The organism is Algibacter aquimarinus (genome assembly GCF_039543265.1).
Classification (GTDB): domain Bacteria; phylum Bacteroidota; class Bacteroidia; order Flavobacteriales; family Flavobacteriaceae; genus Algibacter_B; species Algibacter_B aquimarinus.
This window is the reverse complement of record NZ_BAABJK010000007.1, coordinates 173,014-230,684: the sequence shown is the minus strand read 5'-3', so window position 1 is coordinate 230,684 and position 57,671 is coordinate 173,014. Positions and strand designations below refer to the sequence as shown.

Below are 57,671 nucleotides of genomic sequence, written 5' to 3'. Positions count from 1 at the left end.
AGTTGTTCCCAAAGGTGTAGAACACAATCCGTGTACAAAAAATGATGAGGAAGTTCATGTATTGCTTTTTGAAAAATTGAGTACAGCACATACAGGAAATGTGGAGCATGAAAAGACACAAACATATTACCCGAAAATTTAAATGAAGATATTACATTTAGATAGCAACCACGATTTATTAATAAATCAATTAAACGTTCTGGGTTTTATTAATGATGAAGATTATACATCTTCAAAAGAGGAGATTGAAGCTAAAATACATGAATATGATGGTTTTATAATAAGGAGCCGTTTTACTATAGATAAACAATTTCTAGACGCTGCAAAAAACTTGAAATTTATAGGTCGTGTTGGTGCTGGTTTGGAAAATATAGATTGTAATTATGCCAATAAAAAAGGTGTTTATTTAATTTCTGCACCAGAAGGTAATAGAAATGCAGTTGGAGAACATACTTTGGGGATGCTATTGTCACTTTTTAATAAACTAAACAAAGCTGATGCAGAAGTTCGAGCTGGTAAATGGCTAAGAGAAGATAATCGAGGTATAGAATTAGACGGAAAAATAGTGGGGCTTATTGGTTATGGAAACATGGGAAAAGCTTTTGCTAAAAAACTTAAAGGTTTTGATGTTGAGGTACTTTGTTACGACATAAAGGATAATGTTGGCGATGCTAATGCTAAACAAGTATCACTATCAGAATTTCAAGAAAAAGTAGATGTGGTGAGTTTGCATACACCTCAAACAGCATTAACTTTAAATATGATTAATGAGTCATTTATCAATCAAATTAAAAAGCCTTTTTGGTTATTGAATACTGCGAGAGGTAAAAGTGTGGTTACTCAAGATTTAGTTTCAGCATTAAAATCAGGTAAAGTTTTAGGAGCCGGACTTGATGTGTTAGAATATGAAAAAGCATCTTTTGAAACTTTGTTTTCTTCAGAATTGCCAGAAGCATTTCAATATCTAATAAATTCAAAAAATGTTTTATTATCGCCACATGTAGCAGGTTGGACTATTGAAAGCAAAGAAAAACTGGCACAAACTATAGTTGATAAAATAAAAGCTAAATTTTGTTAATTTTAAAGCATGAAAAAAACCGTTTTCGTTTTTTCACTGCTTATTTTAGCACTACTACTTCTATTTCAATTTAGTAAATACACTTTAATTAGTGGCGATTTACAAATAGAATATATATTGGCTTTAGTCGCTATAGTTTTTCTAGCGATTGGGATATTTATAAATAGGAAAACTAAAAAGCAAAATAGAACCGCTAACCATACAATAGATTTTCAAAAAATTGAAGACTTAGGTTTGAGTAAACGAGAGTATGAAGTTTTGAAAGAAGTCGCTCTAGGATTATCAAATCAAGAAATAGCAGAGAAATTATTTGTTTCGGAAAGTACCATAAAAACTCATGTTTCTAACCTTTTGGTTAAGTTAAATGCTAAACGACGTACTCAGGCTATTCAAATTTCTAAAAACCTCAATATCATTTAATTTATTAGCTTTACAACTAAAGTATTAGCAATTTAGTACTTTAGTATGAGCTTCAATTCTTCCTACCACACTACTTTTGGTTAACTAATCAAAATACTATTAATTATGAAAAATACTGTAATTAAATATGGCCTTTATGCATTAATAAGTGGTTTTATTTTTTTTGGGCTGCCTTTCTTTTTAGGAATGGGAGTAGATTATGACTACGGAGAACTTATAGGTTACACATCTATGATACTCTCTCTATTGTTTGTTTACTTTGGAATTAAACACTACCGAGATAAAGTAAATAATGGAAAAGTATCCTTAGGTAAAGCTCTTGGAATTGGTATGTTAATAGCATTATTTTCTGCCGTTGGCGTTGCAGTTTTCGATTACATATATACCACTCAAATAAATCCAGATTTTGCAAGTGAGTATTTAGAGTATTCCGTAAAAAAGATGGAAGAAACATTACCAGTAGAAGAGGTAAAAGTTAAAACTGCTGAATTAAAACAGCAAATGGAAGACTACGGCAGTCCTATTATTATGGCTTTAATGATGTTTGCATCAGTTATAATTCTAGGGTTTATTATATCTTTAATTTCCGGACTAATTCTTCAACGTAAATAAATTTATAATGCAATCAAAAGCTACATCACCAAAAGAATATTTAAATGAGTTACCTGAAGACAGGAAAGAAGCCATTTCAAAATTAAGGCAACAAATTTTAGATAATCTTCCCAATGGCATTGAAGAACAAATGAGTTATGGAATGCTTGGATATGTTATTCCACATTCTGTGTATCCAGATGGTTATCATTGTAATACAACGCTACCATTACCTTTTATGAATTTAGCATCTCAAAAAAACTTTATAGCGGTTTACAGTATGGTACTTTATTCAAAAAAAGAGTTAATGGATTGGTTTACATCGGAATATGTCAAACGTTGTAAGTATAAGTTAGATATGGGTAAAAGTTGTATTCGATTTAAAAGAATGGATGATATCCCTTTTGATTTAATTGGAGAATTAACTGCAAAAGTAAGTGCAGAAGAGTGGATTAAAATATATGAAACAGCAATTAAAAATAAATAACCAAAACTTTAAATTATGAAACTAGGAGCATTTTCAGCAAGTCTAAGTGTTAAAGATATTCACGCATCAAAACAATTTTATGAAACATTAGGTTTTAGCGTTTACGCTGGACAGATTGAAAAAAATTATCTGATTATGAAAAATGGTAACGCCCTTATTGGATTATTTCAAGGTATGTTTGAGCAAAACATATTAACCTTTAACCCTGGTTGGGATGAAAGTGCTAATAAAGTAGAACCTTTTGATGATGTTAGAACCATTCAAAAACATTTAAAAGAAAATGACATTAAGATTGAAAGAGAAGTAGATGAAAACACCTCTGGGCCAGCAAGTATAGTAATGTATGATCCTGATGGTAATACCATTCTTATAGACCAACATGTATAATAAATCAACAAAAAATGAAAAATAGAGTAACAGGAATAGGAGGCTTGTTTTTTAAAACTAAAAATCCTAAAGCCTCAAAAGATTGGTATAAAAAACATTTAGGTTTTAACACAGACGATTATGGTTGTACCTTTTGGTGGAAAGATGATGAAGGAAATAAATGCTCAACCCAATGGAGTCCATTTCCTGAAGACACAAAATATTACGAACCATCAAAAAAGGACTTTATGTTTAATTATCGTGTAGAGAATTTACATGAATTGCTTAAGGTTTTAAAAGAAGAGGGTGTTACTGTTGTTGGTGAAGTTGAAGAATACGAATATGGAAAATTTGGGTGGATTTTAGATAATGACGGCAACAAAATTGAGCTTTGGGAACCTGTAGATAAAGCTTTTTTGTAAATTCGTTTTTTAATGAATAGCTATTGACTTATTTAGAAATACTTCAATCTTATAGTTTAACTGTAATACAATGGATAGCTGTTGGTATTGCAGTTTTTTTCTTGGGCTTATCTAAATCTGGAATTAAAGGTATAGGCATTATTATTGTGGTTATTCTTGCCTTCGTTTTTGGAGAAAAAGCATCCACTGGAATTTTACTTCCTATGCTCATTTGTGCTGATATTTTTGCAGTTATTTATTACAATAGGCATGCGCAGTGGCATATTATTAAAAAGCTAATACCATGGATGATTGTTGGCGTTTTAGTTGGCGTTTGGATTGGTAATGATGTTTCAGAAATGCTTTTTAAAAGACTTATGGCTATTATTATTATTGGTTCTGTTCTAATTATGTTTTATACAGAAATTAGAAAATCTAATAAAGTGCCAACTAATAAGTGGTTTGCAGGAACAACAGGTTTCTTAGCAGGTTTTACAACCATGATAGGTAATTTAGCAGGTCCTATTTCTAATATTTATTTTTTAGCCATGCGTTTCCCTAAAAATGAATTTATAGGTACAGCAGCGTGGTTGTTTTTTATTATTAACGTTTTTAAATTGCCATTTCACTTTTTAGTTTGGAAAACCGTTTCGGTTGAAACTTTGGTGCTAAATTCGGTTTTAATCCCGCCAGTAGTTATTGGTTTTTTTGTTGGTGTTACTATAGTTAAATTAATTTCCAATCTAAATTATAGGCGTTTTATTTTAATAGTTACGGCCATTGGTGGTATTGTTTTATTGTTTAGGTAGATATTTTTATTTTTATTAGTAACATTGTTTTAATTTGGTATACATATAGTTAGTAGTGAATTTAATTTTTTATTACTTTTATATTCAAACCAAAAATTTATTAAAATGTCTGATGAAAAAAATTTAAGCGACGATCTAAATGAAATGTTAGGCGATGCAAAAGAAGGCGCAAAAAAAGCTGCCGATAAAGCTGGAGAATTTGCTGGTGAAGCAAAAGAAAAGGCCAAAGAGTTTGCAAACGAGGCCAAAGAAACAGCTTCAGAATTTGCTGATAGTGCAAAAGAAACCTTCAACTCACAAGAGAGTAAAAAAATACTAGCAGGAGTTCTAGCAATATTATTGGGTGCATTAGGAATTCATAAATTTATATTAGGTTATAACAAAGAAGGTATTATAATGCTAGTAATAACATTAATATTAGGAGTAGTTACATGTGGTATTGCTGCATCTTTAATGGGTATTGTGTCTTTAATAGAAGGGATTATATATCTAACAAAATCAGATGAGGAGTTTTACAATACATACCAAGTAGGAAAGAAACCTTGGTTTTAAAATAAAATTCAAACCAGAAGCTACAATTTCTGGTTTTTTTAATACTTTCAATATCGTAATATTGCAATAACACATTTTAATTAGTATCTTTGTCTTCTAAACAAGAACTATGGGGGCGTCAAAAGTAGATATTTACTCTGAAAGCATAAATGCTATGGCTAGTATAGCCAAAGTTTTTGCGCACCCTGCACGCGTTGCAATTTTACAATATATAAGTAAGCAAGAATCTTGTATTTGTAATGATATTGTTGATGAAATTGGTTTGTCGCAACCTACAATATCACAACATTTACAAGTAATTAATAATGCGGGTTTACTTAAAGGTAATTTTAAAGGAAAAAGTATTTGCTATTGTTTGAATGTAGAACGATTTCAAGAATTTCAATCACAATTTAATGCCTTTTTCAATAAAACAAAATCTAATTGTTGTTAATGGAAGCAAATATGAGATCTCTCTTTTAGACTTGCTTAAAAGTTATTTAATTATATAATTTATAAAAATGAAAACACAAGAATTTTTCAATCTACTAGAAGAAAATAAGGACAAATCACTTTTGTTTGAGTACAAACCAAATGAGTTAGTGGGGGCAAATTATCATATCACGGAAGTAAAGCACATTGCAGTAGATTCTATAGATTGCGGAGCGCAAAGTGATTCCTGGAATGAAACGATTATTCAACTTTGGGAAAGTCCACTAGAAAAGGGAAAAACTGATTATATGTCGGTTTATAAAGCTTCCTCAATTCTCAAAAAAGTAGGGAAAATAAAAACGTATGATTTAGCTTCTGAAGTTAAATTCGAATATAGTAATTCGAATTTTCATACGGCTCAACTTTTTGTTAGTGATTTTGAATTATATGAAGGAAACTTAATTATTAAATTAGCCATTGAAAAAACCGATTGTAAAGCAAAAGAACTTTGTGGAGTCCCAGAGAAAGCAACTGAGGTGGCAGAAAAACTAGAATCTTGCTGCTCACCAAGTTCAGGTTGTTGCTAACTAAATTATTATATGAATAATACAATTTTATTTGAAACTATTTCTAGCTCTATTAAAACATTAGAAATAAATGAGATTTCAGAACAAAGAAAAGACATACTTAAACCTTTAATAGATTACTTGAAAGGTAAGATTGAGGCAGATAAACCTATTCGTTTAAATTTTATTTGCACCCATAATTCGCGTCGTAGCCATTTGTCACAAATTTGGGCACAAACTATGGCAGCATATTATAATATTAATAATGTATCTTGTTATTCAGGTGGTACTGAAGCCACTGCTATGTTCCCAAAAATTGGAGAAACTTTAACGAATCAAGGATTTAGTATTAATAAGCTTTCTGAGGGAAAGAATCCTGTTTATAGCATTAAGTTTTCAGAAAATGAACCTTCTATCATAGCGTTTTCAAAACAATTTAGTGATGATTTTAATCCAACTTCGGAGTTTGCAGCGATTATGACTTGCTCTTCTGCAGATAAAGGTTGTCCGATGGTTTTTGGGTGCGATAAACGTATTGCCATTACTTATGAAGATCCAAAAAAATCTGATGGAACACCACAACAAATAGAAACGTATTTAAAAAGAAGTTTACAAATTGCTACTGAGATGAAGTTTGTATTTTCTAGTATTACTTAGCAAAATCTATAATTTATAGGAGAGTTTAAACATAATAATTCTAGGAAGAATAAAAGTTTTACTATCACTTATTAAAAAATTATTAAATGAATTTTGTTGTTTGAAGGTCACATCAAAAAGATTGGTTGCATTAATCTCAAAACCCCAAGGGCTATCTTCTTTTTGATAAAATAGCGAAGTGTTTGCAGTATCAAAAGTATTTTTTATGCCATTGCTTTTATTTTGATAAGCATCAAAACTATAATCTGCTTTAAATATAAAATCCTTTAAAAAATCATATTCTAAGTTTATAAAAAACCTATCATTTTCAAAATTGGTTACATTTTCTAAAGACTTGTAATTGCTAAAATCTTTTGTGTAACCTAATTCAACATTAGGATAATTTTTAAAGAAGGTTTCTGCGCTGACAGTTGAAGATATAGATTTTGAAATATTTAAATTGGTTTCATCATTCAAAATTTGATAAAAATCATTGTAGTTAAAACGGCTATTAAAACTGTATTTTATTTTGTTTATCTTTTTAGAGATGTTACCACTTGTACTCCAACTATATTCTGGCAAATTAAATAAAATTTGCGTATTAAATTGATCTATTCCTTGTAATTGTGTTACATTTTTAAAGTGCTCTATTTTTTTATTTATGCTAGTAAAAACGTTTAAGTTTAAGTTTTTGAATAAGTTAAATTTGTAGTAGCTTAATGTTAGGGTGTGGTATAATTGATTTTCTAAGGTTGTATCACCTTTAAATACACTATTAAAACTATTTAGTATGAAATTATTAGCTAATCTATTAATAGATGAAAACCTAGCATTTAACTTATACTTAAGATTAAGCTTTTCACTAGTATTAAATTCAATTTTTGTGTTGAATTGGGGTAACAATACCGCTTTATTATTTGAAAATCTGTTGTTAAATTGTTTAGTGTTCCAATTATAAAAATGGTAGTATAGCATGGGTTTAAATGTGGCAATACCTATTTGGAATTTATATTCTAACCCAATAAACGTATCAATAAAATCATAACTAAAATCGTTACCAAAACCAGCTGAATTAAAATTATTAATTGTTCCATTGGTTAGTCTTTGTAAATCTTCATTAAAAAAACTATTAAAAGCCATATTTATACCAACACTAGTATAGATGTGGTTAAAATTATTTAACACCCAATAATCTTTTACAATGGCATTAAAATTATGGGCTTTGGCTTTTTTAGTTTGAAAAATAGCATAATTAGTATCTTCAACCAAAGGAATTAATCCTTGTAGAATTTGATTGTTTGTTAGCCATTCTGTTAAAGGCTTATCATTTTGAAAATTATATGTAGCTTCTAATGTTGCAGTATGGTCTTTTGATAATTTTCTGCTGTAGCTTACATTTTGTTTTAGGTTTATTCCTTTAATATTTGTGAGTGTATTAATGGTATTGTTTTGACTGGGATTAAGAGTTGTTGTAAACCCAACGCCATCATTATTAGTTACTTTTATAAAGCTGTTATAGGTAAGATCTTCATTATAACTAGGATTGTATTCTAAAGTTATTTTACCAATAGTAAAAAAGTTATTTAAATTATTTGTTACTGTTCTATCTTCTGTAAAAGGCGTGTTAAAATTTAGGTACTCATTTAAGGTATTGCTTTCGGTTTCAGTTTTGCTTCTTGAGCTAATAATATAGCCACTTAAATCTGTTACACTATTGATAGATTGCCTAATGTTTAAAGCCCCAAATTGGTTGGTATTTGCTGTGTAATCTTGATTATTTAAAAACTGAGCAAAATCACTATTAAATAAGTTGAAATAGCTCCCTGCATCATTTATAAGTTTGCCAAAACCACCTTCAAACTCTAAATAATCTCTAAAAGTGAAGCTTTTAATCCCTTGGTTATTTAAATCGCCAATAAAGTTCACATTGGTTTTTGGGCTGTAATAAAATAAATTAGGATGTATTAAATAACGGTCTTTAATACCTACGCCAACCTCAACATCACCAAAAGTAAATTTTTTCTTGTTTTCTTTTAGCTTAATGTTCATTGCCATATCGTCGTTGTCTTGCAAGCCTTTTAACATGGCAACATCGTTATATTTGTCTAGGATTTCTATTTTATCAACGGCATCGGCAGGGATATTATTTACAGCTAGTTTACTGTTGCCAGTAAAAAAAGTTTTGTCTTCAACCAATACCTTGGTTACTTTTTTGCCATTAACGTTCACATTTCCTGCTTTATCTACTTCAACCCCAGGTAGTTTTTTTAAAACCTCGCGTAATTTTCGTTCTTCGCCAGTAGCAAAAGCATCTACATTATAGGTAGTAGTATCTTTTTTTACGGTTATAGGAGGTGTGTAGTTTAAAACAACTTCATCTAATTGATTTAGGTTTTCCTTTAAAACAAAATTTTTAGTTATATCTTGATCTTTAGTTAAGATAGTTAAGGTTTGGGGTTTAAAGCCTAAATAACTTATAGTTATCTCATAGTTTTGATTTTTGCTTAATCCTAATTTAAATGAACCATCATTCAAAGTAATGGCATGAGCAATCTGTTGATCCTCTCCTTTTGGTATGGCGAGTAAACTCGCATAGACTAATGGGTTTCGAATAGAATCAGTTACTTTTCCAGAAACTTTTATTTGCTGACTGTGAGAAGAAAATTCAACAATAAAAAGCAATAAAATAATTTTTAATTTTACCATAAATAATATTTCTAAAAACCCAGAGCGATTTTCTCAAAATATTAATCATAGAAAAAATTCTTAGTTCTTTTTTTCCAATCTTCATAGGTTATTTTTTCACCCTCTGAAGGTTTTTCTATTGGAACAAACTCTAAATCGTTCAAGTCAACTTTATTGGCGAAGAATATATAATTTTTAAATTCAAGTTCTAATATAATACCAGGTAGTCCATTAAATTCTCTCGGCCCAAAGGGGAATGGCAACTCTGGAGCGTACCATGCTATTACATTATAGGAACTTTTACTATTTTTACGTATTGCCTTGTAACATTTAAATTGCCCTATTTTTTTTGTTTCTTTTGTAAGGACCCATTCATTTTTTCTTTCTACTATCCTTAACATCTCACCAGTAACAGATGAAGTCCTTATTAATTCTTTCTTATCAGAATAGTATGTGTTTTTTGAACCAGCGTAATGATATGTTAAGTTTACTTTCTTTTCGGCATCATTTTTTAATTTTTTTATAACATTATAGATAGATTCATTTTCAGTAAATTTTAAAGTAGCTTCAACATCATTTGCGTCTTCATAAAGCCATATCAATTCTTGAGCAGTTGCTGAAGTTTTTGCCTTTTCTTTTATTTTGGTAAGGTCTATGGTTTTTTGTTTGATTGTATATGTTATGGTAACATTATTTACTTTCTGCACCTTTACAAAAAAAGAAAGAATTAAAATTAATATTGTAATTTGTTTCATAGTTTGTTTTTTTAATTGAAAACTAACAAATCCTTTTTAAAAAAGGATTTGTTAGTGGTTCTACCGATAAAAATTAACAGTTTTGGTTGAGACATATAGTGTATAACGCCATATATGTTTCCATGTAGATATCATCTTCATTTTCTTCAGCGGCTTGGAGAACTAAATCTCTTGCTTCTTGTACACAATCACTAGCACATCCATCTTCTTCTTCGATTGTCTTTTCTATTAATTTGGATTCTGCAGAAATGTTAGAGAAACCTCCAACTAAAAAAACTGCAGCCATTAAGCATAAAACCTTTTTCTTCATAATTTCTAAATTTTAAACCAGCAAATTTTTGCATGACTGGTTGGTTAAACTAAATAATTGTTCAGTCTATAAAAATTTTAGTCTATGAATGTAGTCTATATCTTTTAGTTTGAGCAGTCTAAAACCTAAACCAGTTTGCTGTTTTTTAGTTTTAAGGGAGACATAAAAATAATCAGCGCTGATTTGTTGCAACATTTGCCCAAAAACATCATTTTATTATAGACTAAAACAAAACTTTGCTTTTGAACACAATAAATGTAAAAAAAAAAAAATAGGAAAAAGCAAACTATTTTGTAAAAAAATACACATTGTATCTAAAAGATATTAATTATTTACGGTTTTTCCGTAAAAAGTGTTTTTCAGATTAAAAATAGACTTGTATCAACGAATTTTATTTTACAATCCATAATCGATAGGCAGCAAATCCCCTACACGTTGATTTCCCATATATCCCGAAAACAATACCCTAGTTATATCAAAATAATTACCATATTTATCAATAATTATAAAGGGCTTAAGGAATGTGATTCTTGATTGATTTTTGTTATTGTGAAGTATAGAAACAGGTTTATCTAATAAAACACGCTTAGTAGATTCATTCAAAATTGGTTGTACCTCAAAGTGATCCCATGGGTTTGTTTTAAAACGCTTGTAAAAGATTTGATAATCATTTGTTTGTAAATCTTTATTATATAATGCTCTCATAAATTGCATAACTGAACCATCATATGCTTTTTGTCTATTTTTTTCAACTCTCTTTTCTTTGAAAGACTCAAGGTTTTTATAAAAAGTATTACCAGTGTAGACTAAAGATTTAATATTAAAAATGTTGTTTTTAGTCTCTACATAATTAAACTTTATGATAAAGGATTGAATGTCAAATTGAATTACATATTGTAGGAGTCTATTTTCAATAACTAGTGGTTCGATTGCACTAGTTGTTAATCGTTTTTCTTTTTTATTATAACGAAGAATTAGAGCATCTTCATTCAAAATTTTACAAGATCTTCCAAATTTTGACTGACCTAAAAATTCTTTTCTAAAAATTCTTAGTTTTTGTCTTCTAGTTAATCCATCATCTGCATTTATAACAACTTCATCTAGTACATTGTTTTGAGGTCTTAAATAAACTGTTTGATTTTTTTTCTGTCTGTAGTCCAAAATTGTTTTGGATTCATAACCTAAATATGAAATAACTAAACCAGATTTTATAGCTTCAGAATATATAATAGAAAACTCGCCATTCACATTTGTGGTTGTTCCTATAGTAGTGTTATCAAAATAAATAGATGCAGATTCAATAGGAGTTTTTGTTTTGAAATCTAAAACAACACCCGAAAAAGTTTGCGAAATACCAGCTATAGATGTAAAAAAAGAAACTAAAAAAACAATATGTTTAGCTTTCATTACTTTTCATGAATTTTTGCTCTAATTCTGCTTGAAACTCCTCCATTACAGGTCTTACAGTACTTTCGGGTAGGTCGGCAATTTTAATATACATTAAACCATCTACGGCATTATTAAAAAGAGGGTCTACATTAAAGGCTACAAGTCTTGCGTTTTGTTTTATGTATTTTTTTAATAATACAGGTAAGCGTAAAGCTCCCGGTTCAATTTCATCTATAAATTTGTCAAATTTATTTAAATCAGCTTCAGTTTCATCGAAAACAAAATCTTTATCGGCATCCTTAAGTTTTACTTTAAATTCTTTTTTAGGGTGAACATATTGGGCAATATAGGGGTCGTAATAATGAGATTTCATAAACTCAATCATCAAAGATTTTGAGAAATTTGAAAACTGATTACTAATACTTACACCACCAATTAAATATTTATGTTCTGGATAACGTAATGTGGTATGTACAATGCCTTTCCATAGTAAAAATAAAGGCATGGGTTTTTGCTGATACTCTTTAATTATAAAAGCACGCCCCATCTCGATAGACTGGCTCATCATTTTGTAGAGCTCAGGCTCAAACCTAAACAGGTCTTGTAAGTAAAAACCATCAATACCGTAGCGTTCATAAATTTTTGAACCTAATCCCATTCTGTATGCGCCTGCAATTAGTTTACTTTCGCTATCCCATAAAAACATGTGGTGGTAATACGTATCGAAAGCGTCTAAATCAATCGCTTCGTTTGTGCCTTCTCCAACTTCTCTAAAGGTTATTTCGCGGAGTCTACCAATTTCTCTGAGGATGTTCGGAATTTTTTCAGCGGGCGCTAAAAACACCTCATAGTTTTTACTTTTTAATAATCTAAAATCACCTTCATGCAAAACTTCAATTTCCTTTTGCATAATTGCCCGATCTATTGGTGTAACTATACGTTTAGGTATTTTAGGCGTTTTCAGAGTTGATGATATATTATCTAATATTTTCGATTTATCCTCAAATGAATTAGATAGCATATAAGTTTTTCGTCTTAAGAATTCTGAAAATTCGTCTAAAGTTTCATGTTCTTTTTGGTCACTAACTGAAATAGGTTTTCCAATTCTAACTTTAATAACACGGCGTTTTTGGGTTAGTAATTCTGATGGTAGTTTGGCTGTTCTAAAAGTGTCGCTAATTTTTGAAAGTTTATAAAACAACCTGCTATTCTTTGCATGAAAATAAATGGGTACTACTGGGACCTCAGCTTTTTTAACCAGTTTTATGGCGACTTCTTCCCAAGGTTTATCAACTACGAGTTTGCCATCTCTATAAGTAGAAACTTCGCCAGCAGGGAAAATACCAAGTGGATGCCCTTCTCTTAAATGAAGAATAGAGTTTTTAAATCCTGCAATGCTCGACTTTACATCTTTTCTGTCTTCAAAAGGGTTTACAGGCATTATGTAAGGCTTTAAAGGCTCAATACGGTGTAGTAAAAAATTAGCAATAATTTTAAAATCTTTTCGCTGTTCAAGCATTAACTTTAAAAGTAGAATACCATCTATACCTCCCAACGGATGATTGGAAATTGTAATGTAAGCGCCATCTTTTGGTAAACGTTTTAGGTCCTCATCTGGGATTTCAAATTTAATTTGAAAGTCATCTAAAATACCGTTTAAAAAATCTAATTCGTTTAGATGTTTATTGCGTTTATAAATTCTATTTAGCGTAGATATTTTTAACAATTTCATTAATAACCAACCAATAAATGTGCCTATAAATCCGTATTTGTCTAGCTGTATTGCTTTTGCAACTTCTTTAGCTGTTACAAGTCCGGTATTTTGTTGTTTGGTCATGATTGTAAATGTACTAAATTGTTTATTTAGTTACTAGTTGAACGGTTTCTTGAGTTAATTGTTTTAGTAACACGGTTTTATCACTTTCAATTTCAGTTATAACTTTATCGTTATAATGCCTGATGGTGTATAAAGAAACATTTTCATTACATGTTACTTTAAATTTTGCTTTTAGATGATGTAATAGTTTATCTAAATTATTAAAAATATTATCTACACAAACAGAAAAACTAATAGCTGAATTTTGAATAACATCAACCTTCATTTTATACTTGTGTAAAAGATTGAAAATATGACTAATATTATCTTCAACGATATATGAAAAATCTAATGATGATAGAGAAATTAAAACCTGATTTTTCTTAACAATAAAGCACGGGATTAAAGGCTCTAAAGCAACATTTTTACCAATTTTAGTTCCAGAGTTTTCTGGATATAAAAACGATTTTACAAAAAGTGGAATCTCTTTCCCTTGAAGCGGCTGTAATGTTTTAGGGTGAATAACAGAAGCACCATAAAAGGCTAATTCAATTGCTTCTCTATATGATATTTTGTTAAGTAATTGCGCATTTTCAAAATATCTTGGGTCTGCATTTAAAACGCCAGGTACATCTTTCCAAATGGTTACGCTTTCAGCATTTAGGCAATACGCAAAAATTGCTGCGGTATAATCACTTCCTTCTCTGCCAAGTGTTGTTGTAAAATTATTGGTGTCACTACCTAAAAATCCTTGAGTAATATTTAAAGTGTTTTTATTGAAATTTGATGATATTAAACTTTGAGTGTCTTCCCAGTTTACGTTAGCACGCCTATAATAATTATCTGTTTTTATATAATCTCTAACATCTAGCCATTCATTTTTTAATTGAATACTATTTAAATAATCACTAATTATAGTAGTTGAAACTAGCTCGCCAAAACCAATGGTCTGGTCGTAAACAAAATTATAATCTGGCGATTTATTTGAGTTTAAAAAAGCAGTTAACTCATTAAATAAATTTGAAACTTTTTTAAATGCAGGATGACTTTCGTTTTCGAATAAATCGAAAAGAATATCGTTATGGTATTTTATAATATCTTGAATAGAACTTTGTAATTCTCCTTTATTTTCAAAATAATTTTTAACGACGAATTCAAGAGCATTGGTTGTTTTACCCATGGCAGAAACTATAATAAGAGTTTTTGAATGCCCAACTTTTTTTAAAACTGAAGCTAGGTTTTTAACACCTCTAGCGTCTTTTACAGATGCTCCACCAAATTTAAATACTTGCATTATAATTTTGATATATAGTCTTTAATTCCTTGCTCATTTAAATGCACAACGTTCCAGTCTCGCTTAACATGAGCTCCTTTTTTTTCATAAAAAGTAATTGCGGGTTCGTTCCAATCTAATACTTCCCAATTAATACGTTTAACTCCTATATCATTTCCATATTTTATTACTTCATCTAAAAGCGCAGTACCAATTCCGGTGCCTCTCATGGCTTTATTTACAATTAAATCTTCTAAGTGTAAAACTTTTCCTTTCCAGGTAGAATATCTGAAATAAACTAAAGCAATACCTTCAATTTGATTGTTAGTTTCTGCTACAAAACATTCAAATTGAGGGTTCTTTCTAAAACCATCATTTTCTAAATCATTCACTGTTATCTCAACAGCATCTCCTTCTTTTTCAAACTCAGCTAATTGTTTTATAAGTTTATGTACATGTAACATATCCTTTTTTTCAGCACGTCTTATTGTAAAATCCATAATCCATATTAATGTTTTTCAAAGATACTTTAAAGTTAAATACATAGCAGTACATATCTACTGCGAAAACGATGTAGTTTGTTAAAATTTGTGCATATTTGTATAAACAAACAAATTTATTTATGGCTCATAAAAAGCAAACTCTAGGAGAATTCATCATTGAAAATCAATCTTCATTTAAGTACTCCTCAGGCGAACTGTCAAGTCTTTTAAACTCCATTCGTTTAGCAGCTAAAGTGGTAAACCATGAAGTTAATAAAGCTGGATTAGTTGATATAATTGGAGCTGCTGGTGATACTAATATTCAAGGAGAAGATCAGCAAAAATTGGATGTTTACGCAAATGAAAAATTTATTCAGACCCTTACAAAACGAAATATTGTTTGTGGAATTGCTAGTGAAGAAGAAGATGATTTTATAGCTATAAATAGTCAAGATGAAAATCACCAAAATAAATATATTGTATTAATTGATCCTTTAGATGGATCATCAAATATAGATGTAAATGTTTCAGTTGGAACCATTTTTTCTATATACAGACGTGTTACCCCTGTTGGAACGCCAGTTATTCTTGAAGATTTTTTACAAAAAGGAAGTGAACAAGTGGCTGCTGGTTATGTTGTTTATGGGACATCAACCATGTTAGTGTATACCACTGGAGATGGAGTTAATGGTTTTACGTTAAATCCAGCAATCGGATCTTTTTATCTGTCTCATCCAGCAATGCAATTCCCAGAAAGCGGGAATATCTATTCTGTAAATGAGGGTAACTATATTCATTTTCCTAAAGGTGTAAAAGATTATATAAAATATTGTCAAGCAGAAGAAGATGACAGACCTTACACATCCAGATATATAGGATCTTTAGTATCCGATTTTCATAGAAATATGATAAAAGGGGGGATTTATTTATATCCTCAAAGTTCAAAAAACCCAAACGGAAAATTACGTTTGTTATATGAATGTAATCCTATAGCTTTTTTAGCAGAACAAGCTAATGGAAAGTCTAGTGATGGATTTATGAGAACTATGGATGTAGAACCTACTGAGCTTCATCAGCGTGTACCATTTATTTGTGGAAGTAAAAACATGGTTGAAAAGGCTGAAGAGTTTATGCGTAATGCCAAATAAACTTAAAATAAATTCATAAAAAAATGCGAACCTTTGGGTTCGCATTTTTTTATTATCAACATGGTAGGTAATAGTTTAAATTTTAACTATCTTAAATGAAGAGTTACCTAATGGTGTATCTAAACTTAAAATATGTATACCAGATTTTAAATTAGTAAGGTTTAATATTTTAGTGTTTTCTGAACTTTCATATACAGTTTGTCCTAAATTATTGTAAATTTTAATTTTATTAATAGGAATGTTATTAGGTGTATCTATGACTAAACTATTGGAAAATGGATTAGGATAAAGTTTGGTAAGTTTAAACAAACTATCATTGTTACTAAGATTTGAATCCACAATAAAACCAGCTGAATCGTAAATAGACCAATCTCCGTTTGAGTCTTGTACCCTAATATAAAAAATATGATCTCCTTCTGATAATCCAGTTGAATCAATATTTAGTGTTTGATTAGTTAATGATGGATTACCAAATGCTATCGATGTTCCATTTCCAATACCAGGATCTGTATCTATAAAATATTCTGCAGCATTTACTTCATCAGGCGTAAAATCAAAATCTTTAATGTAAATAATTTGCCTATCATATAAACTCCAATTATTAGCATTGTCTTGAGTTCTTAAATAAAAACTATGAAAACCCTCAGGTAAACTTGTAGTAGGAATTGAAAATATTTGTGCTAATTGCCCAGAATTGGTATCAATACTCAAAGCAGTTCCATTGCCAACCCCAGGGTCAGTATTAAAAAAATATTCTGCAGCAGTTATAGTAAATGTATCAAAGCTTTTTAGGTAAAAGGTTTGTCTATCATATAAACTCCAGTTGTTATCACTGTTATACGTTCTTATATAAATACTGTTAAACCCTTCAGTAATACTAGTGGTAGGTATGTTGAAAGTTTGAGATAGTGTTCCTGAATTACTGTTTACTGTTAAAGTAGTTCCGTTTCCAACTCCAGGGTCAATATTAAAAAAATATTCGGCTGAGGTTATATTCTGTGACTTAGCAAAGAAACTAACCAAAATAAAAACCAATTGAATTAACTTTTTCATATTAATTTGCATTGGTACTTATGGTAACACTAAGGTTTGCTCCAGGAGCTATTCTATCAGTAATATCAGTTATTTTTACAGTAGGTATACCATTTGTGTAACCAAAATTATTGAAGGTAAAGGCGCTACCATCATATATTCCTATATCTACACCACCTACGCCATTACCAATAGCTGGAGAACCTGCTTGTAAATTGTAATCGTCAGTGCTATCATAAGAAGCATCATCAGCACTTACAAAATTCGGGTTCTGATTGTTAAGGTTATTAGTCCCATTTATGGTATTATAACTTCCAGAACCTATGTTATAAGTTAAACAATTTTGGTATAATACCCCTGATGAATCAATGTTTACTAATGAACTTGATGATTCATAAAAAATACAATTCTGAACCTCTAAATCGCCAGTAATAGAATCTTGATTTACAGGATAATATCTGCCAAGAAAAATATTGTTTTTAATTGTTACAGACTCATGAAATTTTATATAAATCCATCTGCGGATTATATTATTCGAAATAATTGTATTTTTAAAATTTGACCATATTGAGGTACTTGTGGCAATTCCATATAGTATATTTCCTCTGATAATCATCTGATTTATGCCCGCATATGCATCACCTGAGTAAATAATACCATCCTCAAAAAAATTGTTTTCAATAATGATATTATTCAGTTCTACTGTATTATTGTTGGCGTTTAGGTCATTTGTTATGAAGAAACCTGATATTCTTGTATTTGAAGCATTATCCAGTAACGTAATTTCGTCTATTAATGTTTTCTTGTCAGTATCTCCATGTGAGAATCCAATTAATGATAAAGATTTATCAATAGTAATATCTCCATAATTAATCTCAGAAGCATGTACGTAAATAATATCTCCATTACTTGCTGCGCTAATAGCACTTTGTAAATCACTATATTGGGCATTAGCACCAACAGAATTGTCTACCGTAATTGTATTCTGAGCTTTGACATAACATGCGAAAAGTAAAGCTGTTATTAAAAAAGATAATTTTATGTTCATAATTTCAATTATTGATTATTAGTTGTATTTATTATTTTGAGTTATTCTAATACCAACCTCTAATATTATAAGCAGGTTGTTGGTTTAAACCGTAAGCTACTCCTACGTCTCTTGCTGCTTGGATACTTGATATTTCTACATCCAATTCTCTAAGCTTGTACTGCCAATCTCTATCAAGTAACTCTTTAGCTTTAATACGTTCTGAAATGTTTTGATAAAGTGCTTTAACTTCACTGAAACAAGAAGCTTGTGGCTCAATGGTAGCTAGAATAGCACCAGCTTCATTAGCGGCATTTAAATCTTGATTTGCAGCCCATATACTGCTTGCTTCATTTAATTTACGTTTGCAGCCTACATTTATAGCTTTAATGTAAATAGGACTTATTTTGTTTTTTATTTTATTAAAACAAGAGCTTGTTTCTGGTACAGCAGCTAAAGCAGCTAAAGCCTCTTCATATTTGTTTTGAGCACTTAAAGCATCAACTTTTTTAAGAACTAAACCACAATTGTTATTGTAATATTCAATAACTCGTTTTTTACCATTTTTCACAAAGCTTTGAAGAATGGGGCTTTTTGGTTTTAATTGTCTAATAGCTGCTATATATGCCTTATTTTCGTTGGTACCTACACCTTTTGCTGATACCGTTTCACTTGTAAACAAAGTACCTTCAATACCATCGCCTATATAAAAAGTAACTTCTAAATTTAAAGCAACTTTTGGCGGTGCACTAGGCACAACATCTTTAGTTAAAACTATGATGTTTGGAGTAATTATAAATCTAGAATTATAACTATCACTACCAATTCCTTTACTTGTTATAATTTGATTTAATTTATTCTCAAGCATTTTTTTTGCAGATTGAGGAATGGACTCCATTTGTAATGGAATATAAGATCCTATAAAAATGCCGTCATAATTAATATCGTCTTGAGCTACTAATGTCAATGAACTTAGAAATATTAAGCAGTATATTATTTTTTTCATCTTTTTATTTTTAATTATTTTCCTCCTAAAATTATAGTTGCTCTACCTAAACCTTTCATAACTAATTTGTTAGGAATGTTGTAAGGAGGGCTCTTTAAAAATTTACTAAGTCCATTAGTATATCTTCTGGCATCAATTGCTCTATTCTTATCATTGTAAAGCGGAATTCTTACTTGTTCAAATAAAGCCATACTTTCAGTCATATCAGTTGTACTAAATCTTCCCTTTACAGTGTTATCAGCTAACCAATCTTCTATAATGTAACCAAGTTCTTCTCCATCAAATTCGGTTTCTAAATCACCATCCCAGTCATCCCATTTTTGTATACGGATTATAACTTCTCTTCCATTTTCAAACATATCATCAAAATGGGCTTGAAGCCTTTCAGTAAATTTATCCATATGAGCTAAAACTGCTTCAGATAATAAAACAGGTGTTTCGGCAGAAAAAGAAGGTGCACCTGTACCTGCAGCTGTAGCAATTTGTTTATCGGTGTAGGCGTCTAAGCCTTGAAGATTGAAAGTAATGGATTTTTTAGGCCCTGTTTTATTAACTACCCAAGTTAATTGCATTATTATATCAGCTTTAGCTACTTTTTTTAATGCATCAATAGGGCTTTCGGTTACACCACTTCCAGAATTTTTTGATGTACGAAGGTTGTCTTCGGCAGAATTAGATTTTAGAGTTTTAATTGCAGATTCCATATTTTTTAGTGGAAAACCTCTATCTGCCATCATTCCATTAATTTGACTAATAACCAAAAGAACATCAGTATCATTTTGAAATGCTTTTTGATAATCAGGTATTTGAACCATAGTCCCTTGATCATCAAAATTCAAAACATAGCCATTTTTTATACACCAAGCATCACTTGGCACAACCATAAGTGTTGGTTTTTTAGCTTGACCAAGAGCTATTGTTGTTATTAAAAAAAAGCAACAGATAATGTGTAATTGTATTTGTTTTTTCATTTCTATATTTTTAGATTAAAATCCTGATGTTAAACTTCTTACTATACCTTTAGCTTCAAGTCGTTTCCTTAATTGATCAACCTGAACATTAACTATAGCGCCAATTTTGTATTCTCTTCTACTTATTTTTAAACGGTCACCAGGAGCTATGTTCCCATCTGTTGCAGCTGATACATATTTGAGATACTCTCCGCCGTCAGCAAAAAAAGCATCAAAAAATTCGATAAATTTACCTTCTGTTTCAGCATCTTTTACCAATGGACTAAAAGATGTACAACCTTGACCGCCACCCGCATATCCTTTGAATATTATGCCGTGTACTGCATTTTTCATAGCATGAGAAATAGCATGTTTTGGGTTTTTAGAATAAGACCAAACCTTTACAAGTTTTGAGCCTAATTTTGCAATACCTTCACATTCAATGTCATAACGCCAAATTCGGGTATCTTTATTTGCTTTTTCATTTTTCCATTGGGCATTGGCAACAATACTAGTTGCTATAAATAGAACAAGTAGAACTAATGTTTTTGTTTTTGGTATCATATAATTTATTGTTTAAGAATTTAATTAATTTGTCTAATTAGCATGCCAGCATAAAATTTGTTTTTTGGGCCACTGAAAGTTGTATATTCTATATCTGAAGGGTTTTCTTCATTGGCATTATAGCGATTATCCCAGATAAGATCTTTATCAACTTTTATAATGCCTAAGCGTTTATATTCAATTACTCCTTCATTATTAAGTACTTGCTCTAATACTTCGTATTTATCTCCTTTTTCTAAATTTTCTTTTAAACCAATTTTTGCTGTTATTGGGTCTCCGCTAATCAATGGTGTTTTGGTTCTAAAAACCTCAAATTCTCTTTGCAGTTTTGCAATTACGTTATCAATAGCTCTTATTGTAGCTACACTTATTAACTCTGCGTTGTTTTTTTTAGAGAAGGAGGTGCTTTGTATATCAGCCCAAGAGGTTTCTGTGCCTATATATTCAAGTTTAAAAATGTTGGTATCATCAAAAGCTTTAACTTTTTCAGGATCAGGCGTATTGATATCAGACCAAAAATCATTGTAAAAGATTGCAGCAACTTCATCAGTCCATACTAGTTTATAAAGATGAGCTTTTGTTTTAATAATATAACCTTTTCCAGCAACTCCAACACCTTCAGATGTCAAGGCAGAAGTATTAGCTAATTTGTCTTTTCCTAATAATGAAGCTGTGTTAGATATACTTGACAATATGCCTTTTGCTTTAGTGGCTACTTCTTCTTTGTTAGTATATTTAAAGTCATTAACAATTACAAAAGTATTTTTTATAAGTGCTTCTCCTGCATCGGCTAATAATGCAGAACCACGTTCACTATTATTTGCAATTTTTACGTCCAAATCTGATGCATTGTAAAATCCGCGTTCAGCAATTAAGTCCATATTAAAATGCCCATCTTTATCTCGATTAAACCATTTTGCAATCATTTGTTTAGCTATTGCATGAGAATTTAAGTAATTAAGAATAGCTAAATGTTTATGGGCTTGTTCATCTGTTTTTTCATCAGATTTAATTTTAAGCTTAGAAAGTAAACTTTTCTTTTTTGGTTTATCTGCTTCTTTAGCTATAGGAGTAACATAAACAAAAGTGGAATCTGTTTTGTTAACTAATCGAGTACTAACAATATGATTATTAAATTTATCAATTAGAGGCGCATTAATAAATATTTTTTGAATAGTATCAATGTATTCTTGCTCAGGATCACTAATCATTAGTGTATGAAGAGAACTTCTTTTGTATTTTACATCAATATTGGTGTCTTGTGCGGATAAAAAATAAGATAATAGTAGTGCCGACAAAAGCACTAATTTCTTTTGAAAAATCATTTAAATTTCGTTTGGTTGTTAATAGTAATTTAAAATAATTCCATTGTGCTAAGCAATGGTTATTTTAAGTTAACGGGCTATTAAATGATTTAAAATCTTAGGGGCTTTAATATTAATTAATTAAGTTAAAATAAAAACTATAAATCAGTTAAAAAGCAAGAATTTACGGCGAGGTGTTTTTTTACCTGTTGGGTAAGAATATCCATCAAAACAAAATAAATTTAGCAAAAACTTATTTTTTTGTTTTTTTAACTAAAGCCTAAACTTAATTATTAAAAAGAGCGTATAAATAAAAGATCCATCCACTTTATTTCAGCGAATGGATCTTTTGAATTTTTCATATTGTATTAATTACATAGCTACTAAATCACCAGAAACATCCTTGGATGGTAAATTAGATTTTCCCATTAAATATAAATCTACTTGACGAGCAGCTTCTCTACCTTCAGAAATTGCCCAAACAATTAATGATTGTCCACGACGCATATCACCAGCAGCAAATATATTAGGGATGTTAGTTTGGTATTTACCGTATTCAGCTTTATAATTAGAACGCGCATCTGTTTTAATTCCTAGTTTATCAGCTAGAGTACTTTCAGGACCAGTAAATCCTAGTGCTAATAACGCTAAATCGCATGGCCATGTTTTTTCAGTACCAGCTATTTCTATAAGTTGTGGGCGTTCTCCAGGAACCATTTTCCATTCAACATTAACGGTTTTTAAAGCAGTTAATTTTCCATTATTATCAGTAACAAATTCTTTTGTGTTTATTAGCCAGTTACGTTCAACACCTTCTTTATGTGAAGATGATGTTTTTAATTGCAATGGCCAATAAGGCCAGGGTGTAGTTGGAGAACGATGCCCTGGTGGTTTAGGCATAATTTCAAAATTAACAACAGATTTTGCTCCATGACGGTTTGAAGTACCAATACAATCAGATCCTGTATCACCACCACCAATTACAATAACATTTTTATCAGTTGCCATTATTTGATTTTCAACTTTTTTACCAAACAATACTTTTGTTTGTTGTGTTAAAAAGTCCATGGCTTGAACAACGCCATCGGCATCAATACCAGGAGTTGGTAGACTTCGCCTTTCAGTAGCTCCACCACAAAGCACAACGGCATCAAATGCTTTTAAATCTTCTGTATCGTAGTTTACACCAACATTAACATTAGTTTTAAAAGTAATTCCTTCAGCTTCTAAAATAGCTAAACGACGATCTATTATTTCTTTTTCCATTTTAAAGTTAGGAATACCGTATCGTAGTAGCCCTCCAATTTCGTCATCACGTTCAAAAACGGTAACTGTATGTCCAGCTCTATTAAGTTGCTGTGCTGCTGCTAAACCAGCAGGACCAGAACCTACAACAGCAATGGTTTTATCAGTTCTTTCCTTTGGAGGTTGAGGTTTTATCCAACCTTCTTTAAAAGCACGTTCAACAATATTTTTTTCTATATTTTCAATAGAAACGGGATCTTCAATAATACCTAATACACAAGATTGCTCGCAGGGAGCAGGACATAAACGACCTGTAAATTCAGGGAAATTATTTGTTGAATGCAATATCCATGATGCTTTTTGCCATTCACCTTGATGTACCATGTGATTGAAATCTGGGATTAGATTTCCTAATGGGCAACCACTATGACAAAAAGGAATTCCACAGTCCATGCAACGCGAACCTTGTTTTGTTATTTCCTCCTCACTAAGAGATACAGTAAATTCTTTGTAGTGTTTTACACGGTCTTCAACAGGCGTGTAATTTTCATCTTGTCTTTCAAATTCTTTAAATCCAGTTACTTTTCCCATGACATTATGCTGTTGTTAATTCTTCTACCATTGGTTCTTCAGTCTCAATACGTATCAAAGCACGTTTATATTCTGTTGGCATAACTCTTACAAAGTTACTTAAGCTTTTATCCCAATCTGCTAATAACTTTTTGCCTTTGTTACTATCTGTGTATAGCACATGTTTTTCAATAATGCTTTTTAAATCTGCAGCATCTTCTGCTAATATATCTTCAAATTCGATTGTTTCTGTATTACATAAACCGTTTACAAATTTATTTTCTGGATCGTAAACATAGGCAATACCTCCACTCATACCAGCAGCGAAGTTCCTACCTGTATTTCCTAACACAATAACTTTTCCGCCTGTCATATATTCACAACAATGGTCTCCAACACCTTCCACTACAGCCGTGGCACCAGAGTTTCTAACGGCAAAACGTTCACCTGCAATTCCATTTATATATGCTTCACCATTAACGGCTCCGAATAAACAAACATTACCAACTATAATATTTTCTTCAGCTATAAAATCGGCTTTTACAGGTTTTTTAACAATAAGTTTTGCTCCAGATAACCCTTTTCCTAAATAATCATTGGTGTTTCCTTCAAGCTTAAAAGTTAAACCGTAAGCTCCAAAAGCTCCAAAGCTCTGTCCAGCAGATCCTGTAAAGTTTATATTAAGAGTATTTTCTGGTAATCCTAAGTGGCCATATATTTTTGAAATCTCGTTACTTACAATGGCTCCTACAGTTCTATTTGTATTTTTTATAGGATAGTTAAGCGTCATTTGTTCTTTTCTGTACAACGCTCTATGAGAATCTTTTAATATGGTAAAATCTAAAACATTCTCTAAATCATGCTGTTGCTTTTGTGTGTTTTTAACAGTCATGCTTCTATAAGCAGTTGGCCTGTGTAAAATACTAGATAAATCTAAACCTTTTGCTTTGTAATGTTTTATGGCATTATTCGCATTAATTTTATGAGTTTGCCCAACCATTTCAGATAACGTTCTAAACCCTAATTGTGCCATAATACCTCTTAATTCTTCAGCGATATAGTAGAAGAAATTAATAACGTGTTCTGGTGTACCTTTAAAGTTTTTACGTAGCTCTTTATCTTGAGTTGCAATACCTACGGGGCAAGTGTTTAAGTGACATTTACGCATCATAATACAACCTGAAGCTACTAGAGGAGCTGTGGCAAAACCAAATTCTTCTGCACCTAATAAAGCAGCAATGGCAACATCACGACCTGTTTTTAATTGTCCATCACACTCTACAACTATTCTGCTTCTTAGATTATTTAAAACTAAAGTTTGTTGTGCTTCTGCTAAGCCAAGTTCCCATGGTAAGCCTGCATGTTTTAATGACGTTAAAGGAGAAGCTCCTGTACCACCATCATAACCAGAAATTAAAACCACATCTGCTTTAGCTTTGGCAACACCAGCAGCTATAGTTCCTACACCAACTTCAGATACTAATTTTACATTAACTCTAGCATCACGATTGGCATTTTTTAAATCGAAAATTAATTGTGCTAAATCTTCAATCGAATAAATATCGTGATGTGGTGGTGGGGAGATTAACCCAACAAATGGCGTCGAGTTTCGTGCATTAGCAATCCATGGTAATACTTTATAACCTGGTAATTGCCCACCTTCTCCTGGTTTTGCACCTTGAGCCATTTTAATTTGAATCTCTCTTGCATTAGTTAAATAATGCGAAGTCACACCAAAACGCCCTGAGGCTACTTGTTTTATTGCAGAATTACGGCTATCTCCATTTACATCTGGATGAAAACGATTTCTGTCTTCACCACCTTCACCAGAATTAGATTTACCTCCAATTCTATTCATGGCGATGGCTAAATTTTCATGTGCTTCACGAGAAATAGATCCGTAAGACATAGCACCTGTTTTAAACTTTTTTACAATTTCTGTCCAAGGCTCTACTTCATCAATTGGGATAGGGTCTAAATTGTCAAACTCAAATAAACCACGAATAGTCATTAAGTTTTCAGATTGCTCATTTATGGCTTTAGAATAAACGTCGTAACTTTTTTGGTCGCTTAATCTAACAGCTTGTTGAAGTTTTGCAATTGTTGTTGGGTTAAATAAATGCCTTTCGCCATTGCGCCTCCATCTATAATCACCACCAATATTTAAACCTAAATTTTTGTCAATAGAACTGTCTGGATATGCTTGTTTATATCGCTGATCAATTTCTTTTTCAATTTCATATAAGCCAATACCTTCAATTCTTGAAGCTGTGTATGGGAAATATTTTTCAACAAATTGAGAATTGAAACCAACTATTTCGAAAATTTGAGAACCTCTGTATGAGTGTAAAGTCGAGATTCCTATTTTGTTCATTATTTTTAGAATACCTTTTCCTATGGCTTTATTAAAGTTATCGACTGCTTTTTGCTCGTCCATATCTGTTATAAAACCTTCTTTTACTTGCATTCTAATAATTTCGTTCACCATATATGGGTTAATGGCACTTGCGCCATAACCGAAAAGCGTTGCAAAATGATGAGGTTCGCGAGGCTCTGCAGATTCTATGATTATATCAAAATAAGAACGCTTTCGTAAACGGTTTAATTGATGATTTACGTAAGAACAAGCTAATAACGCAGGAATTGGAGCTAGATCTTGATTTACGCCCCTGTCAGAAAGTATAATGATGTTTGTTTTTCTTTCTAAAGCTTTTTCAACTTGAATAACAATATCATCTAACGCATCTTCCAAACCATTAAGTCCTTGTGCTTTAGGGTACAATATTTCAATAGTTTCTGCCTTAAAGGATTCTATAGAAATACTTCTAATTTTTTCTAAATCGGCATTAGAAATAACAGGATTTTGTATTCTTAATTTTCTACACTGTCTTTCGGTAATACTAAAAATATTTCTGTCTTTACCAAGATTCAAACTAATATCGGTTACAATTTCTTCACGAATTCCGTCTAATGGCGGATTGGTAACTTGAGCAAATAATTGTTTAAAATAGTTTGAAATTAACTGAGGTCTATCAGATAAAACGGCTAGAGGTGTGTCAATTCCCATTGACCCTAAAGCTTCTTTACCAACAATAGCCATTGGTGTTATAACTTCTTGAATATCCTCGAAAGTGTAATTAAACAAACGCTGCCTTGTTTTAATATCTATAGTTTCTATAGGGCAGGTTTCGTTATTATAAGGTACATCTTTTAGATGTAATCTTGTTTTATTAAGCCATTCTCTATAAGGTCTTTCAGAAACAATTTTGCTTTTAATTTCTTCATCTTTGATGATGCGACCTTTGTTCATATCTACTAAGAACATTTTTCCTGGTTCTAAACGCCCATGACTTTCAATATCTTCAGGTTCGATATCTACAACACCAATTTCTGAAGACATAATTAATTTGCCGCTTTTTGTAACGGTATATCTTGATGGTCTTAAACCGTTTCTATCTAGTAACGCACCTATATAATCACCATCTGTAAATGGTACTGAAGCAGGGCCATCCCAAGGCTCCATGATACAGGCATTATATTCGTAAAATGCTTTACGCTCTTCAGACATTGTGGCGTGTTTTTCCCAAGCTTCAGGAATCATCATCATCATAATTTCTGGTAATGAACGTCCAGTATGAGTTAATAATTCTACAACCATATCCATAGAAGCAGAATCTGATTTTCCTGGAAGAATAATTGGGAATAATCTATCTATTTGAGGACCAAAAACATCACTCCTCATAATTTCTTCACGAACACGCATTCTACTTACGTTTCCTCGAAGCGTATTAATTTCTCCATTTTGACACATAAAACGGAATGGTTGCGCTAATTCCCAAGTAGGCATTGTATTGGTAGAGAAACGTTGATGTACTAATGCTAAGCGGGTTACTAAATCTATTTGTTGTAAATCGGTATAATAAGGCCCAATATCTTCTGGCATAATTATACCCTTATATATCAAAGTGGTAGTTGATAAACTCGGTAAGTAAAAATAAGAGCTTTCAGATATTTTAGAGTTTCTTATTTCGTGTTCAGTAATTTTTCTGGCAGCGTATAATTTAGCTTTAAAAGTATCTTCATCAATAGGGTCTGTTTTACCAACAAAGAGTTGCTCTATATTAGGTTCTGAAGCTTTAGCTATTTCGCCTAATTGCGTAGAGTCTACAGGTACTTTTCTCCAACCTAAAACGGCTAGCCCTTGTGCTTCAATTTCTTTTTCAAAAGTGTCTTTACAAAATTGATATTGATTTCTAACTTTTGGTAAAAAAACCATCCCTACAGCATACTCTCTAGGCTCTGGTATTGGGAATCCACTAACACGTTTAAAATAATCATGAGGGATATCAATTAATAAACCAGCACCATCACCAGTTTTTCCATCGGCACTTACACCACCGCGATGTTCTAGTTTTACGAGAATTTCTAGGGCGTCATGTATAATTTGATTGGTTTTTTCTCCTTTTAAATTACAGATAAAACCTGCACCACAATTTTCGTGTTCAAATTCGGGGGAATAAAGTCCTTGTTTCTTCAGCATAATCAGCAAATTTTAGTTTAAAAACTTGAGTCGAAAGGTAAAGATATGCACTAGAAACTGAATTACAATAAGGGCTATTTCATTATTTCGATTTTAGAAGCGAAGCGAAGATAAAACTAATTATATATCAATAATAAACTGATATTTTAATAATTATTCAATCCATAAAATTTAACAATAAATGCGGATATATGAATTTATATTAATAGAACATTTAATATATGGTATAAGTATCAGTAAAAAATGGAAAATACTAACAATTATTCAAATAATCTGTTTGTTGAAAAATCAAAAAATCAATTATTTTTGACAATACCTCTAAAAAAATAGGGTTAAAATTAGAAAATTGATAAAAGTTACCTAAATACCCCTATTTTTTATGGGGGTTATTCTTTTTTAATATAGTTTTGGCTGCTCAATAAGTTAATTAACCAAAGAAAATTAATAACTAAAATTTAAACATGATGAAAAAATTAATTACACTTTCGATGCTTTTTATGGCAACAGCCTTATTTGCACAAGAAGAGGAAGCTAAGCCTACATTTACTGTAAGTGGTAGTGTGGATGCTTATTATAGAGCAAATTTTACTGCTCCTAATGATGAGAATGCTATTGCTCCCGGGTCATCTTTTGCCAACTTACCTGGTTTTGCTTTAGGTATGGCTAATGTAGTATTAGGATACGAAGGCGAAAAAGTAGGGTTTGTTGCAGATTTAGTATTTGGACCAAGAGGTGCTGATGCAGTATTCAATTCTCCACAATTAGGAGGGTTTTACAGATCTTCTAACATAATAAACCAATTATATGCTTACTGGAATGTAAGTGAGTCTGTAACATTAACAATGGGTAACTTTAATACTTTTTTAGGATATGAGGTAATTTCTCCAACTGCAAATTTCAACTACAGTACATCTTACTTATTTTCTTATGGGCCATTTAGCCATACAGGTTTAAAAGCTGATTTTGCTATTTCTGAGGATTTTAGCTTAATGTTAGCTGTTATGAATGATACTGACTTAACAGAGTTTAACTCAACTGGAGATTATGCATTCGGTGCTCAATTAGGATACTCAGGACAATTCTTAAACTTCTTATTAGACCCATCTTTTACTGAGATTGATTTTACAGGTGGATTTGATTTATCTGATGATTTCTTCTTAGGTATCAATGCTGCTTATTTAGATGTTGAAGATGGAGGTTCATTTGCAGGTGCAGCTTTATACCCACAATTGGCTACTTCTGAGTCATTTACAATCGGTTTAAGAGGTGAGTATTTCACTGAAACTGAAGGTGGTGTTGGAGCAATAGGAGGTTATGATGCAGATGGTGATGGTTCTGTTTTTGCTGTTACTTTAACAGGTAGCTTAGCAATAGATAACTTGACTATTAAGCCAGAAATCAGATTAGATAGTGCTTCTGAGGAAGCGTTTATCGATAATGATTTAGCTGGAACTAAAAGCTTAGGTTCTTTCGTATTAGCCGCAATCTACTCATTCTAAATATAAATAGAATATTACAACCCGTTTTTTAATTAAAACGGGTTTATTCTCTAAAAGATTAATTAATTACTAACCATTTAAAATTATAAAATATGTCTTTATTAAACATGCCCCTTATAATTCAAGATACCGCCGCTATTGAAGGCGACATGGGAATGCTTTGGATGCTTATTTCAGGTATCTTAGTATTCTTAATGCAAGCAGGATTCACATTAGTAGAATCTGGGATGACACGTTCTAAAAACGTGGTAAACATCGCCATGAAAAACTTACTAGATATAGCAGTAGGATCATTAGTATTCTGGTTTATCGGATACTCATTAATGTATGGTGAGTCAGCTAGTGGATGGATTGGATGGAGTGGTCTTATGTTTAATCAAGGACCTGCAGATTTATTCTTCCAAACAGTTTTCTGTGCTACAGCTGCAACTATTGTATCTGGTGCTATTGCTGGTAGAACAAAATACTCAACTTATATTATATTCTCAGTTGTTTTAACTGCTTTTATCTATCCAATCGCAGGTGGATGGGAATGGAACGGTGGATGGTTGAATGATACTGATGGTATCATGCCAGCCGAATTTATCGATTTTGCAGGTTCTTCAGTTGTACATGCTGTTGGTGGATGGGCAGCCTTAATTGCTGCTGCATTAGTAGGGCCAAGAATAGGTAAATATATTGATGGTAAAGCTGTTGATATTCCTGGACACAATAAATTACTAGCTACTCTAGGTGTATTCATCCTTTGGTTTGGATGGTTTGGATTCAACGGTGGATCTCAATTAGCTTGGGGTGGTGATGATGCTACAGGTGCTTCTATGGTAGTTTTAGTAACAAACTTAGCAGCTTCTGCCGGTGCTTTAGGCGCATTATTCTTATCGTGGTTTAAATATAAAAAACCAAATTTAGATATGACTTTAAATGGCGCTTTAGCTGGTTTAGTAAGTATTACTGCTGGTTGTGGAAACATGACTGAAGGTGGTGCTATAATTGCAGGTTTCATAGGAGGTATTATAGTTGTTTTCTCAATGGATTTTGTTGAGAAAAAACTTAAAATTGATGATGCTGTAGGTGCATTTTCTGTGCACGGTGTAGCTGGTGCTTGGGGTACTTTAGTTATCGGTCTATGGGGAGTTGATGGAGATGCTGGTATCGGTTTATTTAACGGTGGTGGTTCTGCTCAATTTGTAGCGCAATTAATAGGTACTTTAGCTTATGCAATATGGGCTGTAGCTACATCATTTATATTCTTATTTATACTTAAGAAAACTCTAGGATTGAGAGTTTCTGAAAAAGTAGAAATTGAAGGTCTTGATTTATCTGAGCACGGTGCTTTAGCATATCCAGGTAAAAGACAAAGAGAAATTGAAGAGTAAGAATAAGAAAAGTAGAAAAATCTTAATTACTTAGTTTAGTGAAAAAGGGTGCTTTTGATAAAAAAAAAGCACCCTTTTTATATATTTTTTAATAAACTAATAATAGTTTTTTATTAATAAGACATTATTCTAAGTCACTTTAATATTTTTTTATTTTTGAAAAGCTAACCAATTAAAACAAAGGTTTATTATGAAAAAAATTGAAGCAATTATCAGAAAATCAAAATACCGCGTGGTTAAAGAAGCGCTGCACGAAGTAGGCGTAAACTTTTTCTCTTACTGGGATGTTACTGGTTTAGGAAACGAAAAAGAGGGTCATGTTTACAGAGGTGTTTCTTATAGTACAAGCGACATACAGCGTAGATATCTTTCTATTGTTGTAAACGATGATTTTGCTGAAAAAACGATTCAAACAATTATTAGTTCTGCAGGAACTGGTGAAGTAGGAGATGGTAAAATTTTTGTTTCCGATGTACAAGAATGTTATAGAATACGAACAGGAGAAAAAGGCGGAGACACACTAAAATAAAAATCATCTAAACACAAAATTAATTATGGAATTATTAACAACAAACAATGTATGGATGATGATCTGTACAGCACTAGTTTTCTTCATGCACACAGGTTTTGCATTTTTAGAAATTGGATTAACTAGGCAGAAAAATACAATAAACATTTTATTCAAGAATATATTTATAATCACTGTAGGGCTTCTACTTTATTATTTAATTGGTTTTAATTTAATGTATCCTGGAGATTTTAACGGATATGTTGGTTCAATTGTACCTGGTATTTCTCCTCCAGAAAATGGAATGACTCCGGACTATGCAGATGGTGGTTATACGTGGTGGACGGATTTCTTATTTCAAGGGATGTTTGCAGCAACAGCAGCAACAATAGTATCTGGAGCTGTCGCAGAGCGTATGAAAATAGGCGCTTTCATGATTTTTACAGTAATATATGTTGGCGTTATTTATCCAATAGCCGGTTCATGGAAATGGGGTGGCGGATTTTTAGATGAATTAGGATTCTACGATTTTGCTGGTTCTACATTAGTACATTCAGTAGGTGGTTGGGCAGCTTTAGTAGCTGTATGGTTACTTGGTTCTCGTATTGGTAAATTTAATAAAGAAGGCAAGCCACAAGCCATACCTGGGCACAGTATACCATTAGCAACAGCAGGGGTTTTAATACTTTGGTTAGGATGGTTTGGATTTAACGGAGGTTCTGTACTTTCTGCAGATCCAGAATTAACATCATTAACTCTAGTAACTACTTGTTTAGCTGCAGCTGCAGGTGGTGTTGTAGCTATGGTTACATCTACAATTATGTATAAAAACCTAGATTTAACTATGTTCTTAAATGGTATTTTAGGTGGTTTAGTAGGGATAACTGCTGGAGCAGATGTTATGACTCCAGAGAGTGCCATTATTATTGGTGGTATTGCGGGTATACTTATTGTTTTTGCAGTAGCTTTTATTGATAAAATAAGATTAGACGATCCTGTTGGAGCAATAGCAGTACATTTAATATGTGGTATTTGGGGAACACTAGCTGTAGGTATTTTTTCTACAAACCCAGAGCATACATTTTCTGCGCAGTTAATAGGAGTACTTTGTTATGCTGCAATATGTATAATATCTTCTTTCTTAATATTCTTTACGTTAAAGAAAACTATTGGTATTAGAGTATCAGAAAGAGAAGAATTAGAAGGCTTAGATGCACATGAGCATGGTATGGATGCTTATCCAGACTTTAGATTGAATGAGCATTAAATTATAATAAATAATTTTATTTAGTAAAAAAGGATGTCTTGCTTAAAAGCAAGACATCCTTTTTTTATATTTATCTAATTCCAACTAAACCATTTGCAGCCTTAAATAACTTTTTTGATTCATAGGCAACTCCATTTCTAAAAACCATTTCAATACTTCTTATAGCTTTTATATCTTTACTTATGTCGTCATTTAAAATAACAATGTCAGCAATTTTATTTTTTTCAATACTGCCAATGGTTGCGTCCTGCTCCAAGTATTTTGCTCCATTAAGTGTGCATATTTTTATAGCTTCAGGAATGGTAAAGTTCATTTCAACAAATAATTCTAATAACCTCATATTAGCGTATCCTGCAATAATTCTACCATCGTAAGTGGGATCTGTACCTGCAACCAATAAGCCACCAGCATCATAAAATGCTTTTTCCCATTTTTTTGATTTGTTAAAAATCACGTAATCTAAAGAATCTTTACCTTGTTTGCTTGCCCACCTCTTGTATACTTTTTCTTTTGCTTCTGGGTACAGGGCGTCTATTCCGCCTCCAGGAACAATCTCTCTATTTGTATAAGGCTCAAAAACATTAATTGTAGAGGTTAAAGCAACTTTTTTATTGACTAAATGATTTATAAGATCTGTCATTTTTTTTGAGTCTACTGGTAATTTTCTGACGGAATTGTATTGTTTGAATGGCTCGCACGCATCTGATTCTTTATCAATTATAAAATCACTACTTGCAAAAAAACCATGCTCTAAATTATCTATACCAATATCTGCAGCTTCCCTGTAGGTTATAGAGCATAAATGCCCCGTTACTTTTACGCCTTTTTTGTGGGCTGCGTCAACTATGGCTTTTAAGTCAATTTTACTAATAAAATTATACACTTTTATTGATGTTACTCCCATTTCTATATAAAAATCAACCATTTTAACTGCTTGTTCAGTTGATGTAAACGGACCTAATTCTAAAATACCAGTACCTTCTCTGTCTAGGTGCGGACTAGTGACATCCATTTTCGGGCCGGGAGTTTCACCATTCATAATGAATTTTTTAAGATTAACATCTGCTTGAGGCATTATGCTTCCTGCGGTTCGCATGGTTGTAACTCCTCCAGCTAAATAAAGTTTTGGGAAGGAATAACTCATTTGATTTACACCAAATCCGCCAGGGGTTGCTTTAGGGTAAAAAAGATGTTCATGCAACATAACCATACCAGGAATAGCACTTTTACCCTGCATATTAATTACAGTTGCGTTTTCTGGAATTGGCAAATCAATGCCAACGGCTTCTATGATTTCACCATTAATTAAAATATCTTGATTGGTTTTTGGTTGTACCCCTAGGCCATCAATAATTGTTAAATTTTGAAGAACATAAATACCCTTTTGATGTAATATGTAAGATTGGGTTTCTTTTGAGAAGGAAGTTTGTCCTAAAACAGAAAATGATATTATTGTAAATATCATTAGGCAATAAAAATTCTTCATAATTGTATTCATTATCTTCATGTTAATGATATGAAGATAATGAATATTTAATTATGTTTAAGCAGAATTTCTGCTAGCATTTATATTACCAAATAACGAACGCGTTACTATTTTTTCATAAATTAATTTATCTGGGTCGTCATTTGGCACGCCAGCTTTTTCAAATTCCTGAACCTTTTTTAAGGCATATTGCTGTATGGTTAATAGTGGTAAAACTATAGATTCTCTTACTTCAATAGATGCTTTTCCTGATGGTTCATTTTCCATTAATTCGCTGTAGCCAGTTAGCTTTAATAATAACCTTTTTGTAATTTGATATTCTTCAAAAATAATGTTCCAAAATTCACCAAACTCTTTGTCATCAGACATGTATTTTGTCAAATCAAAAAACGATTTTGTTAAGGACATCATACTATTTTCTAAAAGAGTTTTAAAGAATTTAGAGTTGTTATAAAGGTTTTCTACTTTATTCCATTCACCATTATCTTCATATACTTTTAAGGCAGTACCAACACCATAAAAACCAGGAACGTTTTGTTTTAATTGACTCCAAGAACCAACAAAAGGAATGGCTCTTAAGTCTGAAAACACTAATTTATCTGATGTGCCTCGTTTGGAAGGTCTACTGCCAATATTAGTTTTTGCATAGTATTTTAATGTACTCATGCGCTCTAAATATGGGATAAACATGGCGTGACTTTTAAAGTCTTTGTAAGTCTCGTAACTTGTTTCAGCTAAGTCATTCATTACAGTTCTGTCCTCATCAGATAAACGGTTTTTTTCGCCGTCAATTCTGTTTTTAATACCTGAACTAATCAATTGTTCTAGGTTGTATTGAGAAGAATCGTTTGTACCAAAGTTAGAACTTACGGTTTGCCCTTGAATGGTTATTTGTACTTCTTTATCTTCAATTGTAGGGCCTAGTGATGAGTAGAAATTATGTGTTTTTCCACCACCACGAGCAGGAGGTCCTCCACGACCATCAAAGAATATAACAGTAATATCGTATTTTCTAGACATTTCAGTTAACAATTCTTTGGCTTTATAGATACCCCAATTGGCCATTAAATAACCACCATCTTTTGTTCCATCGGAGAAGCCAAGCATAATGTGTTGTTTGCTTCCTCGAGCTCTTAAATGTGCTATATATTCAGGGTTTTGGTACAACTGTTCCATAACACCTGGAGCGTTTTCTAAATCTGGAATAGTCTCAAATAAAGGCGCAACATCAACCGTTAAATCATCTTTAAAGGCTACCATTTTTAACATGGCAAATAGTTGCATAACATTAAGTGCGGTTTGATTATTACTAATTATATATCGGTTGGCACCACGCTCTCCATTACTTTTCTGGATATCTTTTATGATGGCAATGGTCTTCAAAGTATTTCTAACCATTTCATCTTCAAATGTATCTAAATCTCCAATATCATCAGTGGCTTTAGATAAGATTTCAATTTGTTCAGTCTCAGATAAATCATGATAGTTTTCTGGAAAAGACGATTTTCCTGTTGCTATTAAACGATCTATAACAGTTGTAAATACGCTGTGGTGTATTCTGCTGTCTTGCCTAATGTCAAGAGAAGCAAATCTATATTCAAAAAGATGAACTCTATTTATAAGATTGTTAATTTCACTTACGTAAAGCGATTGGTGTTGTTCAACAATAATATCTCTAATATCTAAAAGTTCTGCTCTTAGTTCTTTAGCACTAATAGCTTTTTTTGTTTTTAAGTTTATGCTATAGTCATACATAATCGTTTCAAGACGAATAATGCGTTCCTCAACACCTCTAAAGGTTAGCTTCTTTCTTAAATCTCTTAAATCTTGGTAATACTTTTTTAGAATAGATTTTTTTAATTTTTTAGCTACTTTTAGTGTGGTTTCTGGTTTTACAAATGGGTTTCCGTCTCGGTCTCCACCTGGCCAAAATCCTATATTTATAATATCGTTGTGTTTCTTTCCGTCATCATAAATATTTGTTTGGATGTAGTTGTAAATATCACCAAAGGTTTTATAAAATACATTCTCAAGATACCACATTAAGCTTTTTGCTTCTTGATAGGGTGTTGGTTTTTTATGTTTGAAGAAAGGAGTTTTTCCTAATTGGCCAAATAAATCATTTATACCGTTTAGATCATTTTTTTTGATAGCCTCCGTTAGATTTGTGATAATACCTAAAACTGACCCTGGGTAAAACTGTGTTGGATGCGCTGTTAAAACAATACGTACTTTAAATTCTTCAAGAAATTCTTTTAAGTCTTCTATTTTTCCTTCGGCCTTTGCAGTGCCTTTTAAGTTTCGTAGTGTACCTACACCTTCCATGTTGTTTACAATAGAAAAAGAAGCATCTTCAATGGCATCAAATAAAACAACTTGCCTTTCAATATATTGAATAAACCTAAAAAGGAGATTTATTTGACTTTGTTTATTTCGTCTGGCTTGGTATTTTTCAAAGAAAGTATTAACAATAGTGGTAGGGTTGTCTCCATTATTAAATCCTTTTTCACAGGTTTCATGGAAAAGAGGTAGTAAAACTCCTGTTTTTGTTACGGAATCAAAAGGTAGTGTCATGAATATACTGTTGTATATTTGGTATTTTGACAAAACATTCTGATTAAATCGAGTAATTTTTGGTTCTAGAGACATGTATATAATCTAATGGAAATTAGCTATAAAAATACTAAAGCAAAAACTAAGGCGAGCAGACTAATCGAAGTTTTATTGATTTTTTGTGTTTAGCGAATTTTCATTGAGGATAATTAAAAAAAGAGAGATTAAAATACTTTTTTATAAGTTTTTATTTATTCAATTTTTGTTATTTCTGAGAATGAATAAAGGAGACAGTTTTATTTAAACCATCTCCTTTTAAATATTTTTTGGGCAAAAAAAGGTTTATTTTCCTAACATTAATAGTTCGCCACAAACAATTTCAGTGATGTATCGTTTGTTTCCATCTTTGTCATCATAACTGCGAGTGGTTAACTTTCCTCCAATAGCAACTTCCTTACCTTTTTTTACATATTTTTCTATAATCTGAGCGGTTTTACCCCAAGCTACTACATTGTGCCATTGCGTATCTGTAATTTTTTCACCTTTATTATTGGTGTAACTTTCATTTGTAGCAATATTAAATTTTGCCAAAGTTTTTCCTGACTCTAAGTTGATGATTTCTGGATTGTTTCCTAGGTTACCAATCAACTGTACTTTGTTTCTAAGTGTGTTCATAATTTTAAATTTTATCGTTAAACAGTTAATACTATCGAGTTCTTATGTTTCGACACTGCAAAGATGTAACCACATCAAAATTTTATTCGGTAATTACTTGCTTAAATTCGTTTGTAAATGTTTGTAGTCGTTTGTAAATGAATAAATATTGAGTTTTGTATATTTGTTTTTTATTTAATCATGAAATTTCATTTAGAAACAGAACGACTTATTTTAAGAGAGATACGGCCTTCAGATTTAGAAGGTATGTTTGAATTAGATTCAGACCCCGAAGTTCATAGATATTTGGGAAACAAACCTGTTAAAACTAAACAAGAGTCTCTAAAAATAATTAATGATATAATCAAACAATATGAAGAAAGAGGTATTGGCCGTTGGGCAGCAATAGAAAAATCATCAGGCGAGTTTATTGGCTGGTCTGGAATTAGATTAAATACTGAATATAATATGAATGGCTATACTAAATTTTATGATGTTGGATACCGATTAATTAAACGGTTTTGGGGTAAAGGTTATGCAACCGAATCTGGAAAACTAGCAGTTGATTATGCATTTAACAGTTTAAAATTACCAGAACTTTATGGTATTACTGAGTTGAGAAATCAAGCGTCCCACAAAGTACTTTTAAAAATTGGATTGCATTATGTTGAAGATTTTTGTTTTGAAAAAGAAAAATTAGATTTACGTTGGTATAAAATTGAAAATAAATAATGGAACAAAAAAAATGTTTAGAATGTGGCGATAAAATCGTTGGAAGAATTGATAAAAAGTTCTGTTCAGACGGTTGTAGAAATGCTTACAATAATCGGGTAAATAAGGACAGTAAAAATTTAATTCGAAACACAAATAACAGACTTCGAAAAAATTACAGAATTTTAGAAACCCTTAATCCGAAACAGAAAACAAAAACATCGCGTGCAAAATTAATTGAAGCAGGTTTCGATTTTAATTATTTCACAAGTATATATACCACAAAGGCAGGCACAATTTATTACTTTGTTTACGATCAAGGTTATCTGCCATTGGAAGGAGATTATTATGCTTTGGTGAAACGTGAGTAATTAAAAAAGAACAATTAAAAAAACTTACTTATTTCCAATTTTGCCCTTTCAGTTGCATAGCAGCTTTAAGTACATCTTTTTGGCTTATTTGCCCAACGAGTTTACCGTTTTCAATAATTGGGAAACGACGTCTTTTAGCATTTAAAAACTTGTTTGCCGCATCAAAAATATTCATATTTCCATCAATGGTTTCAACATTTACGGCCATATGTTTTTCAATAGTTTTGTCTTGCATAGGCATATTGTAATAACGGCTCTCACTTATTTGTTTTATACAATCACCTTCAGAAATAACACCAACTAGTTCGTTTTTTTCATTCACAACAGGGCCTCCAGAAATTCTATGTTTAATAATGGCTTGCATAACACTTTCAATAGTCTGGTCAGGAGTAAACGTAATTAAATTCGTTGTCATATAATCGCTAACCTTAAAAGGAGTAGTATCTGTAGTATTATTTTGCTGCCTTCGTGCACCTTGAAAACTCTTTATTCCCATAATCTTATAAATTTAGTAATCTTAAATATACTTATTTTTTTTCTTTTTTCCTAAAATTTTCACTTCTACACACAAGTAAACCTTAATGAATATTTCTCTCATAATATTGACTAAGAGAAATAATTAGCATTCTTTTAAGAGATTAAATGTTAATTTTTCATAGTTTTAGCCCTTTAAATTGAAAATAAGATGATGAAAAAATTATTAGCGTTGGTTCTGTTGATTAGTAGTTTCCAATTAAGTGCACAAGGAAACACAGATTTGGTTAAACACTTTGAAGCATATTACCAACAAATGAAATTACAAGGTGATGTTCAAGGCATTATAAATGGAATGACACATTTAAATTTATTGGCGCCATCTGAGGCCAGAAAAGATACTTTGGCTTATTTGTACATGTCTGAAGGTAAATATGTGCAAGCTTTAAATACTATAGGCTACGAAAGAAAAGTAGACGATTCTGATATTGCTGTTGAAGTAAAAGCGGTGTCTTTAAAATCTGTAAAGCAACTAGAATTAGCCATAGGGCATTTTGAAGAAATGTTTAAGCGAAATCCAAATGCTATGGTAGCTTATGAGCTAGCTGAACTAAATTTACAAACTCAAAAGCTTGATGAAGCCAGTAAGCATATTGCCTATGGTTTAGCAAATTCTAAAGATGATATGAAAAAAGCGTTTTACGAAACCCAAACACCATATGAAGTACCTTTAAAGTCTGCTTTTATGTATTTGGATGCATTAACCACATATAATAAGGACAGGGAGGGCAACATTGATATGGCTGTAGATATTTTAGATGCTACTTTAAAAACGGCACCTAATTTTAATTTAATTCAAATTAGTAAAAATGAATTATTAAGACAAAAACAGGCGATACAAGCTAAAGCGGCTCAACCTAAAAACTAAAATAGTAAAACATAAAAAAGACCTTTTCAGATTAATCTGAAAAGGTCTTTTTTATTAAAAATTATTCAGTTTAAGGCTTTATTATTTCTCTACTGTCTTTTTCTACTTTTTTGTTCATTTGAAAATTTAAATTAGAAAAAGAAGCTAAAAACTCTTTTATACCATTAACAAGTTCTTTTTTGTTAGTTGTTTCTATAGTTGATAAACTTTCAAGTTTATAAAGTTTTGTTTCTAAAGCTAGAATTCTTGCTGAAGTTGATGAACTTTTTACATCCAATGGAACACCAGATTTAAGATCTTCAAGTAAAACTTTTATTTCATCATTATTCTCATTATTAAAAAAACTTAAATCTCCGTTTTTAACATTTGTTATTAGGTTTTGTAATTCAAAATAACCTTGCCAATCTGTAACTAATTTTTCAGTTTTACTATCCAAGGCAAATTCTATAAAATCTAAATCGGTGAGGTCTTTTTTAGTAATTTCTCCGCTCGTGTTATCATCAACTATATTACCTAAATTAGGGTCTTGAGTCTTTTTACAAGAGTAAAATAGAATTAAAAAACTAAAAATAAACAAGGGTTTTATATACATGTTATTTTATTTAAAAACGAGAACTACAAATATAGAATAATCAATTATTTTTTGTTTGAGTATGTGAAGATGAAGTTAAGAATATTTAGCTTTTAAAATAAATTATTATCAATAAAATCTTGTTATTTTTGAAGAATCTTTACAATGTGTGTTTTAAATGAGTAATAAAATATTGATTATTGGTGCTTGTGGGCAAATAGGATCCGAATTAACATTTAAATTAAGAGAGTTTCATGGCCATGAAAATGTAGTGGCAAGCGATATTAACTACAGTAATTTAGAAATAGCCAATGCAGGTAATTTTGAAATTGTAGATGCTCAAGATTATAATAGTGTTAAAACTTGTATTGAAAAACATAATGTAGATACTGTTTATTTAATGGCAGCTATGTTAAGCGCTACAGGCGAAAAACATCCAATTAAAGCATGGGATTTAAATATGTCTTCTCTATTTCATGTACTTAACTTAGCAAAAGATAAAATTATAAAAAGGGTTTTTTGGCCATCAAGTATTGCAGTTTTTGGGCCAACTACACCCACAAAATATACACCGCAATATACTACCATGGAGCCTACAACTGTTTATGGTATTACCAAGCAAGTTGGTGAACGTTGGTGTGAGTACTACTTTAACAAGTATAATGTTGATGTAAGAAGCATTCGCTATCCAGGAATTATTAGTTGGAAGACATTACCAGGTGGCGGAACCACAGATTATGCAGTTGAAATTTACCATAAAGCAATAACAGATAAAGCTTACGAATGCTTTTTAAAAGAAGATACCAAACTTCCAATGATGTTTATGGACGATGCCATTAAAGCAACTGTAGATATAATGAATGCAAATAGCAGTGATATAAAAATAAGGTCCTCTTACAATTTAGCAGCCATAAGTTTCACACCAAAAGAAGTTGCAGATTCAATCAAGGAATATATTCCCGATTTTGAAATGATTTACAATCCAGATTACAGACAAGATATTGCAAATAGTTGGCCCAAAAGTATAAATGATTCTTATGCAAGACAAGACTGGAAATGGAAACACCAATTTACTTTAGAAGACATTACTAAAGAGATGCTAACTCAATTAAGAGAAAAATATAAATAATCGTATATTTGACTAAGCCAATTTTAACTAACTAAAAAATTATATTTAAAAGTTAAATGGGTGTACCCCTAAATCATAATTAATATGCTTGAAAATTTTTGGTTTAATGTTGAATATGGAATTAACCACGTTCTAGACATTAATGCTTATGACCACGTTTTATTTCTTATCGTTCTGACCATTCCGTATGTTTTTAAAGATTGGAAACGCGTTTTACTATTGGTGTCAATGTTTACTCTTGGGCACACATTGTCTCTTGTTTTAGCAGCTTATAATGTAGTAAGTGTAAATGCCGAGGTAGTAGAATTTTTAATACCAATTACTATTTTAATTGCAGCACTTTTTAATGTATTTACAGCTGGCAAAGGTGCGCAAAAAGAAAAAGTAGGTGTATTATTTTTAACCACACTATCCTTTGGTTTAATTCATGGTCTGGGTTTTGCACGCGAATTTCAAATGCTTTTAGGCGATTCTGATAATAAGTTAGTACTGCTTTTAGAATTCGCTTTGGGGATAGAACTATCTCAGGTAATTATAGTGTTTGTAGTGCTATTTTTAAGTTATGTGGTACAAACTATCTTCAGATTTACCAAGCGTGATTGGATTATGGTAATATCAGCAATAGTAGTCGGATTGGTAATACCTATGATACTTAACAGCGACTTTCTATCTTAAAACTTTCATAAAACTTTAACGAACTTGTGTTGTAATTAAAATACGAACCAACTATATTCGTTAATAGGTTTTACTATAATAAGGAGTAAAATCATAATCAAAACAAATTAATGCCAAAAAATAAACAGCTTAAATACGATAAGGCTTACTTAAGAATTGCAGAAGAATGGGGTAAATTATCGTATTGTAAACGCAGACAAGTTGGTGCACTAATTGTAAAAGACAGAATGATTATTTCTGATGGATACAACGGAACGCCATCAGGGTTTGAAAATTTTTGTGAAGATGATGAAGGCTATACAAAATGGTACGTTTTACATGCTGAGGCTAATGCCATTTTAAAAGTAGCATCCTCAACACAATCATGCAGAGGAGCAACACTTTATATTACTATGTCGCCGTGTAAAGAATGTAGTAAATTAATACACCAAGCGGGTATTATAAAAGTGGTTTACAATCAGGCCTATAAAGATAATTCTGGATTAAAGTTTTTAGAAAAAGCTGGAATTGAACTCGAACAAATAGAAGATTTAACAGCCTAATGTCGTATCAAAAAAAATACTTGCCATTAGTTTTATCTGTTGCTATAGCAGCAGGTGTTTTCATTGGAGGAAAATTAAATTTTACCGACTCGCCTGATCGTTTGTTCTCTACAAATAGTAAAAAAGACAAACTTAATAGGCTTATAGATTATATCGACTACGACTATGTTGACGAAATAAATACAGATAGTATAGTAGATGTTACTGTAAATGGTATTTTAAATAACCTTGACCCGCATTCTGTTTATATTCCTAAAGAAGACATGGAGCGTGTAGCCGAGGAAATGAAAGGCGATTTTGTAGGCATAGGAGTTAGTTTTTACACATATAAAGATACTATTACCGTTATAAGAGCTATTGAAGGAGGGCCAAGTGAAAAAGCAGGAATAAAAGGTGGAGATAGAATTATTATGGCTGATGGCGATTCCCTTTATGGGTCAAGCTTACAAGATGGCGAATTAGTAAAAAAGTTAAAAGGCTCGTTAAATTCTAAAGTCAAATTAAAAGTTTACAGAAAAGGAGAGCCTGAACTTTTAGATATTACAGTAAAGCGAGGTAAAATTCCTATTAAAAGTGTAGATGCTGCTTATATGCTAACTGAAAAGTTAGGCTACATAAAAGTGAATAGATTTGCAGAATCTACTTATAAGGAATTTAAAAAAGCATTAGATAAATTGCAGAACCTAGGTGCTACAGAAGTTGCTTTAGATTTACGAGATAATCCTGGTGGCTTTTTAGGAATTGCAGAGCAAATGGTAGATGAGTTTTTAGAAGATGATAAACTTATTCTTTTTACAAAAAATAAGCGAGGGAGTATAGAAAAAAGTTTTGCAACAAGCAAAGGCGATTTTGAAGATGGACAAATTTACGTGCTTATAGATGAGAATTCTGCATCTGCAAGCGAGATAGTAGCAGGTGCCTTGCAAGATAACGATAAAGGTATTATTGTTGGGAGACGTTCTTATGGTAAAGGACTTGTGCAACGCGAAATGGATTTAGGCGATGGTAGCGCAGTGCGTTTAACAGTTTCTCGATATTACACACCAACAGGACGATCGATTCAACGTCCTTATAAAAACGGAAATAAGGATTACTATGATGAATATTTTGAGCGTTTAGATAGCGGCGAATTATTAGATCCAGAAAAGATTCAAGTTGCAGATTCATTAAAGTTTACAACGCCAAAAGGAAAAGTAGTTTATGGTGGAGGTGGAATAATTCCGGATGTTTTTGTGCCTATAGATAACAGTATGCACAACGAAACATTAAACTTTTTACAGCGCAGAGGTTTTATTAGTTATTTTGTTTTTGAAGAGTTAGAGAAAGACAGACATTTATATGATGGTATTTCTAAACGCGATTTTATTGACTCTTTCGAAATTAATGATGATTTAGTATTTGCATTTCAAGATTATTTAAACGTAAGAACCGATTCTAAAATTACTTTTGTCGCATATCATGATGAGGTTAAGCAATATTTAAAAGCTACTTTGGCAGACCAACTTTATGGAGGAGGTTCTTTTGAAGAAATTTTCAATCAACGTGATATTATGATTGATGAAGTAATTAAGTTGAGTGATGAGAATTAATAATTACTCAATTTTATCATGCACCTTAGTATTCTTCCCGCCATTCCAAAGTGTTAAAATATCGGTAGCCACATGCGCACCACTTCCTGAAGCGATTGCAAATTGACTGCGCCAACCAGCTAAAGTTCCAGCAACATATAAATTGTCTTCAATTAAATGATTGGTGTTTTTTAGCCAAATACGATCCTTTTCTATAGCTGCTCTAGGGTGCGGTTCAATATATTGCTCTAAACCTTTTATCCGCATTAAATTTGTGTAACCAACAGTAATTACAACAATTTTGGCTTTATAGATGTTTTTGTTCGTTCTTATTTCAAAACCATTTTGAATTTTAGATAGCTCTGAAACTTTTTCTGTGTCAATTTGTTCAACATGAGGATACAAGCTTGATAGTTGCGCTTTGCCACTTTCTAAAATAGATGCCCCAGTTGTTCCTGGAGTAAATCCCAAAACATTATTAAAAAGAGCGGTTTGTAAATGTGATGTTTTTTGATGTGTAATAATGCCAATATGCTTGTCTTTAGCGAAAACTTTGTTTTCAGCAGAACCTAAAACTAAAGCGCAAGATAATCCTGCTGCACCACCACCTACTATTAAAGCATCAAACATATTATTTGTGTCCCTTTACTTTCTGTTCAATACGCTTAGAAACTCTTAAAATCATCATCATAAGTATCACGCAAAGCGATGCTACAATCGTAATAATGGCAACCATACTTTGACCTTCAAAAGGGGCTTCATAGTTTACCTGTGTTAGGTTAAACCCAATAAGACCTAAAGCGATTAAACTAATTATGATAGTTAATATTTTCATTTATAATAATTTTTGTTTTTCAAAACCTCATAATAAACTTAGGCAATATCAAAAAGCGCTTTAATGTTATGGGCAAAAAGTTTAACAGCAATAGCTAGTAAAATAACGCCAAATACTTTGCGCACAATATTAATGCCATTGGCTCCTAAAACACGTTCAATTTTACCTGAAGTTTTTAATACTATAAAAATAATGATTACATTCATTATAACCGCAACAATTATGTTTTCAGTTCTAAATTCTGCTCTTAAAGATAATAATGTGGTTAAACTACCGGGTCCAGCAATTAATGGAAATGCTAAAGGGAAAACTGCTGTTGTCATGGCATCGTGTTCTTCTTGTTTGTATAATGTAATGCCTAAAATCATTTCTAAAGCAATAAAAAATAGGATGAATGCACCGGCTACAGCAAAGGAGTTAACATCAATACCTATAAGATTTAAAATACTTTTTCCTAAAAACAAGAAAACAACTAAAATTACTCCTGCAATTATTGAAGCTTTTTCACTTTGAATATGACCAGCTTTTTTTCTTAAATCTATAACAATAGGAATATTGCCAATAATATCTATTACGGCAAATAATACCATGAAAGCTGTAAATATTTCTTTAAAATCGAGTTGCATTATTTTTAGTTTTAAATTTTAAAATGTCTTGTAGTGTATTACGTTTTTTATGGGTTCTTATTTTTTCGGCAAAAGTAGCTTATTATCTTAATTAAATAAACCTAAATATTAACTATTTTTGTTTGCTACAAGATAATTATTTTTATGTTTCAGTTAGGAAAAACCATTGTCTCTGAGGATGTTATAGAAAAAGATTTTATGTGTAATCTTTCGGCGTGCAAAGGTGCTTGCTGTGTTGATGGTGAGGCTGGAGCGCCGCTTGAGAAAGATGAAACCAATATACTAGAATCTATTTATTCAAAAGTGAAACCGTTTTTAAGGCAAGAAGGTATTCAAGCTATAGAAAAACAAGGAACATTTGTTACTACACAAGATGGAGATCTTGAAACACCGCTAATAAATGGTGCAGATTGTGCTTATGTTATTTTTGACGAAAAGAAAACAGCACTTTGTGGTATTGAAGAGGCTTACAATCAAGGAGAGGTTTCTTGGAAAAAACCAATATCATGCCATTTATATCCTATTCGAGTTCAACAGTATACAGAATTTTCAGCTGTAAATTATCACAAATGGCAAATTTGTGATGATGCTTGCGCGTTAGGTGAAGAACTAGGAATTCCAGTTTACAAATTTGTAAAAGAAGCTCTAATTAGGAAATTTGGAGAAGATTGGTATGAAGAGTTAGAAAAGGTTGCTAAAACTTTTTAACAGCTTCAAAAATAATTTGGTAAAACACTAGTTTTTATAAGGGTTAGCATTGTTTAAGTCTACTTTTTTTTGATAACTTTTTAAAATTTAAAAAACGTTAAAATATTGATTATCAATATTTTAACGTTTTTTTTCTGTAAACTTCTGTGTAATAGGGGTTTTTATTGTTTGTTAAAAACTTGTTGAAAAGGTTTCTAACTTTTATTAAAAATATATCAATCATTTTACAATCTTTGTTATCCCGAAATTGACACAAATTTTCGTTAAACCTTAATAAAAAACTAATTTAACTATGTCTCAAGCAGTAGAGCCAATTCTTCAAGATAACAAAGACCGTTTTGTAATTTTTCCAATCCAACACCATGATATTTGGGAATGGTATAAAAAATCTGAGGCTAGTTTTTGGACTGCAGAGGAAATAGATTTACACCAAGATTTAACAGATTGGGCTACTAAATTAAATGATGACGAGCGTTATTTTATTAAGCATATTTTAGCCTTTTTTGCAGCTAGCGATGGTATTGTTAACGAAAATTTAGCTGAAAACTTTGTAAACGAAGTACAATATAGTGAAGCAAAATTTTTCTATGGTTTTCAAATTATGATGGAAAACATTCATAGTGAGACCTATTCTCTTTTAATTGACACTTATGTTAAGGATGAAAAAGAGAAAGATTTATTGTTTAATGCTATTGAAAACTTTCCTGCAATTAAGAAAAAAGCAGATTGGGCTTTAAAATGGATTGAATCTCCAAGTTTTGCAGAACGCTTAATTGCATTTGCAGCAGTTGAAGGTATTTTCTTTTCAGGAGCGTTTTGTTCTATTTTTTGGTTAAAGAAAAGAGGCTTAATGCCAGGATTGACATTTTCTAACGAATTAATTTCTCGTGATGAAGGTGTGCACTGTGACTTTGCAGTACACTTACATGAAAAACATTTAATAAACAAAGTGCCAAAATCTCGTATTAGAGAGATTTTAATTGATGCTTTAGATATAGAACGTGAATTTATAACAGAATCATTACCAGCAAGTTTAATTGGTATGAACGCTGTATTGATGTCGCAATATTTAGAATTTGTGACAGATAGATTGTTAAGTGAATTAGGTTGTGAAAAAGAGTACAACACAGCCAATCCGTTTGATTTTATGGATATGATTTCTCTTCAAGGAAAAACTAATTTCTTTGAGAAACGTGTTTCTGAATATCAAAAAGCAGGCGTGCTTAACAAAGAAGAAGAAAAAGATAAATTCAGTTTTGACGCAGATTTTTAATTGACAACCCTAATTCAAAAATATTTTTTTTGAAAATCAATTAAAATGATATTTCCTGTAAAGGAAAACTAAATTAAAAAGACCATTTATTAATTATTTAAACCACTAAGTTTTGTCTTTGTTAGTTCAAGACAGAATTTAGAAAGAACAACTAACCATTTTTCTGAAGGTGTATCAGAAAAGCTAAAAAAGTGTAAAATCAATGTTTGTAGTAAAAAGAGACGGAAGAAAAGAGCAAATCATGTTCGACAAAATCACCGCAAGGGTGAGAAAATTATGTTATGGATTAAACGAATTAGTTGATCCATTAAAAGTAGCCATGCGCGTTATAGAAGGCCTTTATGATGGTGTAACTACAAGCGAACTTGATAACCTTGCTGCCGAAGTTGCTGCAACCATGACGACTGCTCACCCAGATTACGCACGTTTAGCAGCGCGTATTTCTGTTTCAAACTTACATAAAAACACAAAAAAGACATTTAGTGATGTTATGGAGGATTTACATAAATATGTAAATCCAAGAACAGGTAAAGATGCACCGCTTTTAGCTGATGATGTTTATGAAGTGATTATGGCTAATAAAGACCGTTTAGACTCAACAATAATTTATAACCGCGATTTTGGTTATGACTATTTTGGTTTTAAAACTCTAGAACGTTCTTACCTTTTAAAATTAAATGGGCAAATTGCAGAGCGTCCGCAGCACATGCTTATGCGTGTTTCAATAGGGATTCATTTAAACGATTTAGATGCGGCTATTGAGACTTACGAGTTAATGTCTAAAAAATATTTTACACACGCTACACCAACATTATTTAACGCTGGTACACCAAAACCACAAATGTCATCTTGTTTTCTTTTAACTATGAAGGATGATAGTATTGATGGTATTTATGATACATTAAAGCAAACAGCTAAAATTTCTCAATCTGCAGGAGGTATTGGTTTAGCAATGCATAACATTCGCGCTACAGGAAGTTATATTGCCGGAACTAACGGAACAAGTAATGGTATAGTGCCAATGCTTAGAGTGTTTAATGATACAGCACGTTACGTAGACCAAGGAGGCGGAAAACGTAAAGGAAGTTTTGCGATGTACTTAGAAACTTGGCATGCTGATATTTTTGATTTCTTAGATTTAAAGAAGAATCATGGTAAAGAAGAAATGCGTGCGCGTGATTTATTTTATGCGATGTGGATTTCAGATTTATTTATGAAACGTGTTCAAGAAAATGGAGATTGGACGTTAATGTGTCCTAACGAATGTCCAGGATTACCAGAAACTCATAGTGAAGAATTTGAGGCTTTATATTTAAAATATGAAGCTGAAGGAAAAGGTAGAAAAACGATTAAAGCTCGTGAACTTTGGGAGAAAATATTAGAATCTCAAATTGAAACAGGTACACCATATATGTTGTACAAAGATGCGGCTAACCGTAAATCTAATCAACAAAATTTAGGAACCATTCGGTCATCAAACTTATGTACTGAAATTTTAGAATATACTTCTCCAGATGAAGTTGCGGTATGTAATTTAGCATCTATTGCTTTACCAATGTTTATTAAAAATGGGGAGTTTGACCATAAAGAATTATTTAAAATTACAAAGCGAGTTACTAAAAACTTAAATAGAGTAATTGATAGAAACTACTACCCGGTAATAGAAGCTGAAAACTCTAATATGCGTCACAGACCAATTGGATTAGGAGTGCAAGGTTTAGCAGATACATTTATTAAATTACGTATGCCTTTTACAAGTGATGAAGCTAAAAAATTAAATCAAGATATTTTTGAAACGCTTTACTATGCTGCTGTTACTGCAAGTATGGAAGAGGCTAAAAAAGATGGTCCTTATAAAACTTATGAGGGCTCTCCAATTAGTAAAGGAGAATTCCAACATAACTTATGGAATATTAAAGACGATGAGTTAAGTGGACGCTGGGATTGGGAAAAATTACGTAAGCAAGTATTAAAAAATGGTGTGCGTAACTCTTTATTAGTAGCACCAATGCCTACAGCTTCTACATCTCAAATTTTAGGTAATAATGAGTGCTTCGAGCCATATACGTCAAATATTTACACACGTCGTGTATTATCTGGTGAGTTTATTGTTGTTAACAAGCATTTATTAGAAGATTTAGTGGATTTAGGACTTTGGAATGAAAGCTTAAAACAAGATATAATGAGAGCTAATGGTTCTGTACAAGGTATAGACATTATTCCTCAAGATATTAAAGACCTATACAAAACGGTTTGGGAGTTAAGTATGAAAGATATTATTGATATGTCTCGTCAGCGTGGTTACTTTATAGATCAGTCACAGTCACTAAACTTATTCTTGGAAGGTGCTACTATGGCAAAATTAACATCAATGCACTTCTATGCTTGGAAAAGTGGTTTAAAAACAGGTATGTATTACTTACGTACCAAAAGTGCAGTTGATGCTATTAAATTTACACTTCAAACTACCAAGAAAGAAGAACCAGTAGCTGAAGTTGTAGAAGTTAACAATGAAGTTACCGAGCAACAAGACGCAAAGAAAAAGAAATTAGCGGCACAAAATGCAGCTAAGTTTGCTAAAAAAGATAAACCAGAGGTTGATGTAGAACCAATGAGTGCTGAAGAAATGAAAGCGCTTATCGCACAAGCAAAAGCGGGTGAAGGTGATGATTGCCTAATGTGTGGTTCTTAATTAAATAACCATTGCTATCAACACACTCTAAAAAAAAGAGGGAATAAAAAAGCATCCAAATTTAGATGCTTTTTTATTTCTTTAAATTAAGAGTTTAATCTAATATATTATTTACTGCTACATCATCATTTTCAGACATAAGAGCGAAAAATTTATCGATGTTAGGAAGAATAATAATTCTAGTACGTCTGTTTTTTGCTCTGTTTTCTCTAGAATCATTTTCAGCAATAGGTTGGTAGCTACTTCTACCAGCTGCAATCAGTTTTTCTGGAGCTACGTTGTATTTTTCTTGAAGTTTACGAACTACAGAAGTAGCTCTCATTACGCTTAAATCCCAATTATCAGCAAGAAATTCAGTACTTATAGTTCTGGCGTCTGTGTGTCCTTCAACCATTACATCTAAACTTGGTTCAGAATTAATAACATCAGCTAACTTTTGTAATACATTATCAGCTTTAGAGCTTAATCTGTAACTTGCAGTGTTAAATAACATGTTATCTGCAATAGAAATCATCACAACTGTTTCGTTGATGTTTACAGCAAAATCTTCATCTTCATTCATATTACTCTCGCTAATCGTTTTTTCAAGATTATAGGCAACTGCTAAGTTCATAGAATCTTTAAGTGTTTTCGCTTTTGTCAATTTTTCAGCATCAACATTTTTTAAAGTCTCAAGCATTTTTGTTTTTGAATTATTGGAGATAACCGCACCGTTTTCTAGCGTTTCAAATTTAGAATTGCTTTCTTCGGTAAGTGTGCCTACGTCTTCTTTAAGAGACATTATTTTAGCATTGTAATTATCAACTCTAGTCTGAATTTTATCAAATTTAGCTTCTAAATCTTCTTTTGCTATTCTTATTTTTTGTAGTTCACTTTTAATTTCGCCATTTTCTTGTTGTAAAGCCACATATTTCTTTTTTGAAACACATGAAAATGTAACAACAGTTAATGCTAATAAAACAGAAATTTTTTTCATAATAGTATTTATCTTTAGGTTTTTATTATGTAATCATATACGGATGAAATGCATATTTAGATGTTGAAATGTGATTATATTAATTTAATTATCATCTAAAAACATGGTTTGGTAGAATTAATTTTAAAAAACAACTACTTTCCACTATATTATATAATTTTTTAAACTATTAATAAATAAGGAGATATGATTAGAAAGTCTTTTTTCTTTGGGCTTTTGATTGTCTTAGCTATTGCATTATACTTAAATCCAAATTTTAAAACAATTTCTGCAGGAGTTGCAATTTTACTTTTTGGTATGATTATGTTAGAGGAAGGCTTTAGAGTTTTTACAAAAGGGCCATTACAAAATATCTTAAAAAAAACTACAAATAAATTATATAAGAGTATAACAGCAGGAGCTTTTGTAACGGCTTTAATTCAATCAAGTTCTTTGGTTTCTGTTATTACCATATCTTTCATTAGTGCAGGGTTAATTTCTTTAGGCGGTGGTTTGGGATTAATTTTCGGATCTAATATTGGGACTACAGCAACGGCTTGGTTAGTTGCAGGTTTTGGTCTTAAAATAAAAATATCAGCCTTAGCTATGCCTATGCTCATTTTTGGAGTTGTGTTTTCTTTTCAAAAAAAGATTTCATTAAAAGGTATTGGAAATGTTTTAGCAGGATTGGGTTTTTTCTTTCTAGGAATACATTATATGAAAGAAGGCTTTGATGTTTTTAAACAATACATTGATTTATCTGAATATGCAGTTTCCGGATTCTTAGGTGTTATTATCTATACGGGTCTAGGTATTGTAATTACTACAATATTACAATCAAGCAGTGCAACCTTAGCTTTAATTTTAACAGCTTTGGCTGCTGGACAAATTGAATATGAAAATGCATTAGCATTAGCAATTGGAGCAAATGTTGGCACTACTATAACAGCTATTTTAGGAGCATTAAGCTCAAATAGTGCTGGGAAAAGATTAGCTGTAGCCCATTTTATTTTCAATATTATAACAGGTTTGGTAGCCATAGCTTTTATATTTCCGTTGGCAAGGTTAGTGAACAATCTATCTGATATTTTAAATATTACTTCAACAAATTACACTTTAAAACTGGCATTATTTCATACCATATTTAATATTATAGGTGTTATTTTAATGATTCCATTTATTAAAAGATTGGAACGTTTTTTAATGCGTTTCTTCAAAGAAAACGTTAATAAAGATGTAGATGAACCAAAATATCTTACCCCTTCAGTATTAGAATTTCCTGCATCTGCCATAACAGCTTTACTTAAAGAATCTAAATATTTATATAATAATAGCGTATTTGAAATTGTTACCCATGCTTTAAATATTCATAGAGAAGATGTTAAATCGGAAAAAAAATTAAAAACAATTATTAAGAAGTCTAAAACAGATTTTGAGACTGATATTGAAGATTTATATTATACCAAAGTGAAAACTATCTATGGAGAAATTATAAAGTATGCGTCAACAGCTCAAAGCACTTTAAAATTAAATAACAAACAAATAAAGGCTATTACAGATATAAAAATTGCTAATAGGAAGATTGTAGAAATAATTAAAGATGCCAGAGAATTGAATAAAAATATAACCTTAGTTTTAAATATGGATAATAATCATTTACAAAATGAATATGATGATTACAGAAAAAAACTAACCAAAGTATTAAGAACTATTTATCTATTTAGAACGGAAGATGATACAAATAAATATGCCTTAAAGCTAAAAGAATTAAAGCAAGAAGCTAAGGCTAATGTTAGGCAGAGTAATAAATCTATAGATAAATTAATAAGAAAAAATTTGATTACTGCAGAAATGGCATCCTCTTTATTTAATGACTATACCAATGTTAATGATATGACTAAAAAATTAATTGATGTAGCCGAATTGCTTTATGAGAAAAAAGATTCTCTTTTAGAAAATGGGAAATAAAAAACCACGCTCAATAGCGTGGCTTTAATTAAATATTTTAAAGTATTTTATTCCTCATCTGTAGTATTATTAACAATTGTTGCAGGCTCAACAGAAGCATCATGAGAATTATTATATTCTTGTAAAAGATTCATTGTAGCTGTTAATAAATCTTTAGTTTCTAGTAATACACTAAAATATAGGGTTGTGTTTTTTGGACTAGATTCTTCTGTTCTGGTGCGTTCAACTTGTTTTTGAATTTTGTCAGATAGCACATTAAGTACATCTTGTTTTCTATCTAATATGTTTCCTATTTGTTCAAAAGAACGAGAATCAAAAGCTAATTTTGTATCATTAAATAAATTTTCAAAAGAACTGTCAACTTCTTTCAATTCTTTAATTTGATTGAATTTTAGTTTTTTATGATTGTTGTTAACGTGCTTATAACTTACTTTAGAGATGTACTCTAAAGATTGAGCCATATCTTGCAAATAACCAAGTATGTTTATATAAAAATTACTTGCGCCAACACTAGATTCATCTAAATTCTTAATAAAATAGAATATATTATTTCTTAAGTCATCTACCTCAAGAGATAATTTATCTACTTGCTTTTTATTCTTTTTAAGAGAAGATAAATCTTGTTTAGCAAGACCATTAATAGCATTGGTGTAAATTTTATTACCACGTTTAATTACATTAGCAATGTTACCTGCACTTTCATGAATAACACCTTGCACAGAGCTGCTTTCAGCTTTCTTTAAACTATCTTCAGCTTTAACTTCTTTAGATTTTTTATTATGAACAATAGAACTTCTAATTAATAATCCAAAGGCAACCACTAATAAAATAGGGAACATAACCTTTAAATTTAAATTTAATAAATATGCTACTAAAGCAGCAGCTGTAAATGCACTAAAAGCTGTAAAAAACCAACCACCAATAACATTTATTACACCAGCAACACGGTAAACAGCACTTTCTGCTCCCCAAGCTCTATCTGCTAAAGAGGTTCCCATAGCTACCATAAATGTTACATAAGTTGTTGAAAGTGGTAATTTATATGATGTTGCTATAGAAATTAGAACCGCAGCTACCATAAGGTTAACGGCTGCTCTAACTAAATCAAACGCGGGTAATTCAAGTTGTTTGTTTTTTGATAAAGTGATAACAGGGGTTTCAAATTGTTTATCAATTTTTGCTTGCCATGATTTTGGCAACATAAGAGCTGTCATTTGAGACATTAACATTGCAAACCTCACAAATCCTCTAGATAGTGAATTAGGTTGAAAACGTTCTTTAGTTTCACCTTGACTTGATAAGTCTAAAGATGTTTTTACAACATTTTTTGCTTTAGTTGAAAACCATAAGGTTAAAACCATAACCATTCCAGCGCCAAATAACAACCAGTTATTTGTGGGTACTTTAGCCGCTAATACGTCCATTGGAAATGCTGTGGCAGCCAATCCAGAATCTGTCCAAGCTAAAAAAGAATTGTAAGCAGCAACAGGAACACCAATAAAGTTTACCAAGTCATTACCGGCAAAAGCCAATGCTAGAGCAAAAGTTCCAACTATAATAATAAGCTTGTAAATATTTGTTTTAACAAAAGCAATAAGTACATAAGACAATAACGACCATATCACTGAACTAACTAATACAATAGATAGTACTTGTGTTTCTAAAAAATCTTTCATAGTACCTCCTCCAAGAATGTCAAATGATTCTTTGGCATAAGAAGTTCCCTTTAAACCTTTCATAAAAATGAAATAAGTTATTGCAGTTAAAGCAAAACCACCAAATAAGGCACCTACCCAATGTGCTTTCTTTTCGAAATTATAGGATAAGAGTAGTCTGGAAACCCATTGTACTAATGCTCCAATCGAGAATGCGACGACAACAGAGAGCAGAATTCCAAATATAATTTGTGAAGCTTTAGATGTATTGATGTAATCTATAACGTTACTAAAATCGCCGCTATCATGACCAATTTTTATTAAAGCCATGGCTACTGCAGCACCTAGTAACTCAAATACAATGGATACCGTGGTAGATGTTGGCATACCAACAGAGTTGAAAAAATCAAGTAATAAAATATCGGTTATCATTACCGCCATAAAAATAATCATGATTTCATTGAACATGAATTCGCCAGGGTTAAAAATACCTTTTCTGGCAACTTCCATCATACCACTTGAAAATACAGCTCCAACTGCTACACCTAAACTGGCAACAATCATAATAGTTTTAAAAGAAATAGCTTTTGAGCCAATAGCTGAATTTAAAAAGTTTACAGCATCGTTACTAACACCAACAACCAAGTCAGCAATGGCTAAAATGGCTAAGGCGATAATCATGTACAAATAAATATTATCCATAGGGTTTTCTTGTAAAATCGTTGCAAATATCATGACTATATATGATTAATATGTTATGAGAATGTTATATTTTAAAAATGGAAATCAAAGCCCATTCTAAAAGTAATGTTATCATCATTTCCATCAACTGATGTATAACTTATATCACTTTGTACTTTTAATTTGTGTCCGTGTATAAACTTATTAAAACCTAAGGTATATTGTTTTACAGGAAGCGCGTTAGTTACGGCCTCATATTCTAAAGTTGTGAATCTACCAGCAACTTCGTAATTACTTTTAAATAGATACCCCGCTTGTAGGTTTAATGCGTTTCCTGTTAAAACGATGTCTCCTGTTGGAGTAATACCATCTATATCAATTGCAACTGGAGCATCTGCAGTACGTTTTGCATATTCTCCCATAAATGAGAACCCATTGTGCTTATACATGGCATCTACAAAAACGGTTGTTTGGTCTGTCTCGTAAAGAGATCCATCGCTTCTAAACATATAATCACCCAGTACACTTCGCTCTCTTACAGCGTCCGTATTTAAGTCGTAAGTAAAGGTTAACGATAGTTTTGGCTTTGGTTCTCTTTTTAAATCAGATGCGCTATAATCACCTTTAGATTTGAAAGCACCGAATGGTAGCAATTCTAAACGTGCAGTATATTGTAAACCACCTTCATTACCTTCGGTTACATTTCTTCCTTCACCTTGAGAAAGCGCAACCTTTTCACGAATTAAGAAATTTTCTCCTAAATAGAATTTATGACGTAATTGAAGACCAATATCACGGTCTAGAGTAAAACGGCTGTTTAGTAATGAACGATCTATAAGTTGAAGATTACCAGAAGATACAACACGTTCTACGTTACCAGGTAATTTAGTTTGTCCTGCCCAAAGTTCCCAGTTTTTAGCAAAGTGCCACATTAAAACGGCATCAAGAATATAACGGGGGGTATTGCGATTAAATTGATTGGCACCAGACAAATCTCTGTTAGAAAGACCTAACTCGATCTTATATTTTAATTTAGGACTATAGGCAAAACCATCAAATTTTAAACGTGCACGACGGATAATAAAATTTTGTTCAGCCGCACCATATTGATCGCCATCATGATCCCATGACGATATATATCGCATTTGAAAACGCGGTGCAAACTTAATACTGAAAGAACTGTCTTTGGTCGTAAAGTTTATTAAACCTTTGCCAAATGAAGTATCACTTATTTCTTGAGAGGTAATTGATAGAATAGCACCGAAGCAAAGCGCTAAAAAAATTTTAAATTTCATTAGTGAATTATTAGTTTTTGTCGTGTGCAAATAACTTACTATTCTGGGATTCTAATGTTTCCTAATTGTTAAATTATTTAACAAAAAAAAGACTGCTTTGGCCAAAAGCAGTCTCATTAGAAATCATGATAATGTAGTCGACAAAAACTAATAGTTATATGAAATACTAATTGTTTGTCTAAAGACACCACAAATATCGGGTTATAAGGTAATTTTAACGTAACCTCAATATTAATTAATCATTAATATTTTCAATGT

At 31.5% G+C, this 57,671-nt stretch carries 54 protein-coding genes (1 of these 54 running past the window's edge); 28 read left to right on the top strand and 26 right to left on the bottom strand.

Annotation, left to right across the window (positions count from 1 at the left end; genetic code table 11):
- The 12 genes from ABD939_RS12115 to ABD939_RS12060 form a co-directional block, all read left to right on the top strand.
- Positions 1-142 carry the 3' end of a cupin domain-containing protein gene (locus ABD939_RS12115; protein WP_345168961.1) on the top strand. The gene continues 224 nt to the left of window position 1, outside the view, so 142 of the gene's 366 nt are visible here — the last part of the coding sequence; its start codon lies off the left edge, out of view; the stop codon is at positions 140-142.
- Positions 143-1,078, top strand: coding sequence for a 2-hydroxyacid dehydrogenase (locus tag ABD939_RS12110; RefSeq protein ID WP_345168960.1), 936 nt, complete (start codon positions 143-145; stop codon positions 1,076-1,078).
- A gap of 9 nt (positions 1,079-1,087) precedes the next feature.
- On the top strand, positions 1,088-1,498 hold the full coding sequence (locus ABD939_RS12105) for a LuxR C-terminal-related transcriptional regulator (RefSeq protein WP_345168959.1): 411 nt from the start codon (positions 1,088-1,090) through the stop codon (positions 1,496-1,498).
- A gap of 105 nt (positions 1,499-1,603) precedes the next feature.
- Positions 1,604-2,110 carry a DUF4199 domain-containing protein gene (locus tag ABD939_RS12100; RefSeq protein ID WP_345168957.1) on the top strand — a complete coding sequence of 169 codons (507 nt, stop codon included), beginning with the start codon at positions 1,604-1,606 and terminating at the stop codon, positions 2,108-2,110.
- Positions 2,111-2,117: 7 nt separating this feature from the next.
- A complete protein-coding gene (locus ABD939_RS12095; RefSeq protein WP_345168955.1) occupies positions 2,118-2,576 on the top strand; it encodes a DUF1801 domain-containing protein in 459 nt (152 codons plus the stop codon).
- A gap of 15 nt (positions 2,577-2,591) precedes the next feature.
- Entirely contained in the window at positions 2,592-2,963 is a 372-nt protein-coding gene (locus ABD939_RS12090) for a VOC family protein (RefSeq protein WP_345168953.1), read from the top strand.
- A gap of 14 nt (positions 2,964-2,977) precedes the next feature.
- Positions 2,978-3,364 carry a VOC family protein gene (locus ABD939_RS12085; protein ID WP_345168951.1) on the top strand — a complete coding sequence of 129 codons (387 nt, stop codon included), beginning with the start codon at positions 2,978-2,980 and terminating at the stop codon, positions 3,362-3,364.
- 23 nt (positions 3,365-3,387) lie between these two features.
- Positions 3,388-4,152 carry a sulfite exporter TauE/SafE family protein gene (locus tag ABD939_RS12080; protein ID WP_345168949.1) on the top strand — a complete coding sequence of 255 codons (765 nt, stop codon included), beginning with the start codon at positions 3,388-3,390 and terminating at the stop codon, positions 4,150-4,152.
- A gap of 105 nt (positions 4,153-4,257) precedes the next feature.
- The gene (locus ABD939_RS12075; protein WP_345168947.1) at positions 4,258-4,704 is read left to right on the top strand and encodes an NINE protein; all 447 of its coding nucleotides are present in this window, start codon (positions 4,258-4,260) and stop codon (positions 4,702-4,704) included.
- A 109-nt stretch (positions 4,705-4,813) separates the two neighbouring features.
- Positions 4,814-5,137 carry an ArsR/SmtB family transcription factor gene (locus ABD939_RS12070; protein ID WP_345168946.1) on the top strand — a complete coding sequence of 108 codons (324 nt, stop codon included), beginning with the start codon at positions 4,814-4,816 and terminating at the stop codon, positions 5,135-5,137.
- A 67-nt stretch (positions 5,138-5,204) separates the two neighbouring features.
- A complete protein-coding gene (locus ABD939_RS12065) occupies positions 5,205-5,702 on the top strand; it encodes a DUF6428 family protein (RefSeq protein WP_345168943.1) in 498 nt (165 codons plus the stop codon).
- 12 nt (positions 5,703-5,714) lie between these two features.
- Positions 5,715-6,338: an arsenate-mycothiol transferase ArsC gene (locus ABD939_RS12060; RefSeq protein WP_345168940.1), complete on the top strand. Its 624-nt coding sequence runs from the start codon at positions 5,715-5,717 to the stop codon at positions 6,336-6,338.
- 6 nt (positions 6,339-6,344) lie between these two features.
- On the opposite strand, the gene ABD939_RS12055 is transcribed toward ABD939_RS12060, so the two are convergent.
- The 7 genes from ABD939_RS12055 to ABD939_RS12025 form a co-directional block, all read right to left on the bottom strand.
- The gene (locus tag ABD939_RS12055) at positions 6,345-9,023 is read right to left on the bottom strand and encodes a carboxypeptidase-like regulatory domain-containing protein (protein WP_345168937.1); all 2,679 of its coding nucleotides are present in this window, start codon (positions 9,021-9,023) and stop codon (positions 6,345-6,347) included.
- 41 nt (positions 9,024-9,064) lie between these two features.
- A complete protein-coding gene (locus tag ABD939_RS12050; protein WP_345168935.1) occupies positions 9,065-9,757 on the bottom strand; it encodes a GLPGLI family protein in 693 nt (230 codons plus the stop codon).
- 73 nt (positions 9,758-9,830) lie between these two features.
- Complete coding sequence (locus ABD939_RS12045) at positions 9,831-10,067, bottom strand: hypothetical protein (protein ID WP_345168933.1); 237 nt, start codon at positions 10,065-10,067, stop codon at positions 9,831-9,833.
- 396 nt (positions 10,068-10,463) lie between these two features.
- Positions 10,464-11,474, bottom strand: coding sequence for a carboxypeptidase-like regulatory domain-containing protein (locus ABD939_RS12040; RefSeq protein WP_345168931.1), 1,011 nt, complete (start codon positions 11,472-11,474; stop codon positions 10,464-10,466).
- Positions 11,464-13,293: a GNAT family N-acyltransferase gene (locus tag ABD939_RS12035; RefSeq protein ID WP_345168928.1), complete on the bottom strand. Its 1,830-nt coding sequence runs from the start codon at positions 13,291-13,293 to the stop codon at positions 11,464-11,466. Before ABD939_RS12035 ends, ABD939_RS12040 begins: the two co-directional genes overlap by 11 nt.
- Positions 13,294-13,315: 22 nt before the next feature.
- Positions 13,316-14,566 carry an aspartate kinase gene (locus tag ABD939_RS12030; RefSeq protein WP_345168926.1) on the bottom strand — a complete coding sequence of 417 codons (1,251 nt, stop codon included), beginning with the start codon at positions 14,564-14,566 and terminating at the stop codon, positions 13,316-13,318.
- A complete protein-coding gene (locus ABD939_RS12025; protein WP_345168923.1) occupies positions 14,566-15,045 on the bottom strand; it encodes a GNAT family N-acetyltransferase in 480 nt (159 codons plus the stop codon). The genes ABD939_RS12030 and ABD939_RS12025 overlap by 1 nt, the downstream gene beginning before the upstream one ends.
- A 122-nt stretch (positions 15,046-15,167) precedes the next feature.
- Here ABD939_RS12025 and fbp point away from each other — a divergent pair, with 122 nt between their 5' ends.
- Positions 15,168-16,175, top strand: coding sequence for a class 1 fructose-bisphosphatase (gene fbp / locus ABD939_RS12020; RefSeq protein ID WP_345168920.1), 1,008 nt, complete (start codon positions 15,168-15,170; stop codon positions 16,173-16,175).
- 75 nt (positions 16,176-16,250) lie between these two features.
- Here the strand turns inward: fbp and ABD939_RS12015 are convergent, their stop codons facing one another.
- The 8 genes from ABD939_RS12015 to gltB form a co-directional block, all read right to left on the bottom strand.
- Positions 16,251-17,228: a T9SS type A sorting domain-containing protein gene (locus ABD939_RS12015; RefSeq protein WP_345168919.1), complete on the bottom strand. Its 978-nt coding sequence runs from the start codon at positions 17,226-17,228 to the stop codon at positions 16,251-16,253.
- 1 nt (position 17,229) lies between these two features.
- Positions 17,230-18,255, bottom strand: a complete 1,026-nt coding sequence (locus tag ABD939_RS12010; RefSeq protein ID WP_345168917.1) for a right-handed parallel beta-helix repeat-containing protein — start codon at positions 18,253-18,255, stop codon at positions 17,230-17,232.
- Between the two features lie 46 nt (positions 18,256-18,301).
- Positions 18,302-19,240: a hypothetical protein gene (locus ABD939_RS12005; RefSeq protein ID WP_345168916.1), complete on the bottom strand. Its 939-nt coding sequence runs from the start codon at positions 19,238-19,240 to the stop codon at positions 18,302-18,304.
- 14 nt (positions 19,241-19,254) lie between these two features.
- Positions 19,255-20,211, bottom strand: a complete 957-nt coding sequence (locus ABD939_RS12000) for a DUF6175 family protein (RefSeq protein WP_345168913.1) — start codon at positions 20,209-20,211, stop codon at positions 19,255-19,257.
- Between the two features lie 15 nt (positions 20,212-20,226).
- Entirely contained in the window at positions 20,227-20,754 is a 528-nt protein-coding gene (locus ABD939_RS11995) for a hypothetical protein (protein ID WP_345168912.1), read from the bottom strand.
- 20 nt (positions 20,755-20,774) lie between these two features.
- Positions 20,775-22,079, bottom strand: a complete 1,305-nt coding sequence (locus ABD939_RS11990) for a hypothetical protein (protein WP_345168910.1) — start codon at positions 22,077-22,079, stop codon at positions 20,775-20,777.
- A gap of 351 nt (positions 22,080-22,430) precedes the next feature.
- Positions 22,431-23,894, bottom strand: coding sequence for a glutamate synthase subunit beta (locus ABD939_RS11985; RefSeq protein WP_345168907.1), 1,464 nt, complete (start codon positions 23,892-23,894; stop codon positions 22,431-22,433).
- A gap of 4 nt (positions 23,895-23,898) precedes the next feature.
- Positions 23,899-28,413, bottom strand: coding sequence for a glutamate synthase large subunit (gltB, locus tag ABD939_RS11980; protein WP_345168904.1), 4,515 nt, complete (start codon positions 28,411-28,413; stop codon positions 23,899-23,901).
- Positions 28,414-28,877: 464 nt separating this feature from the next.
- On the opposite strand from gltB, the gene ABD939_RS11975 reads away from it, so the two are divergent.
- The 4 genes from ABD939_RS11975 (at position 28,878) to ABD939_RS11960 (ending at position 33,063) form a co-directional block, all read left to right on the top strand.
- Positions 28,878-29,912: a porin gene (locus ABD939_RS11975; protein ID WP_345169090.1), complete on the top strand. Its 1,035-nt coding sequence runs from the start codon at positions 28,878-28,880 to the stop codon at positions 29,910-29,912.
- Between the two features lie 92 nt (positions 29,913-30,004).
- A complete protein-coding gene (locus tag ABD939_RS11970; RefSeq protein ID WP_345168900.1) occupies positions 30,005-31,288 on the top strand; it encodes an ammonium transporter in 1,284 nt (427 codons plus the stop codon).
- Positions 31,289-31,478: 190 nt separating this feature from the next.
- Positions 31,479-31,817, top strand: a complete 339-nt coding sequence (locus tag ABD939_RS11965) for a P-II family nitrogen regulator (protein WP_345168898.1) — start codon at positions 31,479-31,481, stop codon at positions 31,815-31,817.
- Between the two features lie 25 nt (positions 31,818-31,842).
- Positions 31,843-33,063, top strand: coding sequence for an ammonium transporter (locus ABD939_RS11960; RefSeq protein WP_345168895.1), 1,221 nt, complete (start codon positions 31,843-31,845; stop codon positions 33,061-33,063).
- A 70-nt stretch (positions 33,064-33,133) separates the two neighbouring features.
- Here the strand turns inward: ABD939_RS11960 and ABD939_RS11955 are convergent, their stop codons facing one another.
- From ABD939_RS11955 to ABD939_RS11945, 3 genes are all read right to left on the bottom strand, one after another.
- Positions 33,134-34,528, bottom strand: coding sequence for an amidohydrolase family protein (locus ABD939_RS11955; RefSeq protein WP_345168892.1), 1,395 nt, complete (start codon positions 34,526-34,528; stop codon positions 33,134-33,136).
- Between the two features lie 78 nt (positions 34,529-34,606).
- Positions 34,607-37,198, bottom strand: coding sequence for a phosphoenolpyruvate carboxylase (locus tag ABD939_RS11950; protein WP_345168889.1), 2,592 nt, complete (start codon positions 37,196-37,198; stop codon positions 34,607-34,609).
- A gap of 246 nt (positions 37,199-37,444) precedes the next feature.
- The gene (locus tag ABD939_RS11945) at positions 37,445-37,777 is read right to left on the bottom strand and encodes a single-stranded DNA-binding protein (protein ID WP_345168886.1); all 333 of its coding nucleotides are present in this window, start codon (positions 37,775-37,777) and stop codon (positions 37,445-37,447) included.
- A gap of 180 nt (positions 37,778-37,957) precedes the next feature.
- On the opposite strand from ABD939_RS11945, the gene ABD939_RS11940 reads away from it, so the two are divergent.
- Both ABD939_RS11940 and ABD939_RS11935 read left to right on the top strand, forming a co-directional pair.
- Entirely contained in the window at positions 37,958-38,488 is a 531-nt protein-coding gene (locus ABD939_RS11940; RefSeq protein ID WP_345168883.1) for a GNAT family N-acetyltransferase, read from the top strand.
- Positions 38,488-38,838 (top strand): hypothetical protein, encoded by a 351-nt coding sequence (locus ABD939_RS11935; RefSeq protein ID WP_345168880.1) that lies wholly within the window; start codon positions 38,488-38,490, stop codon positions 38,836-38,838. The genes ABD939_RS11940 and ABD939_RS11935 overlap by 1 nt, the downstream gene beginning before the upstream one ends.
- Positions 38,839-38,866: 28 nt before the next feature.
- Here the strand turns inward: ABD939_RS11935 and ABD939_RS11930 are convergent, their stop codons facing one another.
- Complete coding sequence (locus ABD939_RS11930; protein WP_345168878.1) at positions 38,867-39,334, bottom strand: CBS domain-containing protein; 468 nt, start codon at positions 39,332-39,334, stop codon at positions 38,867-38,869.
- Positions 39,335-39,523: 189 nt separating this feature from the next.
- On the opposite strand from ABD939_RS11930, the gene ABD939_RS11925 reads away from it, so the two are divergent.
- Positions 39,524-40,240: a tetratricopeptide repeat protein gene (locus tag ABD939_RS11925; RefSeq protein ID WP_345168875.1), complete on the top strand. Its 717-nt coding sequence runs from the start codon at positions 39,524-39,526 to the stop codon at positions 40,238-40,240.
- Between the two features lie 70 nt (positions 40,241-40,310).
- Here ABD939_RS11925 and ABD939_RS11920 read toward each other — a convergent pair whose 3' ends face one another.
- Positions 40,311-40,832 carry a hypothetical protein gene (locus tag ABD939_RS11920; protein ID WP_345168873.1) on the bottom strand — a complete coding sequence of 174 codons (522 nt, stop codon included), beginning with the start codon at positions 40,830-40,832 and terminating at the stop codon, positions 40,311-40,313.
- A 157-nt stretch (positions 40,833-40,989) separates the two neighbouring features.
- Here ABD939_RS11920 and ABD939_RS11915 point away from each other — a divergent pair, with 157 nt between their 5' ends.
- From ABD939_RS11915 to ABD939_RS11900, 4 genes are all read left to right on the top strand, one after another.
- A complete protein-coding gene (locus ABD939_RS11915) occupies positions 40,990-41,940 on the top strand; it encodes an NAD-dependent epimerase/dehydratase family protein (protein ID WP_345168871.1) in 951 nt (316 codons plus the stop codon).
- Positions 41,941-42,024: 84 nt separating this feature from the next.
- Entirely contained in the window at positions 42,025-42,615 is a 591-nt protein-coding gene (locus ABD939_RS11910; protein WP_345168869.1) for a HupE/UreJ family protein, read from the top strand.
- Positions 42,616-42,725: 110 nt separating this feature from the next.
- Complete coding sequence (locus ABD939_RS11905; RefSeq protein ID WP_345168866.1) at positions 42,726-43,157, top strand: deoxycytidylate deaminase; 432 nt, start codon at positions 42,726-42,728, stop codon at positions 43,155-43,157.
- Positions 43,157-44,746, top strand: coding sequence for a S41 family peptidase (locus tag ABD939_RS11900; protein ID WP_345168864.1), 1,590 nt, complete (start codon positions 43,157-43,159; stop codon positions 44,744-44,746). Before ABD939_RS11905 ends, ABD939_RS11900 begins: the two co-directional genes overlap by 1 nt.
- 3 nt (positions 44,747-44,749) lie before the next feature.
- Here ABD939_RS11900 and ABD939_RS11895 read toward each other — a convergent pair whose 3' ends face one another.
- Genes ABD939_RS11895 through ABD939_RS11885 form a run of 3 tightly spaced genes read right to left on the bottom strand, consistent with a single transcriptional unit; the run spans position 44,750 to position 46,186 of the window.
- On the bottom strand, positions 44,750-45,355 hold the full coding sequence (locus tag ABD939_RS11895) for an FAD-dependent oxidoreductase (protein WP_345168863.1): 606 nt from the start codon (positions 45,353-45,355) through the stop codon (positions 44,750-44,752).
- 1 nt (position 45,356) lies between these two features.
- A complete protein-coding gene (locus ABD939_RS11890; RefSeq protein ID WP_345168862.1) occupies positions 45,357-45,560 on the bottom strand; it encodes a hypothetical protein in 204 nt (67 codons plus the stop codon).
- A 38-nt stretch (positions 45,561-45,598) separates the two neighbouring features.
- Positions 45,599-46,186 carry a MarC family protein gene (locus tag ABD939_RS11885; protein WP_345168860.1) on the bottom strand — a complete coding sequence of 196 codons (588 nt, stop codon included), beginning with the start codon at positions 46,184-46,186 and terminating at the stop codon, positions 45,599-45,601.
- A gap of 144 nt (positions 46,187-46,330) precedes the next feature.
- Between ABD939_RS11885 and ABD939_RS11880 the strand changes: the two genes are divergently transcribed.
- The 3 genes from ABD939_RS11880 (at position 46,331) to ABD939_RS11870 (ending at position 50,859) form a co-directional block, all read left to right on the top strand.
- Entirely contained in the window at positions 46,331-46,894 is a 564-nt protein-coding gene (locus ABD939_RS11880) for a DUF3109 family protein (RefSeq protein WP_345168859.1), read from the top strand.
- Positions 46,895-47,186: 292 nt separating this feature from the next.
- A complete protein-coding gene (locus tag ABD939_RS11875) occupies positions 47,187-48,167 on the top strand; it encodes a ribonucleotide-diphosphate reductase subunit beta (RefSeq protein WP_345168858.1) in 981 nt (326 codons plus the stop codon).
- A 202-nt stretch (positions 48,168-48,369) separates the two neighbouring features.
- A complete protein-coding gene (locus tag ABD939_RS11870; protein ID WP_345168856.1) occupies positions 48,370-50,859 on the top strand; it encodes a ribonucleoside-diphosphate reductase subunit alpha in 2,490 nt (829 codons plus the stop codon).
- A gap of 94 nt (positions 50,860-50,953) precedes the next feature.
- Here ABD939_RS11870 and ABD939_RS11865 read toward each other — a convergent pair whose 3' ends face one another.
- Positions 50,954-51,835 (bottom strand): OmpA/MotB family protein, encoded by an 882-nt coding sequence (locus ABD939_RS11865; protein WP_345168853.1) that lies wholly within the window; start codon positions 51,833-51,835, stop codon positions 50,954-50,956.
- Positions 51,836-52,021: 186 nt separating this feature from the next.
- Between ABD939_RS11865 and ABD939_RS11860 the strand changes: the two genes are divergently transcribed.
- On the top strand, positions 52,022-53,782 hold the full coding sequence (locus ABD939_RS11860) for a Na/Pi cotransporter family protein (protein WP_345168850.1): 1,761 nt from the start codon (positions 52,022-52,024) through the stop codon (positions 53,780-53,782).
- Between the two features lie 47 nt (positions 53,783-53,829).
- On the opposite strand, the gene ABD939_RS11855 is transcribed toward ABD939_RS11860, so the two are convergent.
- Positions 53,830-56,139, bottom strand: a complete 2,310-nt coding sequence (locus ABD939_RS11855; protein ID WP_345169087.1) for an inorganic phosphate transporter — start codon at positions 56,137-56,139, stop codon at positions 53,830-53,832.
- Positions 56,140-56,210: 71 nt separating this feature from the next.
- Entirely contained in the window at positions 56,211-57,413 is a 1,203-nt protein-coding gene (locus ABD939_RS11850; protein ID WP_345168848.1) for a porin, read from the bottom strand.
- Positions 57,414-57,671: the final 258 nt, after the last annotated feature.

Bases quoted from the DNA above. Each gene is read 5' to 3' on its own strand.
- ABD939_RS12110 (WP_345168960.1), top strand. From the start codon at position 143: ATGAAGATATTACATTTAGATAGCAACCACGATTTATTAATAAATCAA.
- ABD939_RS12105 (WP_345168959.1), top strand. From the start codon at position 1,088: ATGAAAAAAACCGTTTTCGTTTTTTCACTGCTTATTTTAGCACTACTA.
- ABD939_RS12100 (WP_345168957.1), top strand. From the start codon at position 1,604: ATGAAAAATACTGTAATTAAATATGGCCTTTATGCATTAATAAGTGGT.
- ABD939_RS12095 (WP_345168955.1), top strand. From the start codon at position 2,118: ATGCAATCAAAAGCTACATCACCAAAAGAATATTTAAATGAGTTACCT.
- ABD939_RS12090 (WP_345168953.1), top strand. From the start codon at position 2,592: ATGAAACTAGGAGCATTTTCAGCAAGTCTAAGTGTTAAAGATATTCAC.
- ABD939_RS12085 (WP_345168951.1), top strand. From the start codon at position 2,978: ATGAAAAATAGAGTAACAGGAATAGGAGGCTTGTTTTTTAAAACTAAA.
- ABD939_RS12075 (WP_345168947.1), top strand. From the start codon at position 4,258: ATGTCTGATGAAAAAAATTTAAGCGACGATCTAAATGAAATGTTAGGC.
- ABD939_RS12070 (WP_345168946.1), top strand. From the start codon at position 4,814: ATGGGGGCGTCAAAAGTAGATATTTACTCTGAAAGCATAAATGCTATG.
- ABD939_RS12065 (WP_345168943.1), top strand. From the start codon at position 5,205: ATGAAAACACAAGAATTTTTCAATCTACTAGAAGAAAATAAGGACAAA.
- ABD939_RS12060 (WP_345168940.1), top strand. From the start codon at position 5,715: ATGAATAATACAATTTTATTTGAAACTATTTCTAGCTCTATTAAAACA.
- ABD939_RS12055 (WP_345168937.1), bottom strand. From the start codon at position 9,023: ATGGTAAAATTAAAAATTATTTTATTGCTTTTTATTGTTGAATTTTCT.
- ABD939_RS12050 (WP_345168935.1), bottom strand. From the start codon at position 9,757: ATGAAACAAATTACAATATTAATTTTAATTCTTTCTTTTTTTGTAAAG.
- ABD939_RS12045 (WP_345168933.1), bottom strand. From the start codon at position 10,067: ATGAAGAAAAAGGTTTTATGCTTAATGGCTGCAGTTTTTTTAGTTGGA.
- ABD939_RS12040 (WP_345168931.1), bottom strand. From the start codon at position 11,474: ATGAAAGCTAAACATATTGTTTTTTTAGTTTCTTTTTTTACATCTATA.
- ABD939_RS12035 (WP_345168928.1), bottom strand. From the start codon at position 13,293: ATGACCAAACAACAAAATACCGGACTTGTAACAGCTAAAGAAGTTGCA.
- ABD939_RS12030 (WP_345168926.1), bottom strand. From the start codon at position 14,566: ATGCAAGTATTTAAATTTGGTGGAGCATCTGTAAAAGACGCTAGAGGT.
- ABD939_RS12025 (WP_345168923.1), bottom strand. From the start codon at position 15,045: ATGGATTTTACAATAAGACGTGCTGAAAAAAAGGATATGTTACATGTA.
- fbp (WP_345168920.1), top strand. From the start codon at position 15,168: ATGGCTCATAAAAAGCAAACTCTAGGAGAATTCATCATTGAAAATCAA.
- ABD939_RS12015 (WP_345168919.1), bottom strand. From the start codon at position 17,228: ATGAAAAAGTTAATTCAATTGGTTTTTATTTTGGTTAGTTTCTTTGCT.
- ABD939_RS12010 (WP_345168917.1), bottom strand. From the start codon at position 18,255: ATGAACATAAAATTATCTTTTTTAATAACAGCTTTACTTTTCGCATGT.
- ABD939_RS12005 (WP_345168916.1), bottom strand. From the start codon at position 19,240: ATGAAAAAAATAATATACTGCTTAATATTTCTAAGTTCATTGACATTA.
- ABD939_RS12000 (WP_345168913.1), bottom strand. From the start codon at position 20,211: ATGAAAAAACAAATACAATTACACATTATCTGTTGCTTTTTTTTAATA.
- ABD939_RS11995 (WP_345168912.1), bottom strand. From the start codon at position 20,754: ATGATACCAAAAACAAAAACATTAGTTCTACTTGTTCTATTTATAGCA.
- ABD939_RS11990 (WP_345168910.1), bottom strand. From the start codon at position 22,079: ATGATTTTTCAAAAGAAATTAGTGCTTTTGTCGGCACTACTATTATCT.
- ABD939_RS11985 (WP_345168907.1), bottom strand. From the start codon at position 23,894: ATGGGAAAAGTAACTGGATTTAAAGAATTTGAAAGACAAGATGAAAAT.
- gltB (WP_345168904.1), bottom strand. From the start codon at position 28,413: ATGCTGAAGAAACAAGGACTTTATTCCCCCGAATTTGAACACGAAAAT.
- ABD939_RS11975 (WP_345169090.1), top strand. From the start codon at position 28,878: ATGAAAAAATTAATTACACTTTCGATGCTTTTTATGGCAACAGCCTTA.
- ABD939_RS11970 (WP_345168900.1), top strand. From the start codon at position 30,005: ATGTCTTTATTAAACATGCCCCTTATAATTCAAGATACCGCCGCTATT.
- ABD939_RS11965 (WP_345168898.1), top strand. From the start codon at position 31,479: ATGAAAAAAATTGAAGCAATTATCAGAAAATCAAAATACCGCGTGGTT.
- ABD939_RS11960 (WP_345168895.1), top strand. From the start codon at position 31,843: ATGGAATTATTAACAACAAACAATGTATGGATGATGATCTGTACAGCA.
- ABD939_RS11955 (WP_345168892.1), bottom strand. From the start codon at position 34,528: ATGATATTTACAATAATATCATTTTCTGTTTTAGGACAAACTTCCTTC.
- ABD939_RS11950 (WP_345168889.1), bottom strand. From the start codon at position 37,198: ATGTCTCTAGAACCAAAAATTACTCGATTTAATCAGAATGTTTTGTCA.
- ABD939_RS11945 (WP_345168886.1), bottom strand. From the start codon at position 37,777: ATGAACACACTTAGAAACAAAGTACAGTTGATTGGTAACCTAGGAAAC.
- ABD939_RS11940 (WP_345168883.1), top strand. From the start codon at position 37,958: ATGAAATTTCATTTAGAAACAGAACGACTTATTTTAAGAGAGATACGG.
- ABD939_RS11935 (WP_345168880.1), top strand. From the start codon at position 38,488: ATGGAACAAAAAAAATGTTTAGAATGTGGCGATAAAATCGTTGGAAGA.
- ABD939_RS11930 (WP_345168878.1), bottom strand. From the start codon at position 39,334: ATGGGAATAAAGAGTTTTCAAGGTGCACGAAGGCAGCAAAATAATACT.
- ABD939_RS11925 (WP_345168875.1), top strand. From the start codon at position 39,524: ATGATGAAAAAATTATTAGCGTTGGTTCTGTTGATTAGTAGTTTCCAA.
- ABD939_RS11920 (WP_345168873.1), bottom strand. From the start codon at position 40,832: ATGTATATAAAACCCTTGTTTATTTTTAGTTTTTTAATTCTATTTTAC.
- ABD939_RS11915 (WP_345168871.1), top strand. From the start codon at position 40,990: ATGAGTAATAAAATATTGATTATTGGTGCTTGTGGGCAAATAGGATCC.
- ABD939_RS11910 (WP_345168869.1), top strand. From the start codon at position 42,025: ATGCTTGAAAATTTTTGGTTTAATGTTGAATATGGAATTAACCACGTT.
- ABD939_RS11905 (WP_345168866.1), top strand. From the start codon at position 42,726: ATGCCAAAAAATAAACAGCTTAAATACGATAAGGCTTACTTAAGAATT.
- ABD939_RS11900 (WP_345168864.1), top strand. From the start codon at position 43,157: ATGTCGTATCAAAAAAAATACTTGCCATTAGTTTTATCTGTTGCTATA.
- ABD939_RS11895 (WP_345168863.1), bottom strand. From the start codon at position 45,355: ATGTTTGATGCTTTAATAGTAGGTGGTGGTGCAGCAGGATTATCTTGC.
- ABD939_RS11890 (WP_345168862.1), bottom strand. From the start codon at position 45,560: ATGAAAATATTAACTATCATAATTAGTTTAATCGCTTTAGGTCTTATT.
- ABD939_RS11885 (WP_345168860.1), bottom strand. From the start codon at position 46,186: ATGCAACTCGATTTTAAAGAAATATTTACAGCTTTCATGGTATTATTT.
- ABD939_RS11880 (WP_345168859.1), top strand. From the start codon at position 46,331: ATGTTTCAGTTAGGAAAAACCATTGTCTCTGAGGATGTTATAGAAAAA.
- ABD939_RS11875 (WP_345168858.1), top strand. From the start codon at position 47,187: ATGTCTCAAGCAGTAGAGCCAATTCTTCAAGATAACAAAGACCGTTTT.
- ABD939_RS11870 (WP_345168856.1), top strand. From the start codon at position 48,370: ATGTTTGTAGTAAAAAGAGACGGAAGAAAAGAGCAAATCATGTTCGAC.
- ABD939_RS11865 (WP_345168853.1), bottom strand. From the start codon at position 51,835: ATGAAAAAAATTTCTGTTTTATTAGCATTAACTGTTGTTACATTTTCA.
- ABD939_RS11860 (WP_345168850.1), top strand. From the start codon at position 52,022: ATGATTAGAAAGTCTTTTTTCTTTGGGCTTTTGATTGTCTTAGCTATT.
- ABD939_RS11855 (WP_345169087.1), bottom strand. From the start codon at position 56,139: ATGGATAATATTTATTTGTACATGATTATCGCCTTAGCCATTTTAGCC.
- ABD939_RS11850 (WP_345168848.1), bottom strand. From the start codon at position 57,413: ATGAAATTTAAAATTTTTTTAGCGCTTTGCTTCGGTGCTATTCTATCA.